The organism is Fictibacillus gelatini DSM 15865, from assembly GCF_000430745.1.
GTDB classification, from domain to species: Bacteria; Bacillota; Bacilli; order Bacillales; family Fictibacillaceae; genus Fictibacillus_A; species Fictibacillus_A gelatini.
The window spans coordinates 173,015-230,685 of the sequence record NZ_AUMP01000001.1 but is presented as its reverse complement, the minus strand read 5'-3'; the positions used below and the strand labels follow the sequence as shown (position 1 = coordinate 230,685).

The window sequence follows — 57,671 nt, the reverse complement described above, 5'->3', positions numbered from 1 at the left end:
ATACTACTGGTATCCAAAAATTTTCAACCGTAAATTAAATGAAAAATTAGGATTCTTGAATTTCTGGTTATTCTTTATTGGTTTCCATTTAACATTCTTCCCGCAACATTTCTTAGGATTATTGGGTATGCCACGTCGTGTATTTACATACTTGACAGGACAACATTGGGACACGATGAACTTTATAAGTACAATTGGCGCACTCATGATGGGACTTGGTGTTATTGTTCTTGCGGTTAATATGTTAATTTCGATTTCGTCTAAGTACAAAGTAACATCTGGAGATCCTTGGGACGGAAGAACATTAGAGTGGGCAATTCCAACTCCTACTCCGGAATATAACTTTGCACAAACGCCGCTCGTTCGCGGTCTTGATCCCCTCTGGGTGGAAAAATCTGCAGGTAATAAAGAAATGACTCCTGCTGAACCAGTTGGAGATATTCATATGCCAAACGGTTCAATCTTGCCGTTAATTATGAGCATCGGTTTCTTTATTGCTGGTTTTGGATTTATTTATCATCATTGGCTCGTTGCAGGAGTAGGTATTGGTATTGGCTTAATTTGTATGCTTCTACGTTCCGTTATCGATGACCACGGATTCCATATTCATAAAGAAGAAGTGGAAGCCGATTTAAGGGGGGTTAAAGCGTAATGAATCTGAGCGAACGTTTTACAGATACAAACATTCCGGAACATCCCGAGAAGGCAACCCTCGAAGGTAAAAATAAGTTTGTTGGCTTTTGGCTCTTCCTTGGAGGAGAAACGGTACTTTTTGCCACATTATTTGGAACGTATTTAGGGCTTCGGCATATGCACGGAACCGGGCCGACTGCAAAGGAATTATTTCAGCTGCCAACGGTATTCCTTGCAACGATGATCCTTTTAACAAGTTCTTTAACAAGTGTCTATGCCATTTTGGCAATGAAACAAAATAAAATCCGTGCCATGCAAGGCTGGTTTTTCATTACGTTGCTGCTCGGCCTCGCTTTCCTTGGATTGGAAATTTATGAGTTCAATGAATATGTGCATGAAGGGCATACTTTTACTAAAAGTGCTTTCAGTTCTTCATTTTACACGCTAGTCGGTTTTCATGGAGGACACGTATTATTTGGCTGTTTATGGCTCATTTCGCTTTTAGTGCGAAACTGGTCAAGAGGCCTTAACCTTTATAATGCGCCTAAGTACTACTTGTTTGCTTTATACTGGCACTTTGTAGACGTAGTATGGGTATTCATTTTCACCGTTGTTTATCTTATGGGGAAGGTGGGTTAAGAGTGGCTGAACACCATCATACAGAGGTTAGCAAGACTGAATTATTACAGCGCAAACTTGAGATCAAACAAGAAAGAAAGCAACATACGATTTCATTTGTTATGATGATTCTTTTGACGATTATCGCATTCTACGCAATTTGGAGCGATAAAGTCCCAAATACGTTTGCTGTTTTGTTCATTCTCGTCCTTGCGATTGTGCAAGTATTTTTCCAACTATATATTTGGATGCACTTAAGTCATAAAGGGCATGAGTTTCCAATTTTAGGCATTGCCACTGGAATACTTTGTGCTGCTGTAACCGTCGCTGGAATTGCGGCAATGATTTGGACGACTTAAATTTTAAAATGGCTGCGACAATTGCAGCCATTTTTTCCTATTGAACAAATCTACTTTCCATTCAGGAAGGAGTTAAAATAGAATGCATCATCATGGACTTTACCACCATTTAAGCGATTATGGATTTGTTGCTCTTTATGGACCGGATATTCTTTTATTAGCCATTGTTTTAGCTGTTGTATACTTTAAATATTTCGTGCCCAAAGGTGTAAAAACATCTCAGAAAGTATTATTTATCTTGGCTTTAATTTTCATGTATATCGCTGAAGGAAGCCCATTAAGCGTTCTAGGTCACCACTTTTCCTTTACGGCTCACATGGCGCAAATGGCGATTATGTACCTTGTTTTTCCGCCACTTATTATCCTTAGTTTACCGGTGTCGTTTTATAAAACAATATTAGAAAAAGAGAATGGATTCACCCGGTTTTTTCGGGCAGCGACGAAACCGCTTATCGCACTGGTTAGCTTTGTGATGCTATTTTCGTTCTATCATATTCCGGGCATTTTTGATTTTGTAATGGCGAATATGCCATTAATGACGCTCTATCATATGGTTTTGCTTCTTGCTTCGTTTATAACATGGTGGCCAGCATTATGTCCGGTAGAGGAATATGATGATATGTCAGGGATTAAACGGATTGCTTACATCTTTGGAAGCGGGCTCTTGTTAACGCCAGCGTGTGCGTTAATTATGTTTGCCAATCGGGTCCTGTTTACGACATATATGGATGCACCAAGAGTATTTTTTGGTATGTCGCCATTAGAGGATCAAATTGCCGGCGGGGTCGTCATGAAAATTATGCAAGAATTTGTTTATGCGGTTATTCTTGGCGTTATATTCTTTAGATGGGTAAGGCGTCAGAAAGAAAGGGATGAAGAAGAAACGGCAAGAATTGAAGCGAGCATCCTTGCATTTCAAAACAAACATTAAATCGAGCGATATTTTTCGCTCTTGCTTTTTCGGAAAAGAAAATCCCCCTTTTCACTCCGGAAAAGGGGGATGCTTTATTCAAGGTCCTCTTTAACTGCGTTTAAAATTTTTCTGCAACGGTCAACAATTGCTTTCGGAAATTCTTCATCATACTCCACACCGTGAGGATAATAGTGCTTGCCTAAATAAGGTGTCAAGATCTCAACTTTCGCATGCGGCTGTTCCGTAACGCCTTCAATCACCCGGCACGGAACACGTAAGTAATAAACATCGCCATTTGTCATGTCTTCGAATTTATAATCGTATGTAATTCGCTCATAATCCCATTGGCCAGCTCGGATGATTGCATGCTTATGCATAATATGTTCGAGAAAGGAAAATTGAAAAACTTTCCCGGTCAAACCAGTGTCTTCGAATTTCATGTTGAAACCTCCTACAATTTCGTATGTATCCTTATTTATTAATGATAGTAGAAATGAGTAAAATAAGCAATCTTTGTCACCATTTATTCTGTAATTTCTGTTTAATGATCTATTGAATAATATGCGTAATATTAGCGGAAACTAATTTAGAAATCATGAAAAGGAGGACATAAACTTGCAAAAATTAAGCGACATTATGACTAAAAATGTAAATGTGTGCTCACCACAAGATAACGTATACGAAGCTGCGCTAAAAATGAAAGAAGACAATGTAGGTGTAATCCCGATTTGCGATAATGAGCAGCTGTTAGGCGTTATTACTGACCGTGACATTGTCATTCGCGCTGTAGCAGATAAAAAGCCAGGCTCTACAAAAGTGACTGACATTATGAGCAATGAGAAGTTGGTTAAAGCGGGTCCTGATATGACCGTTGAAGAAGCGGCATCTTTAATGTCAAAACACCAAATTCGGCGCTTGCCTGTTGTGGAAAACAACAAATTAGTAGGGATCGTTTCATTAGGGGATATCGCTGTTCGAAAAGAATCAGATTCTAAAGCAGGTTATGCATTAAGCGAGATTTCGGAACAACATGGACAAATTCAGCAATAAAGCGCCTATTGAAGGTGCTTTATTGTTTTATGTTGAAATATATATTAGTACTAAGGGGTTGGATCTTTTTGCTTACAAGTTCCTTTACGTTTACAATGGATATTAAGTTGGTTGAAGGGAGCTGTTCATTTGAAAAAAATTATCGTTGCCATTATTGTTCTTATTTTAGCTTTATTTTGGTTATTGGACATCAATATATTTCCTTCGACTGAAAAAAGCATTATTAAGCACGAACAAGTGAAGCCTGAAATCAATAATCCGCCCTTAAAAGTTCCGGCTTCGAGCGTGGCAAAATTAATTGGCCAATCGAAAGATGAGTTAATTAAAAAGCTCGGAGATCCCGTGCGAATTGATCCTTCTTCTTATGGATACGATTGGTACATATATTCTCAAAATCCAAATACATATATGCAAGTAGGCGTAAAAGATGAAAAGGTCATTACGATCTATGCGATTGGCAAAAAACTACCGATAAAGCCATTTGCGATTGGGGAACCATCAACTAAAATTTTGCATCATATTTCTGTAACAAGCGATGTAACAGTTAAGGACAATGATAATTTTTACCGGTTTGAGCTTTCCGAAGAAGAAATGAATGTACGGCCACTTGTAAAAGTGGGGAATATTTGGATTCAATTATATATAGATAAATTTACCCAGCGGCTTTCCAGCATTCGTTTCATGACGAAAGATGTTTTGTTAATGCAGCGGCCTTATTCCATTGTGTATCGTGGGGAACTCATGAATCCACCGGAGTATTCCGATGAGGAAGAACGATTAATTGAACAGGCAGAGGAAAAGCAAATATTAGATGTCACAAATGTTATTCGTTTAAGACATCATTTAAAACCGGTCGTCTGGCATGAAAAAGCGGCGGAAGTCGCTTTTTCCCATAGTAAAGAGATGGTGGAAAAAAATTATTTCTCCCACGTTTCTCCTACTGAAGGTGATCTTGCGAATCGATTCAACAAAGCCCATATTAAGTATACAGAGGCTGCAGAAAATATAGCGGCAAATTATACCGATGGACCTGCGGCGGTTGAAGGATGGCTAAATAGTGAAGGACATCGAAAGGCGCTTTTAAATAAAAATTATACTCATTTAGGTGTTGGCGTATATAAGAAAGACTATACCCAGAATTTCCTTACTCCATAAAAAGGAGAACGTTATTCGTTCTCCTTTTTATGTATGACGAAAAACGTTCCTGTCGCAAGAGCAACAAGCTGGCCTTCATCACCAAACACTTTTCCTTCCGTTACAATCATTTGTTTGCCGCGATGAAGAACTTTTGCTTTACATGTCAGCTTAGAGCCCGTTCCAGGTGAAGTAAAGTTGATTTTCATTTCTGATGTAACCGCTGCTTGATGGAGTTCAAGATGTCGATTGGCTGCCGTTCCCATTGCCGTATCGAGTAAGGTTGCAGTTAAGCCTCCGTGTACAATGCCGAGGCTATTGGCAAGTAGTGGAGTAATGGGAACGCTTATTTCTATCGAATCATCATCCATTATTTGAGTAGTCATGTCCATTAATCTGGAAATATAAGTGGAGGACGTGGATTCGCGTTTTTGAATCAAACTGTCCAACATAATCGACAAAATTTCTCTTTCCTCATTAGAAGCATTTGCTAAAAAGTATTCAATGTCTTTTTGTAGAGCCATCATGGATTCCTTCCTTAATTTTGGTTTGAATTTATTTTATCCATAGCCGTAAATCATTTGCAAATAAAAAATAGGCGCACCTTTTACTAGGCGCTAATGTATCATGTATTAGGTGCATGTAGCTTTAATGGCAGCTAGGGGTGATGAAATGAAAAAAGATATTGAGGAGTTTAGACAATTTGTTCTACAACATCCTAAGCTGATACATGAAGTCCGGGCAAAAAAACGGACATGGAAGGAAGTGTATCAGGACTGGATTGTCCTGGGGGATAAACATGAAAGCTGGAACCAATACAGAGCTTCTAGAAAAAAGAAAACCGTTCAAAATGAGAAGGAGGCAGTTAACAAAAAAATAGACGTGCAACAGGAAAACGATAGTAAAGATAAAAAAGGAAAAACACTTGGCGATTTTTTTTCAATAATCCGTGAGGTAAATATTAGCGACCTGCAGCAACACATCGGGCAAATAAGCGGGGCGATAGAAGAAATCCAACGTTTATTGTCTTATTTCCAATCCAATCAACCGGCATCTAATGAGCGGCAAACTGAAACACATAGCGGAAGTCACCCATTTCATAAAGATTAGAGGATGAGGCGGTAATGAGGAGAGAAATTATTGAATATTTAAGTACCCGTCCGGATTTAAAATATTTTATGAGGGAACAGCCAAATTGGTATCGAGAGTTGACCCGTAACCCTGCGTCCATTGAGAAACTTGAAGAAGATGCGAAAGTATTTTTTGGCAGAACTTTTGGCCAACGGATTGACCGTTTTCATCAACAGGTGAAAGGCCTGTCCCTTTTATTAGATTTTATTGGAATGATGGGGGAAAACGGCTAAAACCTATAGGATTCTATAGGTTTCTACTTTGGATAAAAAAAGGACATGCTGCAAAAAATAAACCATAAGTTAAATAATTTCGAAAGAGCAGTTTACTAAATTTTAATTATGTTAACTAAATGCATCTGCTCTTTAAGGTGGTTTATTTTGATGAAAAACATCATTCTTGCACTATTCACTGTGTTAAGTATAACAGAGTGCAATCAACAACATGATATGGTTAAAGGACAAGAAGTGGCAATTGTACACAAACAGATCAAATGGACGGTAAATTATTCAGTGAAAGGAAATAAAGTATATGTCGATTGCTTTATACCCGGGTTTTCCTTTATTGGAAGTAATCCGAACGATCCCGATTATGAAGATGGACATATTGCTGTAAAAGTAGATGGAAAGTTCAAACAAAACGTATACCAATCCGCTTTTGTACTGGAAGAATTGCCGAAAGGTGTTCACGTATTGACATTGGAATTAAAAAGAAAAAATGGATCTTCATACGGGGTCTCTAAAGAGTTGCAAATTCTTATCAAAACACCTTGATCGATATGGTCAAGGTGTATTGCCTTTTATCATTGTACATAATTCGCTATAATAGAAAGTATACAATTAAGGCAGGGGGTGATTGGATGATAGGAACAATTACGAATACTGAACTTTTAGATGAATCCTATCTTCTTGGCAAAATGATAGCCGAATCCGAGTTAGCTGCCCGATATCGAATGTGTAAATTTGAATTAGAGCAAGATAAGCGTGCTCAAAAACTTATTCGCCAATTTACCGACATGAAGGAACGGTATGAGGAAGTTCAACGATTTGGGAAATACCATCCTGATTATAAACAGGTGTCAACTGATATACGGGTTTTAAAAAGAGAGCTTGATTTCCACGAGACGATTGCCAATTTTAAAAAAGCGGAAAAAGAGCTTGAAACGTTATTAATCGAATGCAGCATGCTGATAGCAGGCAGTGTTTCTAAACATATTAAAGTCCCAACGGGCAACCCGTTTTTTGATTCAAGAAGTTGCAGCGGTGGGTGTGGTTCTGGCGGTAGTTGTGGATGTCAATAAAAGGGCCTTTGTGAAAAGGTCTCTTTCCTATTGTACCAATGAAAGGTTCATGCTAGACTTAACTTAACATTTTAAAAGGAGCACGACCTATGATTGGAAATCGTTTAGGGCTATCGGTTTATTTATATTCGCTTAAGTTCTCGAAGCAACTCAGACGTTATGGAAATGTTCATTACATATCAAAACGTTTAAAATATGCCGTTATTTATTGTGATGGTTCAAAAATCAATGAAATTGTTGAGAAATTGGAATCATTGCATTTTGTAAAAGAGGTAAAGCGCTCGTTTAAACATGAATTGAAAACAGTGTATGAAAGTAAAATTCCTGATAAAGCTAAAGAATATGATTATAAAATGGGGATATAGCTAAGCGCTATATCCCTTATTACGTAAGTGGAGGAATTAAATAATTTAACCGTAAAATCCCAATAAGATAATGGTAGAAAAGCTCTTTTTCCTGGAACTCGCTAGACGGCTTAACTTCAAAAGCGATAATTTCTTTTTGAAGCTCTTTTGCAAGAATTTCGAACAATTCATACCTTTTTGATGGCAAAGGAATGCCCTCGCGACACATGTATAAAGGTTGGAATTCGCCTTCTTCAGTAGGTGCGAGGACAACGACAAGCGACGTTTTTACTTTGCCGCCGATAGTTGTTTGCAGGCTGAGCAAATGTTTTAATCGATGTTGATTGTTTCTAGCAATTTCAATTAATTCATATAAGTCCGAATATCCTTCCCCAAGTTCGATAAATCGTTGAATCATATAATTGCTCCTTTCTACTCAAAATGTAACATAAAAAGAGCAGAAAAAAAATCCCCGCAAAACTCTTTGCGGGGTGCCTTTACTTATAAGTGAATTACCGTTTCACTTAAATCTTCAAAGGCGATGGGAGAGGAGAAACCGGAGGAAGAACTTATGGGGAAAAGTAAGTCTTCTCCGCGGTTGGCAACAACATCGGTAATCGATGTTGTTAAATCTAGTATGACCAGAGCGGGACAATATATACTAAAGAATAGAAAATTATTCTTTAATTGTGTTAGGATTAATGGGGAAAATTACATAAAGGTGAGGACGAAATGAGAGTTATATCTGGAGAATGCAAAGGCAGGGCGCTCAGGGCGGTACCCGGCCAGTCGACCCGTCCGACTACGGATAAAATAAAAGAATCGATGTTTAACATCATTGGACCTTATTTTAATGGGGGGATTGGCTTAGACTTATACGGCGGAAGTGGGGGACTTGGAATCGAGGCTTTGAGCCGCGGGATGGATCTGTTTATTTTTGTCGATAAAGATATAAAAGCAATCGAAACGATAAGAAAAAACATCGATCAATGCAATTATTCATCAAAAGCTGAAGTCTATCGAAATGATTCCCAGAGGGCGTTGAAAGCACTTAAAAAGCGTGCTATTCAGTTTGACATTGTGTTTTTGGATCCCCCCTATGCGAAACAAAGAATAGAAAAAGATATAGAGACGCTTGATCAGTTTGAATTGCTGACGAAAGACGCTCAAATTATAGCCGAACATGACGGTTCGATCGTTCTTCCTGAAAAAATTGGCCGTCTCTATAAAGTTAAATCCGAACTTTTTGGCAAGACAACGGCAATCTCATTTTATAAATTCGATGCGGGCAGGTGATACGATTTGAAAAAAATAGCGGTATGTTCAGGCAGTTTTGACCCGGTTACGCTTGGCCATCTTGATATTATTGCACGCGGGGCGAAAATTTTTGATGAAATTATTATTGTCATTGCGACAAACTCAAGTAAAAAGCCTCTTTTTTCGGTTGAAGAAAGGATTCAATTGCTCGTAGAATCAACAAAAGAATTGCCGAATGTTCGAGTGGACTCATTTAGCGGACTTTTAATCGATTATGTTCAAAAGGTGGGGGCAAATGTCATACTCCGTGGACTTCGAGCCGTTTCTGATTTTGAGTATGAAATGCAGATTGCTTCGATTAATAAGAAGTTAAATGAAGACATTGAAACATTTTTTATGATGACAAATAATCAATATTCCTTTCTAAGTTCAAGTATTGTAAAAGAAGCTGCAAAATATGGCGCTAACGTGTCAGATCTTGTTCCTGAACCGGTAGAAATCGCGTTAAAAGAAAAATTTTCAAGCCTTCGTTAAAAATTAACGAAGGCTTGATTGGTTTGATTTTCGCACCGACCAGATGAAGATGGAGGCAATAAGGGCAATTAACGTGAAATAGGATCCATAATGAAGAATGAATTCTCGCAGTTGTCCTGTAGAGTGATGAAGATAACCCATGACTTCAAGAGTCGTTTCCTTTTTTGGCTTGTACAGTGGATGAAAAATGAACGCGGTTAAAATTGCGGCAAAAAGTCCATGCATAATTCTAGCAAAGAAAAATGGCTTAAACCGTATTTTGGTTGGAGCCAGAATGCTGGCTACTTGAGCATGCCCGGAAAAGCCGCCGAAACCTAAAATGAAACTAGTGATAATACATTGTTGAAAGATGGGCGCATGGGCTTCGCTTGCAAGATAACTTCCTGTTGTCATCTCAAAGATTCCCGAAATAAACGGTAAACTTAAGGTTGTTGAAATGGAAAGACTACTGAGCATGTTTTTAATAAAATAAGCCAATAGTTCTGTAATATGTAACAAGTTTAAAATTCTTGTAAGAACAGAAAACAAAACGATAAAGCCGCCGATCATAAGAAGGGTTTTTGTTGATGATTGGATGGCATCGCCAAGAAGTTGGCCAATCGGTCGCCCGTCTTTAATTCGTGTTTCATGCATTTGACGAAAGGCGCTTTTTGGTGATATAGAGAGCGGTTTCTTTTTTTGTACAGTCAATTCATGACGGGCGCCATGAAATCTCATAATAATTCCAACGAAAAAATTACCGACATAATGGCTAATTGCAAAAATAATGCCTAACGACGCTTGATTAAAAAAGCCTGCGGCAACGGTGGCAAAGAGGAATAAAGGGTTAGAGCCGTTGGTAAAAGAGGCAAGCCTTTCTCCTTCAATTGCAGTAATTTGTTTTTCTTGCCATAATCGTGCAGAAAGTTTAGCCCCGGCCGGGAATCCGGAGGTTAACCCCATTGCCCAGACGAAACCGCCGGCACCAGGCACACGGAAAAGCGGTCTCATGAATGGCTCAAATAAAACACTAATAAATTGGACAAAGCCAAATCCGATCAACAACTCTGACATGACGAAAAACGGCAAAAGCGAGGGGAAAACATCCTTCCACCAAATTTTCAAACCGACCCGTGCCGCTTCTAAAGACTCGGATGGAAAAATCATTAGCGATAAAGCAAGAAACCCGGCAGAGAGCGTCAATAAGAGTGTCTTTAAAAAAGATAAATTCACGAATTATTTCCCCCAATACTACTAACCATGTCCTATCTTTATATTTATACGTATAGAGGTGCCATTTAGACCATATGTTAAAAAATAGATATCGGGATTAGAACGGAGGAATTTTTAATGGAGCGGCCGATCATTGGTTTAGCGCTTGGTTCTGGAGGGGCGCGGGGATTCGCTCATATTGGCGTGATTAAAGCGGTACGAGAGGCGGGAATACCGATTGATCTAATCGCCGGAAGCAGCATGGGGGCACTGATAGGCGCGATGGTCGGTCTCGGGCATACGAATGAGAGCCTCATTAAATTGGCATCTTTATTTAAAAGAAAGTATTATATGGATTATACGATACCGAAAATGGGCTTTATTTCCGGCAAGAAGATTAAGGAGCTTATACGATTATTAACACATAATAAAAACATTGAAGACTCCCTCATTCCGCTGGCGATCGTGGCCACCGATTTATTAAAAGGAGAAAAGGTCGTTTTTACGAAAGGGTCAATGGCAGATGCGGTAAGGGCCAGCATTTCCATCCCGGGGATATTCGTACCGGAGAAAATTAATAATCGTCTGCTTGTTGATGGAGGTGTCATCGAAAAAGTACCGGTTGAAGTTGTAAAAGAAATGGGAGCGGATATCGTCATTGCCGTTGACATCTCCCAATTCAGGGCCGAGCCTGTCATTACATCTATATTTGATGTGATCAGTCAAAGCATTGACATTATGCAGCGCGAAATCGGGCGAAGACATGAAATCGCGTCTGACATTATGATTCGTCCGCCTGTTGAACAGTATAGTTCAACGACGTATAAAAATGTCAATGAAATCATTGAGCTGGGTGAAAAAGCGGGCAAGGAAAAAATCAAAGCCATCGTTAAGAAAATAGAAGAATGGAAGGAGAACAAGAATGGGCACGACACATAATACGAAGAAAACGGGTTGGTTCTCGAAAGCGTTGCCGATTTTATTGATCGTTATCGCTATCATTATCGCTTTTTACCCATTACCCTATTACATAACGGCACCAGGAAGTGCGGAAGAATTGGCTCCAATCATTCATGTGAAAGGAGGAGATCATGAGGCCGGAAGCTTTATGCTGACAACGGTTCGAATCGGAAAAGCAAACATTCCTCAATATGTGTTGGCGAAAATGAGTGACTATAAAGAAATATTGCCGGCAAAAGACATTCGCCTTCCTGAAGAAACCGATGAAGAATACAACCAAAGGCAGCTGCAAATGATGTCAGATTCCCAACATGCTGCAACGATTGTAGCGTATCGGAAAGCGCATAAGAAAGTCGATATCATTGAAAAAGGAGTATATGTTAATGGCGTAATTGAAGGTATGCCGGCTAGCGGCAAAATCCAACCTGGCGATAAAATCGTTAAGGTGGATGGAAAGCAAATTAAAAGAACGGAAGACCTTTTGGCGATTCTTGGGAAAAAGAAAGCAGGAGACAACGTTACGATACGTTTAGAACGTGCCGGGAAATCTTTGACGAAGACGGTAGAAGTCGCTAATTTTCCAAAAAAAAATCAACAAAAAGGGGCTCATAAAGCCGGTATTGGTATCGAATATCCCGTCACCAACATTGATGTCAAAACCAATCCTCCCCTTCAAATCAAAACAAGTGAAATTGGCGGTCCTTCAGCGGGATTGATGTTTACGCTTGAAATTTACAATCAGCTGACAGAAGGTGATTTAACAAAAGGGCACCGGATTGCCGGGACCGGTACGATGAACATTAAAGAACAGGTCGGTCCAATTGGCGGAATCCAGCAAAAAGTAGTTGCCGCAAATGAAGCAAAAGCTGAAATCTTTTTTGCGCCGGTGGCCGGGAACAATTATAACGATGCCGTAAAAGCGGCAAAGGATATTAAAACGAAAATGAAAATCGTCCCGGTTCGGACATTAACGGACGCATTAAATTACTTAAAAAAATTAAAACAAGCATAACGAAACTCGCCATTAGGGCGAGTTTCGTTATGCTTGTATTGGGGGGCCATACTCATTAGTAACGATTGGAGAAGGGTGCACTAGAGCATAAATCGAAGAAGCCTTTTTCTCTAATTCAAGCATTGGATGGTCAAATTTTGAGATTGAAGTGACAAGAGGAAGTACTAGCTTCTTTTTGACCCGGTGCAAATAAGCTTGTCCTGTTTTGCTCATTCCGAGAATCCGGATATACGGAGGCTTTCCTGCTAATAAGGGCTTTATTTCTTGTTTTTTCACATTGTTGAGAAGGTGTAAGCAAAGCCGCTGCAGCCTTGTCCATGTGTATCGCTTCGTCTTAAAAGAATGCATGAACGATTGGAAATTCTCCGCGTCTTTCATGACGTTCTTCAATCGATACTCGAGTCCTTCTTCCATTTCGTATATTTGTTTTAGCTCCTCAGGTGAACTCGACAACACCCGATACTGTAGAAAAGGGAAAAAAGCTTCCCAATTCAGCAAACGATCAGCGCTTTTTAAAATTGTATAAGTACCTGACGGCACAAAGTCACGAAGTTCATCAATAGCCGCAGCTTGTGAAAATATCATGTTGCGGATGCCGGTTGCGCTAGCAATTTGCCCTTTCGTAACATCGAGATCATGATAGCCTGCACCCATTCGCTTAATCGTTTCCGCTTTCATGTGATAACTTTCTTCTACAATTGTCTTAACGTATTCAAATCCTAAAATATTATTAGGTTTTGTTAAGTCTAACAAGCTCTCTCCGCTTGAGATCGTTTCAAATGCCAATGACGCCGCTTTTGGATAGGAGTAGCCTTTTGCCGCAAAAGATTTAATTGCTTGTTCATATGTATCTTTATGGTCAGAAAGGAATTCAATTGTTTGATAAAAAAGATCGATGTTGCCGGCTTCGCTTCCGAAACAAACAGCATCCGCCCTTAGTGCATGCAATAAACTGATGCTGCCTTTTGCAAAAAGCGGAGCATGTGCGGTTGCAAATGGGTAAGGGAGCTCAACAACCAAATCGGCTCCGCCCATAAGTGCGCATTTCGCACGTTCCCATTTTGAAAGAAGGGCAGGTTCGCCGCGCTGCAAAAAATTCCCGCTCATGACGGCGATCATGCAATCGGCATTGGTTTGATTTTTGGCTTGTTGCAGATGATAATAATGTCCATTATGGAAAGGATTATATTCAACAACAATCCCGCATGCTTTCATTTTTGGACAGCTCCTTTTTCAAACAAATCGGATAAGAAAACACTACAGCGCTTTTCTTATATTGTAACCGATCATAGTGTGTAAAGATATCATATTGACAATTTAGTTTTTGATCGATATAATTACTACTGTTGCCTTGAGGTGAAAAAAATGAAATGGTCACTACAGGAATTGAGAAGTTTTTATCGGAAACCGCTAACTTTTGATGAACATGTTGACTTTTCGGAATTAATGAAGCGAGATAAAGAAATTCGCCGGATTTCTCCTGTTCATGTGAAAGGACATGCAGATATTACGCAGCAAAAAGCAACATTCTACATAACCGTTGAAGGTGAAATGATTTTGCCATGTTCAACGACTCTGGTTGATGTAGAATTCCCATTTTCGATAAAAACAACAGAAATTTTTTTATTAGATCCGGGCTTCCCGATCTCTTCTGAAGAAGAAAACCTTCATAAAGTAGAAGGGAACGTTATAGACCTGAATCCGTACATTGAGGAGCATATTTTGCTCGCAAAGCCGATTAAGGTTACGTCCAAATGTGAGGGTGCAAGTCAGGCCCCGCATTCTGGAGAAGGGTGGCAAGTCGTCACTGAAGAAGACCGTAAAAACAAAATTGACCCGAGGCTTGCTGACCTTGCAAAATTTTTTGAGCGTGACAACAAGTAAGATGGTAGGACAACAGAACTCTGTTTCCGAGTAGAACCTTTTTAAGGAGGTGGATCAACATGGCAGTACCTTTTCGCAGAACTTCCCAAACTCGCCAGGCAAAGCGTCGTACTCACTACAAGCTTGCTATGCCAGGAATGGTAAAATGTCCACAATGTGGAGAATACAAACTTTCTCACCGTGTTTGCCGTGAATGCGGTTTTTACAAAGGAAAAGAAGTAGTAAGCAAATAATAAAAACAGGAGGCATAAGGCCTCCTGTTTTTATTATTTAAAAGGAATTTCCCCTCCCGATCAAGAAAAATACAATATGAACGACTACTTGAGGGGGCTGTCTGCATGGATAAAGTTCTTTATGAAAACAAAGAGCAACTAGGCGTTATTACTATTAATCGCCCTGAAGTACATAATGCGATTGATTTTGAAGTGATGGATCTACTTAAGCAATACTTATCGGAAGCAAAAGCCGATCCGGGCGTAAAATTATTAGTCATAAAGGGTTCAGGTGGAAAAGCCTTTTGCTCTGGAGGAGATTTAATCGCTTTCCACCAGCTACATACGGAACATGAAGCATACGCGATGCTTTCGAAGATGAGCGATGTTTTAAATGAAATATTCTTTTTTCCAAAGCCAACGATTGCTCTTCTAAACGGCACGGCCGTAGGAGGAGGTTGTGAGATAGCGGCGGCATGTGATATGCGCCTTGCAAAAGCAGAGGCTAAAATGGGATTTATTCAAGGAAAATTGGGCATAACGACAGGATGGGGAGGCGGTACTTACATATTGGAACGGTTGCCCAAAGCAGTTGCACTTGATTTATTATGGAGCGCCCAATTGATGACGGCAAAGCAGGGGAGAGACATTGGCTTCGTTCAATATCTCATTAAAGAAGATGATATGATGGCCTCAGCAAAAAAATATTTCAATCGGTACACTGTTCATTCTACGGAATGTTTACAAGCATATAAACAGCGTTATCTCGATAGTATCGATACAGCCGGGATCAAGCTAAGAGTAGAACAAGAAGTAAGGCATTGCGCTAAATTATGGGAGACGGATGAACATAAAAAAGCGGTTGCTGATTTTTTGAATAAAAAATAAGTTTTGTATAGTTATGGGCAACAAGGACATAATCTTTCTAGTAGAACAAAAGTCTATCTTATCTATTAATTGCATATCAATGTAAAAACGACATAAAGATGGAGGGATTAGGTTGACTGCTGTTCGTCAGGATGCATGGAGTCAGGATGAAGACTTGTTGCTCGCAGAAGTCGTGTTGCGCCATATTCGCGAAGGAAGTACACAGCTTGCGGCCTTTGAAGAAGTAGGAGAAAAACTGTCCAGAACCGCTGCCGCCTGTGGATTTCGCTGGAATTCACTCATTCGTAAACAATATGAGTCAGCCATTACAATTGCCAAAAAGCAGCGAAAAGAAAGAAATAAAGAAAAAGCTCTTAAAAATGAATCCCAGGAAGATTCTTCAAAACAAACCCAGGTAAAAAGGGACGAATATGTAGTAGCGGGAAAGGAAAAATCGCTTTCGATGGATGACGTCATCTTGTTTTTAAAAAATTTCAAGTCAAAACAAGCGCAGAGCCATGGGGTGGAATCGGAAAATAAGCAGCTTCGCAAACAATTGGAAGAATTAAAAAAGCAAAATGAAGATATGCAGCAACATTTGCAAAAATTAAATGAGGAATACCAGATTGTATGTGAAGATTATAAAGCTCTCATCCAAATTATGGATAGGGCGCGAAAAATGGTTGTACTGGAAGATGAAGATGGAAAAAATCTAACCTTTAAAATGGACGTAAACGGAAATTTGCAAAAGATGAAAAAATAAAAAAGATGGCATAATGCCATCTTTTAGTACGTTCGTTCCACTTTTTGTTCCGTTACGCCGCTCGGGTACCAGACATATGGGTTTTCGCCGCGGTCGCGTTCCGGATTATACGTTACCGCTTCAAATCCTAATTTTTCCCAAAATCCACATGATTGCTGTCTGCCATTTGTTTTGATCGGCAAATTCAATGATTTAGCGAAATTCACAAGTGCCCTTCCATATCCTTTGCCTTGATAATGCGGCAAGACTTCTAGTTTCCACAATTCAAAGTAATCTTGTGGCGGATCAAAGTACTTATCGAATTCCGCTTCAATTTTATATAAACTCATTCTGGCGACAAGTTTATCCCCGTAATAGATCCCGTAAAAAGGAGATTCGCTGTCGTTTTCGATAATATTGTCCTGCAAATCTTCAAGCATGGATAGTTCCTGGATGCCGTATTCTTTAAATTGTTTAAATTCTTCCAATGTTTTATAATTCACTTTCAAACGTTTTACTTGATACGTTTCTGTCATGGAGGCTCCCCCTTAATTACATTTGTTCTGATCTATTTATAGTATATACTAATTACACTTAAAATTCTTTAAAAATGAAATATTCCTTTTGATAAAAAAAATATAGAAAGGAATATTAAAGCTTTTGTCGAAATATTGAAATGACAAAAGAAACGAGGAGGGGATGCTTTTTGCGAAAAATATTAATTGCGAACCGCGGTGAAATTGCCGGACGCATTATACGAACTTGTAATGAGATGGGAATCGAGTCTATTGCGGTATATTCCGATGCAGATTCCGAACTTCCTTATGTAAAGCAGGCGACTAAAGCGTTTCGAATTGGAGAGCCGCCTGTTATGAAATCCTATTTAAATGTGAACAAACTATTAGAAATTGCGTTAAAAGAAAAAGTGGACGGGATTCACCCCGGCTATGGCTTTCTCTCGGAGAACAGCACTTTTGCAAAAAAAGTAGAAGAATCGGGCATCCGCTTTATTGGACCTTCATGGCAAGTTATAGACGCAATGGGCGATAAGATTCAGGCAAGAAAAACAATGAAAAATGCGGGAGTTCCTATTGTCCCCGGAACCGTTGAACCGATTTCAGACTTGGAAGAAGCCTGTAGGGTTGCAAACGAAATTGGTTATCCAATAATGCTAAAAGCAAGTTCCGGCGGCGGTGGAATTGGGATGGTACGCTGTGATGACGAACCGTCATTAAAAAAAGCGTTCGTTTCCACACAACAACGCGCGAAAGCCTATTTTGGCAGTGATTTAATGTTTATAGAAAAATATATTGCTGGTGCAAGGCATATTGAAATGCAAATTTTTGGCGATGGACAGGGGAACATTGTCCATTTGTTTGAAAGAGATTGTTCCATTCAACGCCGGAATCAGAAAGTGATAGAAGAATCTCCATCCCCTTTCTTGAATGAAACGATCCGAAATGAAATGAGTGAAGCGGCCATCAAGGCGGCCCGGGCTGTCTCTTATTCTAATGCCGGAACGGTCGAATTTATAGTGGCTGAAGATGGTCAATTTTACTTTTTAGAAATGAATACAAGACTTCAAGTTGAACATCCTGTCACAGAGATGGTTACTGGACTGGACCTTGTTCGCTGGCAAATTGAAGTCGCCAGTGGAAAGCCGTTAACTCTTTTGCAAAATGAAATCGCACAAAAGGGCCATAGCATGGAATTTAGATTGTATGCCGAAGATCCGGCTACCTTTTTGCCTTCACCGGGCAAATTAGTGACTCTTCATTTTCCTGAGATGGTTGGTGTCAGAGTTGACGGAGGGTATGAGGCGGGCAACCAGGTATCGCCTTTTTATGATCCGATGATCGCGAAAATCATTGTAAGCGATTCCAACAGGAAAGGCTGCCTATTAAAAGCAAAGGCATTTTTTAATGACTTCCAATTAACGGGAATAAAATGTAATAGCCCTTTATTTGAGCAAATATTAAATGACGATGATTTCCAAAAAGGAAACTATACGACGGCCTTTTTAACTGAAAAACAATTAATGAAAAAATCATAAAAACCATAAATCAAGAGGTGGACGAAATGAAAGAAATTAACGCAAACATGGCGGGTACCGTTTTAAATGTGCTTGTTAATAAAGGTGAGGGGGTTAGCCCGGGTCAATTAGTCGTTGTCCTTGAATCAATGAAAATGGAGATTCCGATTGAAAGCACAGTAGAAGGCACTGTTACTGACATTAAAGTAGGGATTGGTGACTTTGTTAATGAAGGAGATACGCTCGTTATTTTAACATAATAGCAGCCTGTTGGGCTCTAGCTGAACGAGCGCTCACTCTTTAATTTTACCGGGAATTACAATTTATCTATTGGGAGGGAACCGATTGCATGACGGCCAAATTAGAAAATCGATTGAATGACATGATTGACCAAATTAAAGCAGGCGGGGCGCCGAAATATCATGAAAAAAATGCGGCCCAGAATAAAATGTTTGTCAGGGAACGGTTGGAACGATTGTTTGATGAAGGCGAATTTTCAGTTGAGGATGCATTATTTGCCAATAACGAAGCAGGCAATCTCCCGGCTGACGGTGTCGTTACGGCAATGGGGAAAGTAGGAGGACAAACCGTCTGCGTAATGGCAAATGATTCAACGGTAAAGGCAGGTTCATGGGGAGCAAGGACCGTTGAAAAAATCATCAGAATTCAGGAAATAGCCCAGAGGCTGAAAGTACCGATGCTTTATCTTGTCGATTCTGCCGGTGCAAGAATTACCGACCAAATTGACATGTTTCCGAACCGAAGAGGGGCAGGAAGGATTTTTTATAACCAGGTGAAAATGTCCGGGATGGTCCCGCAAATCTGCCTGTTATTTGGTCCATCGGCTGCGGGCGGCGCCTACATTCCAGCATTTTGCGACGTTGTCATCATGGTTGATCAAAATGCATCTATGTATCTCGGCTCTCCGAGGATGGCGGAAAAGGTCATTGGAGAGAAAGTTTCACTTGAGGAGATGGGCGGTGCCCGCATGCACTGCTCCGTAAGCGGTTGTGGAGATATTTTAGCGCAAAGCGAAAAAGAAGCGATAGAGCTTGCGAGAAACTACTTGTCTTATTTCCCTGCCAATTACAAGCAAAAGCCTATAATGAAGGAACCAAAGCCGCCAGTCGACGGAAGGGCTCTGGAGGAGATCGTTCCGGAAAACCAAAACGTTCCATTCGATATGTACGAATTGATTTCAAGAATCGTCGATGATGGCAGTTTTTTTGAAATTAAAAAACTATTTGCAGGCGAAATCATTACAGGGCTTGCCCGAATTGAAGGGCGTACAGTCGGAATTGTTGCGAACCAGCCGAAAGTAAAGGGCGGCGTCCTATTTGTCGATTCGGCAGATAAGGCGGCCCGATTTATTACGCTTTGTGACGCTTTTTCGATTCCGCTCATCTTTCTTGCTGACGTGCCGGGCTTTATGATTGGCACAAAAGTGGAAAGGGCGGGAATTATCCGCCACGGGGCGAAGCTTATTGCTGCGATGAGTGACGTTACCGTGCCAAAACTATCGGTCATTGTCCGCAAAGCATATGGTGCAGGTCTATACGCGATGGCGGGACCGGCATTTGAACCGGATTGTTGCATCGCTTTGCCGACTGCGCAAATTGCCGTTATGGGGCCTGAAGCCGCGGTTAACGCCGTCTATTCCAATAAAATTAATGAAATTGAAGACCCGAAAGAACGAATGCTTTTTGTCCAGCAGAAACAACAAGAATATAAAGAGCATATTGATATTTACAAACTTGCATCAGAAATGATTATAGATGACATTGTGGCGCCTTCCCGTTTAAGAGAGACGCTGCATCACCGGCTTCGATTTCTTGAATCAAAGGAAATGACATTTAGTGAACGAAAGCATCCGGTTTATCCGGTATGATTTGGCCTTCCGCTTATGGCGGAAGGTTTTTTGCATTTAAACGTGTTAAACTGAAAGAAGATAATAGTAGATGGGAAGGGGAAAACGTTATGAAAATTTCTGTCATTGGCGGCGGGGCCATTGGCCTATTGTTCGCTCATTTTCTTAAGCAAGAAGCTCATGTGACGATCTGGACAAAGTCTGCTAATCAGGCAAAAAAGTTATTGGAAAATGGGCTCCATTATGAATCGATTGACGCGGACAAAAGGGTAGTTGAGGTGAATGCGAAATCGATTCAAGACTTTAATTATGATGCGGATTACATCATTATTGCAGTGAAGCAAACTCAACTTTCCGGGCTAAAGCCACTTCTTTTTGATTCGAGGGCAAAACGAGCGAAACTATTATTTGTCCAAAACGGGATGGGCCATCTCGAATTGCTTCAACATCTTGAAAATGAACAGATTTCTGTTGCCGTTGTTGAGCATGGAGCCATTAGAACATCGGAATATGAGATTGTTCACACCGGAATCGGAAGAGTAAAGCTTGCGTCTTTTCGCGGCCCTATCGATGCGGGATTATGGGAACAGATTTCAAATGAGCGGTTTCCGGTTATCATATATAAAGATTACCGGCCGATACTAGAAGAAAAGCTGGTTGCCAATAGTGTAATCAATCCATTAACGGCCATTTTTCAAATTAGAAACGGGGAATTAATCGATAATCCCCATTATCAATCATTAATGGTCGGTTTGTTTCATGAAACATGCCGAATCCTTAAGATTGAACGGAAAGATGAATTGCTTGAAAATGTAATGGCCATATGCAAAAATACGTCCAGCAACAAATCTTCTATGCGGATGGATATTGAAAATGGGAAAGAAACTGAAATTGACGCCATTAACGGCTATGTTCTAAAACTGGCTCAAAAACAAGGAATTGAAGTCCCTTACACTTCATTCGTTTATGAAGCGATTAAAGGAATGGAGCATCAAAGAAAAGCTTGAAGCATTTTCTTTTTGGAAATAAGGTTCATTTGCTATACTCATATCAGCATATGTTACAAGAGGGTTTACATCCGTATAGAAAGGAAGTTAACACATGAGGATCGAAAATTTCTCCCTTCCTGAGGCGAATATCCTTGCCAAAGATTACAAACATTCATTCGAAAATGTTCAAGATATGTTTAATTATGACTATCACAATCAGGAGGTTTATCAAAAAAGGCTTGAAGAGCTTTATACCCGGAAGTTTCAAAGAGATGCCCTTGCCAACTATTTGTTCACGTATAATCGGAAATTTAATTGTTCGCATCGTACGGTGGAATATATCGAAAAAATAAAAAATAAGGAAAGTGTTGTTGTCGTCGGAGGCCAGCAGGCAGGGATATTAACGGGTCCATTGTATACGATTCATAAATGTATAAGCATTTTAAAATTTGCTAAAGAAAAAGAAAGCAATCTCGGCATACCTGTCATTCCAATATTTTGGATTGCTGGAGAAGATCATGATTATGACGAGATTAATCATGTATACATAAAGAAAAACGACTCTGCTGAAAAATTAATACTTCAAGCGGACGATCCAGTAAAAACTTCGGCTTCTCTTATGAAATGGGATAAAGAACAAGCTGTAAAGTGGAGCGATGGCGTTTTTCAGCAATTTGGCGAAACGGAATTCACAAAGGACATCGTGAAAAAAGTACATCATATTTTTGATGCAAGTGATACAATAGTTGACTCATTTGCCCACCTGCTTACGTACCTTTTTGGAGACTATGGACTTGTCCTCCTCGATTCGGGCGATCCCAACTTTAAACAACTACAGTCCGAATACTTAGTGAATTTAATTGAAAAGAATGAAGAAGTGGACCGGCGTTTTGTGGAAGGATTAAAAACGTTGCAAAATAAAAACTATCCACGCCCGATCGAATATCAAGAAAATAACGCACATTTGTTTTTATACATTAATAGGGAGCGTGTTTTATTATTCCGTGACGGGACTGGCGGCTTCCGTTCAAAAGAAGGGGATGTCCGCTACACGAAAGATCAGTTGATGGAAATGGCGAAGGAGAAACCGCATTTATTTAGCAATAATGTAGTCACCCGTCCGCTTATGCAAGAATGGGTACTTCCGACGCTCAGCTTTATTGCGGGCTCCGGGGAGATTGCCTATTGGTCGGCATTAAAACCAATCTTTAATGAATTTTCTTTAAAAATGCCGCCGCTTATCCCGAGACTCTCGTTAACGATTGTTTCCAAACAGACGCAGAAACAGCTCGACGATACAGGGCTTGAGGCGAAGCATGTCATCAAGTCAGGGACAGAGGTTGAAAAAAAGGCGTGGTATGAAGCGCATAAGCCATATGAGATAGAACCTTTAATAACCGACAGCAAACAACAAATGGCAAAAATTCATAAAGAACTTTCAGGACTTGCTGAAAAAATTGATAAAAGTTTAGTGCAGCTTTCGACCATTAATTTAAATCGCATCTTGCATGAAGTTGATTATTTGCATCATAAAATGGAAAAGAAAATGAAAAAAAGGTTTAAAGAACCGCTTGAAAAATTTGACGCGGTGGCGCTTGAATTGTTACCGTTTCATAAGCTTCAAGAGCGGACATGGAACATTTTTTACTATATGAATGACTATGGGTTTGACCTTATTCACGATCTGATGAACGAATCACTTCCATTCGATGATCAACATAAAATTGTCTATATTTGAAGGAATTTCAGATAAAAAAATCCTGCTAGGACAGCAGGATTTTTTTTTTCGCACACGAATTATACTTGTAGTGGTGAAAAGTGGAGCGTTGTGGTAGAGTAGGGGTAGAAAGTGGGGGAGCGTTCCAATGTTCATGGGTGAATACCAACATAATATTGATGACAAAGGGCGTATGATTATCCCCGCTAAATTTCGTGAAGAACTCGGAAATACATTTATTCTAACAAGAGGCATGGATCAATGTATTTTTGGCTACCCGCTGGAGGAATGGAAAGTCCTCGAAGAGAAGCTGAAAAAACTCCCATTCACCAAAAAAGATGCAAGAGCCTTTACCCGCTTCTTCTTTTCAGGTGCAACCGAATGCCAGTTGGACAAACAGGGGAGAGTAAACATTGCACCACCTTTAAGGGAATATGCAAAACTTGAAAAAGATTGTGTTGTACTCGGTGTATCGAATAGAATTGAAATTTGGAGCAAATCGATCTGGGAAGAGTACTTCCAGGAATCGGAAGAATCGTTCGGGGAGATTGCCGAGAGTTTAATGGATTTTGATCTGTAGCACAATCAAGCACATGTTGAAAGAGAAAGGGAAGTTTTACATGTTTGACCACATCACCGTATTAAAAGAAGAAGCAGTTGATGCATTAAATATTAAACCGGATGGAATATATGTTGACTGTACACTTGGAGGAGCGGGCCATAGCAAACTCATTCTTTCCAAATTGACGACAGGACATTTGTTCGCATTTGACCAGGATGAAAAAGCAATTCAAAATGCAGAAGCGATTTTAAACGAGTATAAGGGCAAATTTACGATTATAAGAAGTAATTTTCGCTATTTAAAAGAAAAATTAAATGATCTCGGAATTACAGGAGTGGATGGTGTTTTATTTGATTTAGGCGTATCCTCCCCTCAATTGGATGAAGCGGAACGAGGCTTTAGTTACCAGCACGATGCGCCCCTTGATATGAGAATGGATCGAAATTCCCCGTTGTCCGCCTTTGAAGTCGTTAATGAATGGCCGTACGAACAACTTGTAAAAATCATTTCCAGGTATGGTGAAGAAAAATTTGCAAAACAAATCGCCAGGAAAATTGAAAGTGCGCGAATGAAGTCACCCATCAAGACGACAGGTGAACTTGCCGATTTAATTAAAGAAGCGATTCCCGCCCCGGCAAGAAGAACTGGCGGACATCCTGCCAAGCGAACATTTCAAGCAATCAGGATTGCAGTGAACGATGAACTGGCAGCATTTGAAGAAGCCATCCATGATGCGATCCAATTATTAAACGTTGAAGGAAGGCTGAGCGTCATCACCTTCCATTCATTAGAAGACAGGGCATGTAAGACAATCATTAAAAAATTCAGCACACCGCCTGATTTGCCACCCGGACTTCCAATTATTCCGGAAGAGGCAAGGCCGATTTTGAAAAACATTACGAAAAAGCCCATTCTGCCAGGAGAAGATGAAATTAAAGAGAACCGCCGCTCTCGTTCGGCGAAATTAAGGGTTGCAGAAAAACAAAGATAAAGGGGAGAAAGAGTTGGATAATTTAGCACATAACATTCAAAGACAGCAGCAAATGAAACCGAATACGTCTGTACAGCCAAAAATCCGTACAGAAATCGTCAAAAAAAGGGTTACAAAAGGGGAAAAATTACTCTGGTCGCTGGCTGGCATTATGCTTCTTGTTGGCGCTCTATTTATCGTTTCAAACTACGCCGCGCTTTATAAAGCAAATTCTAAAATTGAAAATCTCAAAGGAAAAATTACAACGGAATCAAAGATTGTAAGTGATTTAAATGATAAAGTCATTTCATTAAGTTCGAAAGAGCGCATTTATAAGATTGCGAAAGAAAAAGGCATGGAATTAAATGAAAAACGGGTAAAAAATGTAGGAAACGAATAAACGGAGTGAAACAATGGGTAGAAAGAAACATATCAATTTAGGAGCGGGGGTCATTATGCTCGTGTTTACCCTGCTCTTTTTTGTATTGATTGGGCGGTACTTTTATGTTGCTTATGCGAAAAATGTGGATCATGTAGACCTGAAGGCGCTTGGCAAGCGGCTATGGACAAGTGAAAATACGCTTAATGCAAAAAGGGGAACGATTTTTGACCGGAACGGCGATGTACTCGCTAAAGATGTTGCGGCATACGATATGTATGCGATTTTGAAAAAAGACCAGCCGTCATATATAAAAGACCCTCATGAGGCGGCAGTGAAGCTTGCCCCGATCTTAAAAGAAGATGAAGCGACAATTGAAGCGACATTAAGCAAAAAAGGATTGTTCCAGGTAGAACCACCGGGGTGGAAAAATTTAAGCCAGGATCAAAAGGAGAAGATTGAAAAGCTTGATATTCCTGGCATTGAATTCACACCGAGTACAAAGCGTTATTATCCGAATCAAAATTTCGCCTCCCATGTCATCGGCTACACAGCACACAAAAATGGAAAAGAAGAAGGCGTAATGGGGGTTGAAAGGTCGCTCAATGAGTATTTAGCGGAAAGAGACGGCAAAATTCTATTTCAAAGCGATCGGGACGGATTAAAGCTACCCGATTCAAAAGAGAAGATTATCGAGCCGAAAAACGGGGATAACGTTTATTTAACACTCGACGACCATATTCAATTGTATTTAGAAGAAGCGATGAAGCAAGTTGAAAAAGAGTACGACCCGAAAAAAATGATTGGCATTGTCGCTGATCCGAAAACAGGAAGAATTCTCGCGATGGCGAACCATCCTGATTTCAATCTAAATAAACGGGACATTACAAATTTCACGAACGATGCTATTAGTGGCACGTTTGAACCTGGATCAACGATGAAAATATTTACACTCTCAGCAGCCATTGAAGAAGGCGTTTATGACGGTAGCGCGAAATACAAGTCCGGTTCCTATAAAGTTCCGGGCAGCCCTACACCGATCCATGACTGGAACCAGGGATGGGGCAGTATTACGTTTGATGAAGGTGTTGAGAAATCATCTAACGTCGCCTTTTCGATTTTAGCAAGAGAGAAACTTGGATTTGACCGTTTTTACCAATATTTAAAAAAATTTGGATTCGACAAGAAAACGGGCATCGACCTGGCTGGCGAAAATAAAGGGACCCTTCTCTTTCAGCGAGAAATAGAAAAAGTGACAACGGCGTTCGGCCAGGGGTCGACGGTCACACCGATCCAACTTGTTCAGGCGGCGACAGCGGTAGCAAATGGCGGAAAAATGATGAAGCCATTTGCCATTGAAAAGATAGTTGATCCAAAAACGAAAAAAGTCGTTTTAGATCATGAACCAGAAATTGTTAGCCGGCCAATTTCCGAAAGTACGGCAAAACATGTCCGCCAATTGCTCGGAAAAGTCGTAACAGATGGCACCGGGAAATTGTACAATGTGAAAGGCTATGACATTGCGGGGAAAACGGGAACGGCCCAAATCGCTGATGAAAAAACCGGCAAGTATAAAGTCGGAAAATCCAGCTATCTTTTCTCATTTTTAGGCATGGCGCCGCAAAAAAATCCGAAACTCGTCTTTTACATTGCCGTTCAAGAGCCACATTTAAAAGATACAGAAACAGGCTCTGAACCGGTTGCGAAAATTTTTAACAGTGTCGCAAAAAACAGTTTGCAATATTTAAACATCGCACCGACGGTAAAAGCAGATAAAACGGGACAAAAAGAAGTTCTGGCCGAAGATAAAGGAATTGCGATGGATGATTATTCAGGGCAAAATGTGGATGATGTAACGGCCAGCCTAAAAGAGGAGGGGCTGCGCCCGGTTAAACTCGGTACGGGTGATTCGATCATCGCGCAAGAGCCGGCAAAAGGGACGAAAGTGCTAAAAGGGGAACGGGTCATTTTACGGACGGATGGAACGGTGAAAATGCCTGATTTAACGGGCTGGTCGCTTATGGATGCGATGCGGTTTGTTAAAGTGATGAATCTAAATCAAACGGTTTCCGGGTCAGGCTTTGTCGTCAACCAGGATATTCGGAAAAATGTAGTCGTGAAAGATGATGATCATTTAAAAATCGAATTAAAGCCGCAGTATCCTTAATAAAATGAGATCAATTGAATAAAAAGACAAGCGTTCTAAGCGCCTGTGTACAAGCATATATTGAAACGAGCCGACAAGAGGAGGTAATTTAGTTGCGAGTTTCTAATGTGACGGTACGCAGGCGCTTAATTTTTGTCTTATTATGCGGGCTATTGTTTTTTTTCATCATTGCCGTGAGGCTTGGCTATGTTCAGTTTGTCGTCGGCAATTGGCTGACAGGAAAAGCACTTGACTCATGGAGCAGGGACGTTCCGTTTGAACCGAAACGTGGCGAAATTCTTGACCGGAACAATGTTGCACTCGCCACAAACATTAGTGCACCGACCGTTTACGTCGTTCCAAAGCAAGTGAAAAATTCTGTAGAAACAGCTGAAAAACTTGCCTCGACATTACATATATCGAAAAGCTATGTTTATAAAAAAATTACAGAAAGGGCAAGCATCGTTCGTTTAGATAAAGGCGGAAGGAAGATTAGCAATAAATTAGCCAATAAAGTGAGAATGTTAGACCTTCCCGGCGTTTTTGTCGCGGAAGATAGTAAGCGCCATTACCCATTTGGCAGTTATTTATCCCATGTTCTCGGCTTTGCCGGTATCGACAATCAAGGTCTTACAGGGCTAGAACTTTATTATGATAAAGAATTAAAAGGGAAGAAAGGATATGTTTCGTTCTTCTCTGATGTGCGAGGAAGAAGAATGCCTTCTTTATCTGATAAATACAAACGTCCACAAGATGGATATAATTTAAAGCTGACAGCGGATATACGGGTTCAGACGATCATCGAAAGAGAATTGGATAATGCAGAAGCAAAGTATAACCCTGATTCCATCATTGCGATGGCCATGGACCCGAACACAGGAGAAATATTAGGCATGTCGAGCCGGCCGAATTTTAATCCAGAAGACTATAAACGGGTTCCGCAAGAAGTGTACAATCGGAATTTGCCTGTCTGGAAAACGTACGAACCAGGATCAACGTTTAAAATTATTACACTCGCCGCAGCCCTTGAAGAAGGAAAAGTAGATTTAGATAAAGACCATTTTAATGATCCGGGCTATATTGAAGTCGCTGGCCGGAAATTAAAATGTTGGAAAAGAGGCGGGCATGGCAGCCAATCGTTTTTAGAAGGGGTAGAAAATTCTTGCAACCCGGGATTTGTTATGTTAGGACAACGGTTAGGAAAGGAGAAACTCTTTTCTTATATTAAAAAATTCGGATTTGGTCAAAAAACGGGGATCGATCTTCAAGGCGAAGCGACAGGCATTTTATTTAATTTAAACAATGTCGGACCGCTTGAACTGGCGACGACAGCTTTTGGTCAGGGTGTTGCGGTTACGCCGATCCAGCAAGTGGCTGCCGTGTCTGCGGCCGTAAATGGCGGCTATTTATACGAACCATATATTGCAAAAGAGCTCGTCGATCCGAATACAGGGAAAGTGATTTCGAGGCAAACACCGAAATTAAGACGTAAAGTAATATCGGAAGAAACGTCCGCAAAAGTCCGTTATGCCCTTGAAAATGTCGTTGCACGCGGAACGGGGAAAAATGCTTTCGTCGAAGGCTACAGAGTCGGAGGAAAAACAGGAACGGCGCAAAAAGCGGAAGGCGGGAAATATTTGCAAAATAACTATATCGTTTCTTTTATTGGAATGGCTCCTGCAGATGATCCGCAAATTGTCGTTTATGTGGCGGTTGATAATCCGAAAGGAACGGTTCAATTCGGGGGTACGGTAGCCGCGCCAATCGTCGGCAAGATTATGGATGACAGCCTGCGGGCAATGGGTGTTGAAAAACGAACGAAGCAGATTGAAAAAGAACGAACCTATCTCGACCAGCCGCTTATTAAGCTTCCGAACCTTGTCGGAAAAACCCGTGAAGAACTCGGCGACATGATGTATGATTTAAAAATAGATGCGTCAGGCTCCGGCGATATTGTCGTCGAACAATCTCCAAAACCCGGTGTCAAACTGAAGCCCGGTTCAACGATTCGTCTTTTTATGGGTGACAAATAGGCGACCGACGATTAAAATAGATGTGTATGCAAAGCCCAAGCGGATTTCGCTTTGGCTTCTTTTTCTGAAAAAGAAGTTCGCTGCAGCGTAGAATGATGGCTAAGCCTTAGCCTGGCTCTTGCTTCCCTAAAACTTATATTGAAAATGAAAGGTCATGATAACATGGAGCTTCAAAAACTCGTAAATGAATTGCTATTTACCACAATAGACAATAAACAAAATCCTGACATTACAGCAATTAATATGGATTCTCGCATAAAAGCTCCGGGCAGTTTATTTGTTTGTATTGACGGGCTTACTCTTGACGGACATGACTTTGTCCATGAAGCCGTACAAAACGGAGCGGTTGCTGTTCTGGCAGAAAAGGATGTAAAAACAACGGTCCCGGTCGTTCGTGTTAGCGATACGAAGAGGGCGATGGCCATTTTAGCAGACCGATTTTATGGCCAGCCGACAAAACAGTTACACTTAATCGGGATAACAGGCACAAACGGAAAAACAACAACATCCCATATCATCGAAAAAATATTCCGCGATTGCGGCAACCGTACCGGATTAATCGGAACGATTGATATGAAGATTAACGGTGAAAGCTATAAAGTTTCCAATACAACCCCGGATTGTATTTTCCTTCAAAAAGCGTTTAAACAAATGGTAGATGAAAAGGTCAATACGGCAGTCATGGAAGTGTCTTCACATGCGCTGGACCAGGGGCGTGTCCGCGGATGTGATTTTAACATCGCCGTTTTTACAAATTTAACGCAAGACCATTTGGATTACCATGAAACGATGGATGAATATCTTCATGCAAAAGGCCTGCTGTTTTCTCAATTAGGAAATACATACAGCAAAGAAAATAAAAAAATCGCTGTATTGAACAATGATGATCCCGCCTCGAAACGGTTGAAAAGGATGACGTCAGCTCAAGTCATTACGTACGGAATTGATCAACCGGCTGACATTATGGCTAAAAATATTAACATTACGGCTAAAGGAACATCGTTTACCTTAGTTACTCCAAATGAGAAAAAAGAGGTTTCGATCAAGCTTATCGGGAAATTTTCCGTTTATAATGTTCTCGCGTCGATTTCGGCAGCGCTTGGATCTGGAATTTCACTTGATGCCATCATCCACTCAATTGAACAAGTTGAGGGGGTACCGGGACGATTTGAAACGGTCAATGCGGGTCAAGATTTTACGGTGATCGTTGATTATTCACACACTCCGGACAGTTTGGAAAATGCGCTTATGGCGATCAAAGAATTTGCAACCGGAAAGGTGTATGTTGTTGTTGGTTGCGGCGGTGACCGCGATAAAACGAAGCGACCGATTATGGCGCAAATCGCAGTAGAGCATGCGGATACAGCAATATTTACATCCGATAATCCGCGGACTGAAGATCCCGAGGCAATTCTTCAAGATATGGAGAGAGGCGTCGAGGGAGAAGAGTACGTAAAAATTGTCAATCGAAAAGACGCCATTGAGTATGCAATTAACCAGGCGAAGAAAGACGACATAGTTTTAATTGCCGGAAAAGGTCATGAAACGTATCAAATTATCGGGAAAAACGTATTTGATTTTGATGACCGCCAAGTAGCAAAAGAAGCGATTGGAGCGAAGAACTAAAATGAAAATGTTGTTAAAGGACTATGTAAACATCGCCTTAACTACAAGAGGCAATGTTGAAAATACAATCATCCAGGAAGTGACGAAAGATACGCGTGTGCCATCTGTGAAATCTTTATATGTTCCGATTATTGGCGAGCGGTTTAACGGACACCATTTTTTAATGGATGCAATAAAAAATGGGGCGATTGCAGCTATTTGGAAACAAGGTGAGCCACTTCCGGATGACCTTGATCCGTCCTTTCCTATCCTTTTTGTAGAAGATACGATAAGTGCTCTGCAAAAAATGGCAAAGCTGTATTTAAAGAAAATACGCCCGATTGTCATCGGCGTAACTGGCAGCAACGGGAAAACGACGACGAAAGATATGGTCGAAAGTGTTGCCGCAACAACTTTTAAAACCCATAAAACGAAAGGCAATTACAACAATCATATCGGACTTCCGCTTACGATTTTGTCAATGCCCGAACAAACAGAAGTACTTATTCTAGAAATGGGAATGAGCGGGTTTGGCGAAATTTCGTTGTTAAGCAAAATTGCAGAGCCCGATGTTGCGATCATCACCAACATTGGCGAGTCCCATATTGAGGCGCTCGGCAGCCGGGAAGGGATTGCAAAAGCAAAACTTGAAATAAAAGACGGTCTAAAAGAAAGCGGAGTTTTGATCATTGATGGAGACGAACCCCTATTAGAACATGTTTGTTCAAAAAATGTATTGAAATGCGGCTATAATGAGAATTCCACGTTGCATATCGACAATATTGAAGGGGACGAAAATGGCTACAGCTTCCAATTGGAAGGCGGAACGACAACCTACTACTTGCCGCTATTAGGAAAGCATAATGTGAAAAACGCCGTATATGCGATAGCAGTCGGGCATTACTTGAACATCGAAGAAAATGCGATCAAAGAAGGATTAATGAACTTGACCATGACAAAAATGCGCCTGGAAAAATATAAAGGCCAAAAAGGGGCTCTTCTTATTAATGATGCGTACAATGCCAGCCCGACTAGCATGATTGCTGCAATTGAAGCCATAAAAGGATTAAATAATTATCCGAAAAAAGTTGTTGTGCTTGGCGACATGTATGAGCTCGGCAACGAGGAAGAATCGATGCACCGGGCAGTTGCCCCGCATATAACAACTCCTATTACCGAAGCTGTTACGATCGGGGAAAAAGGAAGATGGATTGGCGAGGAACTTAAAACCCTTAAGCCAGATGGCGTGAGTGTGTCGATATTTCCTACAAAAGAAGAAGCAAAAGAATATATCGGGCAAAAACTTTCAAAGGATACAGTCATTCTTTTTAAAGCATCTCGAGGAATGCAGATGGAAACGTTAGTAAAAGAATTTATAGATGAAGAGGAGGCAAGAAAATGATCGAACAAGTATTGTTATTTACCCTTCTTGCTTCTTTTCTTATTGCCGTTATAAGTTCGCCGTTTTTTATCCCTTTTTTACGCAGGTTGAAATTCGGCCAAAGCATACGGGAAGAAGGGCCAAAATCTCACCAGAAAAAATCGGGAACGCCGACGATGGGCGGAATTATTATTGTACTTGCCGCTGTAATTGCGACATATGTGATGAATTTGAAATTTTTTAATGTATCTTCGAAAACGTATTTATTGTTATTTGTTACAATCGGATATGGACTGCTTGGCTTTCTCGATGATTTTATTAAAGTGGTCAAGAAAAGAAATCTCGGGTTAACGTCTAAGCAGAAATTGCTCGGGCAATTAATCATCGCCGCTGTATTTTATATTGGCCTTTTAAATACGGATTTTTCAACAAAGCTTACGATTCCCGGACTCCACATTGATTTTGAGCTTGGATGGTTTTATCCGGTCCTTGTTGTCTTTATGTTGATCGGCGGATCGAATGCAGTTAATTTAACGGACGGATTGGACGGACTACTCGCGGGCACTTCGGCGATTGCCTTTGGTGCATTTGCGGTATTGGCTTCCAATATGAGCCCATCCCAATCCGAAACGGCCGTATTTGCCGTCGCAATTGTCGGCGCTGTTCTCGGATTTTTAGTATTTAACGCCCATCCTGCCAAAGTATTTATGGGCGATACCGGTTCTCTTGCTTTAGGCGGCGCGATAAGCGCGATTGCCATTATAACGAAACTAGAACTATTGTTAGTCATTATCGGCGGTGTTTTCGTGATCGAAACATTATCCGTCATGCTTCAAGTATGGTCATTTAAAACGAGAGGAAAACGAATCTTTAAGATGAGTCCGCTGCATCATCATTATGAACTGTGCGGCTGGTCTGAATGGAGAATTGTAGTCACGTTCTGGGCGGTTGGCCTTCTTTTTGCTGCGCTCGGAATTTATATTGAGGTGTGGGTTTGATGGTGGATAAAAGGGAAGAATTTAAAGGGAAACATGTATTAATACTCGGACTTGCGAAAAGCGGTTTTGCAGCGGCAAAACTGCTTCATTCGTATGGCGCCATACTTACGGTTAACGACCGTACGCCTTTTGAAGAAAATGAACAGGCGAAAGAGCTTGCGGACAAGGGCATTCATGTCATTTGCGGCGGGCATCCACTTAGTTTGCTTGATGGGCGAATTGATTATGTCGTTAAAAATCCGGGTATTCCGTATAGCAATCCGATTGTGAAAGGAGCGCTGGAAAAAAATATCCCTGTCATTACAGAAGTGGAAATTGCCGGAATCATTTCGAAAGCTGATATTATTGGAATAACCGGATCCAACGGGAAAACGACGACAACAACGCTCATTGGCGAAATGCTTAAAAACAGTGCGAAACGTCCGCTCGTTGCCGGAAATATTGGAACCGTATTGTGTGAAGTGGCAGATCGCGCGACAGAAGAAGATGTGATCGTTGCCGAATTGTCGAGCTTTCAACTAATGGGGACGAGAACGTTTCATCCAAAAGTGGCTCTATTGCTTAACTTGTTTGAAGCCCATCTCGACTATCATGGCTCAATGGAAGATTACGGGGCAGCTAAAGCACGTATTTTTGCAGCGCAAACCCCGGAGGACTATACCGTTTACAACGAGAGTGATGAACGAATTCGTGAGCTGGTGAAACATTCAAAAGCGAAAAAAATTCCGTTTTCAACGAAATCGATTTGTGAAGATGGCGCTTATATTAAAGATGGGATCGTTTATTTCCAAAATGAGGCCATTATTCCGTTAGAGAAAATCGTGCTTCCGGGCAAACATAATTTAGAAAATATTTTGGCGGCAATCAGTGCCGCCAGGTTGAGCGGTGCGAAACAAGAACAAATCGTTCACGTGCTGGCGACGTTTTCAGGCGTGAAGCATCGCACACAATATGTTGGAACCGTTGAAGGGCGGAAATTTTACAACGATTCAAAAGCAACTAATATTTTGGCGACAAAGGCTGCTCTTTCCGCCTTCAATGAACCAATCGTTTTACTCGCAGGGGGATTGGATCGTGGCAATGAATTTGATGATCTAAAGCCTTACCTGAACCAGGTGAAAGCGATCATAACGTTCGGGCAGACGGCGCCAAAAATTGAACGGGTAGCCAGGGAAGCCGGAATAGAAGTGATTAAACGTGTTGATAATGTGGAAGAAGCTGTTCCTGTTGCTTACGGTACTTCCTCACCGGGTGATGTCGTTTTACTATCGCCTGCATGCGCCAGCTGGGATCAATATAAAACATTTGAACAAAGAGGAGACATCTTTATCGACGCTGTGCATAAACTTAAGTAAGGTTTGTACAAGTCGGTTAAAAAGAGAGGGCATCCCTCCTTTTTAAACTGTGGCTTTATTGAATAGGAACGAGCCAATTTAAAAAGAGTTGAGGTGTTTTCCTTGCCGTCCAAAAGATCAACACCCGATTTAGTATTGATCGTTACGACACTTTTACTTTTGTCTCTCGGCATTGTGATGGTTTATAGTGCAAGTGCGGACATGGCAGTCTATAAGTTTAAAGACGCTTTCTTTTTTGCAAAACGCCAGCTTCTTTTTGCAGGTGTCGGGGTCGCTGCGATGTTTTTTATTATGAACATTCATTACCACACATGGCAAAAATGGTCAAAAATATTGCTGCTCGTCTGTTTCCTGCTGCTCATCGTCGTATTAATTCCGGGGATTGGAATGGTGCGCGGGGGCGCCAGGAGCTGGATCGGCATTGGCGCTTTCTCGATCCAGCCTTCGGAGTTTATGAAACTGGCAATGATCGCCTTTCTGGCAAAATACCTGGCGGCGAATCAAAAGAAAATTACTTCATTTAAAAAAGGGCTGCTCCCTACCTTATCGCTCGTCATGCTTGCCTTTGGGATGATCATGCTTCAGCCTGATTTAGGGACTGGAACGGTCATGGTCGGGACATGCATCGTCATGATTTTTGTTGCGGGTGCGAGAATTGCTCATTTTGCTGGATTGGGCTTATTGGGAATAGCCGGCTTTGTCGGGCTTATCGCTTCGGCTCCTTATCGAATGAAAAGGATCACGTCCTTTCTTGACCCATGGAGCGATCCAAAGGGCAGTGGATTTCAAATTATCCAATCCCTTTATGCTCTCGGTCCTGGAGGGCTGCTCGGCCTTGGTCTTGGACAAAGCCGGCAAAAGTTCGGCTATTTGCCTGAACCACAAACCGATTTCATTTTTGCGATCATTTCTGAAGAACTCGGGTTTATCGGCGGGGCGCTCGTTTTGCTTTTATTTAGCCTATTATTATGGCGTGGCATTCGAATTGCGCTCGGTGCCCCTGATTTGTTTGGAAGTTTTCTTGCTACAGGCATCGTCGCGATGGTTGCGATCCAGGTCATGATTAACATCAGTGTCGTAACTGGCTTAATCCCGGTTACAGGAATTACGCTGCCCTTTCTAAGCTATGGCGGCTCATCGTTAACGTTAATGCTCGCTTCGATTGGCGTGCTCTTAAATATAAGCCGCTATGCTAAATATTAAATGTATTAAAATTCTTGTATTTAACGTTAAATTCTCTTATTCTAATTGAGGATGGCTTGCAATAACCCTGTCCGGCATACTGACAGGGTCATTGTTTTTTTGAATCCGTTTTTCGGAGGTATGAAAATGAAAATTGTATTAAGTGGTGGAGGAACGGGAGGACATATTTACCCCGCGCTTGCCCTTGCGAAAGAAATTAAAAAAATTCATCCGGAGTCAGAGCTGTTATATATTGGGACGGAAAAAGGGCTGGAATCAAAGCTAGTTCCAAGAGAAAACATTCCGTTTGAAAGCATTCAAATTACCGGTTTTAAACGCAGTCTTTCTGTCGAAAATATAAAAACCGTGCTTCGCTTTTTAAAAGGCGTTTCAAAAAGCAAGAAACTGCTGAAAGAGTTTAAGCCTGATATTGTTATTGGAACAGGCGGTTATGTTTGCGGCCCTGTTGTTTATGCGGCAAGCAACCTGAACATCCCTGCAATCGTTCATGAACAAAACAGCATTCCTGGTTTAACGAACAAGTTTTTAAGCAAGTATGTTCAAAAAGTAGCGATCTGCTTTGAAGAAGCAGCCGGATATTTTCCGAAAGAAAAGGTTGTATACACGGGAAATCCAAGGGCTCAAGAAGTGAAAGATAAAGACGGCAAAAGAGGAAAAGAATCTCTTCATCTTGATCCGGCAAAGAAAACGGTCTTAATTGTTGGTGGAAGCCGGGGAGCGCGCCCGATCAATGAAGCTTTTCTCGAAGCACTCGATCTTGTCGGGGAGCGAAACTATCAATTTGTTTATGTGACAGGGGAAGTTCATTACGATCATGTTCTGGAACAGGTTAAAAAACACGGGAATCCAAAAAATGTTACGATTGTCCCGTTTATTCATAATATGCCGGAAGTGCTTGCGGGCATGGACCTTGTAGTTGCCAGAGCAGGTGCGACAACGATCGCGGAAATTACCGCACTTGGCATCCCGAGCATTTTAATACCCAGTCCATACGTAACGAATAACCATCAGGAAAAAAATGCCCGGGCACTCGAAAGCAAGGGCGCTGCCGTTGTTATTTTAGAAAAAGATATGAACGGTTCGCTTCTTGTTCAACATATTGACCGCATTCTTACAGATGAAAAAGAGTGGTCAAAAATGCATAAAGCTTCAAAGCAACTCGGGATGCCGGATGCGGCGAATCGGCTTTATGAAGTGATGAAAGACCTCTCAAAATCGACGGCTACTTTTAAATAAAGAACACATATGATGAGTTAAGAAGCATAAATAGGGGGGAGAATGTTGGAAAAACTTGCAGCACAATTAAGGGAAGAAAATTTAGGTAAGGTTCTCGAAAATGAGCCCCTTAAAAATCATACAACATTAAAGATCGGTGGCCCGGCAGATATACTTTTTGAACCGGGAAGCATAGATTCATTGCAGCGAGCGCTGGAACTGATTAAGCAAGAAAAGGTGCCGTTTCGTGCCATTGGACGGGGTTCTAACCTATTAGTTTCCGATAATGGAATTGAAGGTGTCGTTATTAAACTAGGGAAAGGCCTTGACCATCTCTATAAAAATGAAGAAGAGATAACAGTCGGGGGAGGATACTCACTTGTGACGCTTGCAACTGTTCTCTCAAGGGAAGGTTATAGCGGTTTGGAATTCGCTGCTGGCATTCCAGGCTCTGTCGGCGGGGCGGTCTATATGAATGCAGGCGCCCATGGCTCGGATATGTCCCAAATCGTGTCGAAAGCACGTATCTTATTTCCGGATGGAAGCTTAAGATGGTTAACTAACGAGGAGCTGGCATTCTCTTATCGTACGTCCATTCTTCAAAAAGAAGGAGGAATTTGTGTCGAAGCCGTGCTCCGTTTAAATAAAGGTGAAAAAGAAGAGATCATGGCCGAGCTCAGAAAAAACAAAGATTACCGCAAAAATACGCAGCCATGGAATCATCCTTGTTGCGGAAGCGTGTTTCGTAATCCGCTCCCAAACTATGCTGGCGGCTTAATCGAAACGTCTGGTTTAAAAGGAACAAAAATCGGCGGGGCACAAATTTCCGAAATGCATGCCAACTTTATCGTAAACACCGGTGGAGCAAAAGCAAAGGACGTCCTTGATTTAATCGATTTTATAAAGAAAAAAATAAAAGAATTACATGGGATCGATATGGAGACAGAAGTAGAGATTATTGGCAGAACGAACTCATGAATTATGCCATATCAAAGATTGTTCAAAACGTCCGGGAAACATTACGGTAGGATTTCGCCGTTCTGTTTGTCCTCCTTGTTGAACAATATTATTAATTCACGGAATATGTTATAATGAAGCGGAAACGGCGTGCTTATTCGTCCGTTTCCGCTTTCATTTCAAAAAATGGAGGAGAAAAGATGGACAAGCCGAAAGTTGTGCCAATTGAGGATCGAATTCCGAAATTGAAAATGCAACGAAAACAAAAAGCAAACAGGCGTATGATTTTTTACTTGTCCCTTTTTTTTCTATTAATCTTGACTATTGTTTACTTTCAGTCTGATTTAAGCCGCGTACATAAAATTACAGTTAGCGGAAACGTTTCTGTTAGCGATGAGGAGATCAGGCGAGCGAGTAAAATAACGGAAGATACAAATTTTTTAAATGTATCGGAAAAAGAAGTACGGACCAATGTAAAAAAAATCGACGAAATTGCTTCCGTTCATTTACATAAAAAGTTTTTTAATCATCTTGTAATCGATGTAACGGAATATGAAAAAGTAGCTTATTTAAAAAGAGAGGGCCGCTATTATCCGATTCTTCAAAATGGTGCATTTCTCTCGCCGCTCGCGAAAGATAAGCTGCCGGTAAACGCCCCGATTATTGATGAATGGGAGGGGGAGGATGCCAGCCTGTTAAAAAAAATGGCGGCCGAGCTTAAAAAGCTTCCAGAAAGCATGATTCATCGAATTTCCGAAATTCATCTTACCCCAACTGATGATAAGAAAGACCAGATCACATTGTACATGACGGATGGATATATTGTTCGCACGACCGTGTCTGGTTTTGCCAAAAAAATGAAAGCTTACCCTTCAGTTGTTGAGAAACTTGGGCCAGGAAAAAAAGGAATCATCAATATGGATGTAAGCACATATTTTGATGAATTTCCAAAGAAAGGGGCTCAAGGAGATGAAAGCAAGCGGTAAATATCTTTTTTATTCTTTCATTTTGCTGATTACGGGGTTTTTCCTTTCTTTTTCCTATCAGCTGGCAAAAACAGAAAAAACATCGAACCGAATAAGTGAAGAATGGAAAAAAGAAGATAGCCTCAGGTCGCAGATTTTAGATGTGCAAAAAACGAACAAACAATTATCGAATGAACTAAAAGTGATTCAACAAAAAGTGCAAGATAAGGAAGAAAATGTGGCGAACGAAGAAAAAAATTCAGCCGGTCTTGTAAAGGAATTAAAGCAGCTTCGAATGATCGTAGGCGAGGTTAAAGTGAAAGGAGAAGGGATTGAAGTAACCCTCTCTGATTCTTCTTATATACCCGATGGAGAAAATCCGAACAACTATATCGTTCATGAGGAACATATCCGGGAAGTGATTAATGAACTTCTCGTTTCCGGAGCGGAAGCGGTTGCTGTTAATGGACAACGGATCAATCATAATAGCTACATTTCTTGTATCGGTCCTGTTGTTAGCGTTGACGGCAATCAATATCCTGCTCCATTTGTTATTTCCGCCATCGGAAATAAAGACACGCTGGAAAAATCATTGAACTTGTATATCGCAAATGTACTCGCTTCAGAGGGGATCGATGTTTCCATCTCTAAAAAAGATGAAATAAGAATGGAGCCTTTATTAGCTGAAAAGGAGAACGAAATTGAAGGATAGAAGGATCGCGCTAAGCCTTGTGGCATGTACTCTAGGATTTATGCTTGCTATTCAATTTCAAACAACGAATCATCCTAAAAAACAAGATAAACGTGATATATGGCAACTAAGGTCGGCTCTTGAAGAAGAAAAAAAGAAGCAGATGGAGCTCAATAAAGAAGTAGAAAAAAATGAAGAGTTACTCAACGACTATCAAAGCAGGACGAAAGAGTATAAATTATTAGCGATGAAAGAGGCCCTAAAAGACTTAAAAACAGAAGCTGGATTAACGAAAAAAAGCGGACAAGGAATTTTAATTCGTATCGAACCGTTTAATGAGGAACTTTCGGGAAAAATAGATCCAGCAATGTTTCCGGCATTGCTAGAGAGACTTGTTAATGAACTGAACCGGTATGAAGCAAAAGATATTTCAATTAATGGTGAAAGGATCATTTCACGCTCTTCCATTCGCCTTGTTAATGGAAAAACGTACGTGAATAATGAACCAATTTCAACGTTTCCGATTATCATTCGCGTCATTGCAAAAGATCCAAAGAAGCTTAAATCTCAAATTATTGCTTCACAGTCTGCCGAGGATTTTGTGAGAGAAAATTTAAACATTACCTCGAAGCCGGTTAAACATTTAACATTACCCCCATATAGCAAGCCAATCCGTGTGAACTATATGAAGCAAGTAAAGGAGGGATAAGCATGTGGCTTCCGGTCTTCGGTTTAATTATCGGTCTCGTGCTTGGATATTTAACGGACATTCGAATTCCTCCTGATTATACAAACTATCTGTCTATCGCCGTTCTAGCCGCTTTAGATACATTATTTGGAGGGATGCGTGCCCACCTGCAAGGTACATTTGAAGACAAAGTATTTATCACCGGCTTCTTCTTTAACATTCTTTTAGCGGGTGGACTTAGCTTTTTAGGAGTCCAGCTTGGAATTGACCTTTATCTTGCCGCTATATTTGCATTTGGTGTAAGGTTGTTTAATAATATAGCTGTGATACGAAGACTTGTAATGGATAAATGGACAAATGCACGGAAAAATCAATAATTTTTCGAGAAAACTAAAGAAAAAAAGAGGGAATCACCATCTCTTGTGGAATTAATTTCTTAATTAGATAACGAACTCTTTTTTTTATAATTAAACATTCGGATTATAAACCGATTAATAGATTAAAAGGAGGTGCCAGAGAATGAACAGCAATGAGATTTATGTGAGTTTAGACATCGGTACATCCAATATTAAAGTTATCATTGGAGAAATGACCAATGAATCCTTTAATGTAATTGGTGTAGGACATGCTAAATCAGCAGGTATTAAAAAAGGCTCAATTATAGATATTGATGAAACTGTTCGTTCAATTAAAAAGGCGGTTGAACAGGCTGAACGAATGCTTGGAATACCGATTAATGGTGTTATTGTAGGTGTAAAGGGAAATCATGTTAAGCTCGAGCCATGTCATGGCGTTGTAGCTGTATCAAGTGAAGACAGAGAAATTGGTGATGAAGACATTGCTCGCGTGATAGAGGCAGCGCAAGTCGTGTCCATTCCTCCCGAACGAGAAATTATTGATGTTATTCCGCGTCAGTTTATCGTCGACGGAACGGATGAAATTATTGATCCGCGAGGCATGCTCGGGGTTAGACTTGAAATGGAAGGAACCATTATCACCGGTTCGAAAACCATTTTACATAATTTGCTTCGCTGCGTAGAAAAAGCAGGTTTGGAAATTATTGATATTTGTCTTGAACCTCTGGCAACGGGCTCCATCGCTTTGTCAAAGGATGAGACAGAATTAGGAGTTGCGTTAATCGAAATTGGCGGGGGATCGACAACGGTTTCCGTTTTTGATCAAGGATCGATGCAGTTTACTTCCGTTTTGCCAATTGGTGGGGAATATATTACGAAAGATATATCCATCGGCCTGCGTACGACAGCGGAAGATGCGGATAAAATTAAATTAAAGCATGGCCATGCATTTGTAGACCTTGCCTCACCTGATGAAACGTTTAAGGTCCCCCAGATTGGTTCATCGGCGGAACAGGAAATTAGCCAGAGAGATTTAGCACACATTATAGAAGCAAGACTGGCTGAAATGTTCGAAATGATAGATGACGAGCTTGCGAGACACGGGTATAATGAATTACCAGGAGGATTTGTAATTACAGGCGGAGTCGCTTCCATGCCGGGACTTTTGGAATTAGCCCAAGAAATTTTTCAACAAAATGTCAGAGTGTCCCTTCCGGATTACATTGGGGTAAGAGAACCTCAATATACTACTGGTGTCGGATTGATTCAATTTACTTATCGCAATATTAAAGTTCAAGGGAAAGAAGTAGCAGCAGCACTTAGCGAAGAAGGATACGAAGTTCAGCAAAAGAGAAAGCAAGAGCCAAAGGTGTCCAAACAAATTGAAAAAGAAAGCGGCGGAGTGAAATCCAAAGTGAAAAATTGGTTTGGATTATTTTTTGACTAAGAAAGAAGTTCAAGGAAGACAGTCAACCTGGACTTCATCTAAGAGACAGAGGAAATCGTCATTAGGAGGAACGCTCATGTTAGAGTTTGATATGAATATGGATTCATTGGCAACAATTAAAGTAATAGGTGTAGGCGGCGGCGGAAGCAATGCGGTAAACCGCATGATTGAGCATGGAGTACAAGGCGTTGAATTTATATGCGTCAACACAGATGCACAGGCGCTCAACCTTTCTAAAGCAGAAATTAAAATGCAAATCGGATCAAAATTAACAAGAGGGTTAGGGGCAGGTGCTAATCCGGATATCGGCAAAAAAGCTGCTGAGGAGAGCAGAGAGCAAATTGAAGAAGTTCTTCGCGGAGCCGATATGGTGTTTGTCACTGCTGGAATGGGCGGTGGTACAGGTACTGGCGCAGCTCCTGTCATCGCCGAAATCGCAAAGGAACTTGGAGCATTAACAGTCGGCGTCGTTACCCGCCCTTTTACATTTGAAGGGAGAAAACGCGCGGTTCAAGCTGTTGGAGGGATAAGTGTATTAAAAGAAAAAGTAGATACATTGATTGTTATCCCGAATGATAGATTGCTTGAAATCGTCGATAAAAATACGCCGATGCTAGAAGCATTCCGCGAAGCAGATAACGTTTTGCGCCAGGGTGTCCAGGGTATCTCCGATCTCATTGCAACACCTGGATTAATTAACCTTGACTTTGCCGATGTGAAGACAATCATGACGGAAAGAGGATCGGCATTAATGGGTATCGGTATTGCAACAGGGGACAATCGCGCTGCAGAGGCGGCCAAACAAGCAATCTCCTCTCCATTACTTGAAACATCGATTGATGGGGCAAAAGGTGTGATTATGAACATTACGGGAGGTTCTAACTTAAGCCTGTATGAAGTAAACGAAGCAGCAGACATCGTCTCATCCGCTTCTGACCCTGAAGTAAATATGATCTTCGGATCGGTCATCAATGAAAATTTAAAAGACGAAATTCTTGTTACGGTTATTGCGACCGGATTTGATGAAAAAGAAAATTCACAGGGCTTAGAGCCGCCAAGGACAAAATTCCAGCAATCTACAAATCCTAAACCGCAACCAAAGCCTACCATTCAGCGTGAAGAGCCGGTGCGGGAACAAAGAAATACGCAGCAAACAAGCCAATCTGACTCTGAAACACTTGATATACCTGCATTTTTGCGAAATCGCAATCGCAATCGCCGCAGATAAAAAAATCCACGTTCCATAATTGGAACGTGGATTTTTTAATGGCCGAAAATCAATCGTTTTCGACTACAGACTTTGACAAAACCTTTCAAAATTATAAAGGTTCTTGTCTCATAAATTGACAGACTTCATACTTATAATCTTTTATACTGATTTTAAATTTAACGAAAGGAGAAAACAAATGACGCTCTACCTTGATGTCATTTGGTTTCTAAATTTTTGCATTGATTTGCTTCTCATTATGTTAACTGGCCTATTTTTAAAGCGAAAACTGAATCGATGGAGAATTATAGCCGGTGCATTCATTGGGTCTTCTTACGTCTTATTATTATTTATTCCTTCAACAATCTCATTATATCATCCGTTCATTAAGCTTCTGTTTTCATTTGTCATTATGGTGGTTTCATTTGGTTTTTATAAGTTTACTTATTTATTTAAAAATGTGCTGATGTTTTATTTTGTAACCTTTGTCACCGGAGGAGGGATGTTTGCAGCTCATTATTTTTTAGAGAAAGATCTGGCGATACAAAGCGGAATGTTCGTCACAAATGGGACAGGATTAGGGGATCCATTAAGCTGGCTATTTGTCATTCTCGGTTTTCCTATCATTTGGTATTTTTCAAAACGAAGGGTAGATGATATCCAGGTTGAAAAGATTCATTATTCGGAATTAGTAAACGTTCAAATTTCAATTGATGATTGCGTCATTCACTCTGTCGGCCTAATCGACAGTGGCAACAAGCTTGTTGATCCGATTACAAAAGTGCCGGTTATGATTTTGGATATGACAAAACATGGTTCTTTATTCCCTGAGCCAATTGTAAGGCTTGCAAAAGATATTTCGGCCTTTACCAATGAAGGAGAAAATCATCCGTGGGAATCGCGGCTGCGCGTCATTCCATATCGATCAGTCGGTAGGGACCAGCATTTTTTAACGGCGATTAAGCCAGACTCTGTTGTCATAACAGGTGAAACTAAAAAAATTGTAACGAAAAAAGTGCTTGTCGGCTTAAACTTCACGCCATTATCAAGCGAAGGGAAATTTACATGCATCGTCCATCCGGAGTTAATGATGATGAATTATAAGGACAGCGCTTCATAAGTTTGATTGGAAAGGGGAGTCTCTATGGCTAAATTGCGCATAAAACTTACATTGTTCTGGTATAAATTACTGATAAAGCTCCGAATTAAAAGTGATGAAATTTATTATATTGGAGGAAATGAGGCCCTTCCACCCCCTTTAACAAAAGAAGAAGAGGCGCTTCTCTTAGAAAAACTTCCAACAGGGGATAAGGCCGCAAAATCGCTATTGATTGAACGTAACTTGCGACTTGTCGTTTATATTGCCCGCAAGTTTGAAAATACGGGAATCAATATTGAAGATTTAATTAGCATTGGCACAATTGGCTTGATTAAAGCAGTGAATACGTTTAATCCGGAAAAGAAAATTAAGCTTGCGACATACGCTTCGCGATGTATTGAAAATGAAATTTTAATGTATTTAAGGAGAAATAATAAAACACGTTCAGAGGTTTCCTTTGATGAGCCGCTAAATGTGGATTGGGATGGGAATGAACTCCTCTTGTCCGATGTCCTCGGCACCGAAGATGACATCATTACTAAACGCCTCGAAGCAAATGTAGACAGAAAACTTTTATTAAAAGCATTATTCACATTAAATGACAGAGAAAAACAAATTATGGAACTTCGATTCGGTTTATCCGGCGGAGAAGAAAAGACACAAAAAGATGTCGCGGATATGTTAGGCATTTCTCAATCGTATATTTCTCGTTTAGAAAAACGAATCATAAAGCGATTGCAAAAAGAGTTCAACAAAATGGTGTAAAAAAATTACAATAAACACATTTTGGGTCGTGCATAAAAATCCTGCCTAAGGAGATACTTAATTTTGACAAAAAACTCCTGGTAGGAGGGAAATACGTTGACCCGAAATAAAGTAGAGATCTGCGGAGTAGACACATCTAAGCTTCCGGTTTTAAAAAACCCTGAAATGCGCGAACTATTCAAGAAAATGCAAAACGGGGATCCTACTGCACGCGATACATTAATTAATGGAAATTTAAGGCTCGTCTTGAGCGTCATTCAACGGTTTAATAATCGCGGGGAGTTTGTGGATGATTTGTTCCAGGTTGGTTGTATCGGTCTTATGAAATCCATTGATAATTTTGACCTTGGACAAAACGTTAAGTTTTCAACTTATGCTGTTCCAATGATTATTGGTGAAATCAGGCGTTATCTAAGGGACAATAACCCGATTCGCGTCTCAAGATCACTGAGGGATATTGCCTATAAGGCGCTGCAAGTGCGTGATCAATTAATGAACAAGCTGTCACGAGAACCGACCGCCCAACAAATTGCTGAAGTATTAGATGTTCCAAAAGAAGAAGTTGTTTTTGCCCTCGATGCGATTCAAGACCCGGTGTCTTTATTCGAACCGATCTACAATGACGGGGGAGATCCAATTTATGTAATGGATCAAATAAGCGATGAGAAAGCAAAAGATTTTCAATGGATTGAAGAAATTGCATTAAAAGAAGCGATGCGAAGATTAAATGAGCGAGAGAAGTTGATTTTGACAATGCGTTTCTTTCAAGGCAAAACACAAATGGAAGTCGCAGATGAAATCGGAATTTCTCAAGCGCAAGTTTCACGGCTTGAAAAAGCAGCCATTTCACAAATGAATAAAAATATCCAAAGCAGTTAACCTAAAACCCGCTAATGCGGGTTTTTTTTATGAGGAATCGGCAAAAGCTGATTCCCAGAAATTGCGAAGCAATTTTAGCCTGTTCGGCTCATATAGTAGTTATAGAAGGGCGGGGATAAAATGATTAAAATATCGGACTTTCAAGTGAAGGATGTTGTTAATGTAGCAAATGGGAAAAAACTTGGCCATATTGCCGACTTAGAAATTAATCTAAATACCGGTAAAATTGAGGCACTGATTATTCCTGGCGCTGGAAAAATGCTCGGATTTTTTTCACGGGAGAGCGATATCGTTATTCCGTGGAAAAACATTGTTAAAATAGGAACGGACGTGATCTTAGTAAGGCATATGGATACAAAAGATATGAATGAATATATAAAAGAACCGTTTGATCAAGTGAAAAAATAATTGAATTTTCTACGTTTCCTTCAGCAAAATATGTTAAAATATCCGTAATAATAATCTTATTTCGGGTATTTTAACGAATGGAGTGTCACTATGTCAGAGCCATTCCGAAAAAATCGTCTCGTTTATGAATTGGATCTTTGGAAAACAATTGATCCGAGTATCATTGCGGGTATTACAACAAGACAATCAGGATTTAGCAAAAAGCCTTTCTCATCCTTAAATATGGGATTTCATGTAGAGGACAATAAGCAACATGTCCTTCTTAACCGGGAAAAAGTAAGTCGAATGTTAAACTTCCCTCTTGATCAGTGGATTGGAACGGAGCAGGTGCATGAGTCGAAGATTGCAAAAGTAACAAAAGAGCATGCTGGACTCGGGGCACGCGATCTGGATAGCGCCATTCGTGGAACGGACGGAATTTATACTTCCGAGCATGGAGTATTGCTCACCTCATTATATGCAGATTGTGTCCCTCTATATTTTTTTGCTCCTCGGCTTAAGCTTATTGGTCTGGCACATGCCGGTTGGAGGGGGACGGTCGATTTAATTGGCCCTAAAATGATCAGGACATGGGTTACGGAAGAGCATATTGAAGCAAAAGAAATTCATGTTGCTATTGGACCATCGATCGGGCAATGCTGTTACGAAGTTGATTCTCTGGTCATTCGAAAGGTGGATGAGGCACTTGGCGGAGTTTTGCCAAAGCCATACAAACAAACAGATGAAAATACATACAAGTTAAGCTTGCAAGAAACAAACAGGCTTTTATTAATCCATGAAGGCGTTTTAGCTGAGAACATTGCGGTTACGTCTTATTGTACAAGCTGCAATAATGATGTGTTTTTTTCGCATCGGGCAGAATCCGGGCGGACGGGCCGGATAATGAGTTATGTCGGTTTGTTTTGAAAGGAGAAGTCATACAGATTGAATATTCAAGAAAATTTAGTGGAAATCAATTCAAATATCGAGCGAGCATGCCGAAAAAAAAACAGAACGACAGACGACGTTAAAATCATTGCGGTAACGAAGTATGTGAGTGTCGAAACTGCACAGAAGGCGGTATCTGCAGGAATTCGCCATATTGGGGAAAACCGCCCTGAAGGACTGATGGAAAAATATAAGGCGATAGAAGGCGATGTAAAATGGCATTTCATTGGGACTTTGCAATCAAGAAAAGTGAAGGAAGTTCTCCCTTATGTCGATTATATTCATTCACTTGACCGTCTTTCGCTCGCAAAAGAAATTAATAAGCGTGCCGATCGCATCATCCAATGTTTTGTTCAAGTCAATGTTTCAGGAGAAGAATCAAAACATGGACTTCCTACCCGCGAGGTGGAGGCATTTATCGATCGTATGAAGGACTATCCAAACATACGGATTGTCGGCTTGATGACGATGGCGCCATTTACGGAAAATGAAGATGTACTAAGATCTGTTTTTAACCAATTGAAACAGCTTCAAAAAATGATTCAACAAAAGAATTACGAATATGCTCCTTGTACGGAATTGTCAATGGGAATGTCTAACGATTATACGATCGCTGTTGAAGAAGGGGCAACCTTTGTTCGAATTGGGACAAGTTTAGTCGGAAAAGAATTTTAGGAGGTGTAAAGAATGGGCTTAAAAGGGAAATTCAAGCGCTTTTTTGATCTTGACGAAGAAGAATACGAGTATGAAGAAAGCTATGATGAGGGCAATATGGTAGAAGAAGAGGAAGAAGTGCGGCCAGCTGTCCCTTTAAAAAAAGGAAAACAAAATGTCGTCAGCCTGCAAAGCGTTCACCAGCAATCAAAAGTTGTTCTTGTTGAACCACGGCTATATTCCGAGGCGCAAGATATCGCTGACCAATTAAAAAATCGTCGTTCGGTCGTTATCAATTTACAACGAATGCCACATGACCAGGCGAAACGGATTGTCGATTTTTTAAGCGGTACAGTGTATGCCATTGGAGGCGACATTCAAAAGCTTGGGCCTAATACGTTTTTATGTACGCCTGAAAATGTGGATGTTTCTGGTTCCATTTCAGAAATAATTGATGACGAAAAATAACAAGGGTGATGTATTTTGTTAGTAGCAGAGATCGGGAGTTGGATGATACGGTTAATGGAAATCTATTCCTATATAATGATTGCTTACATACTGTTATCGTGGTTTCCGAACGCCCAGAATAGCTCGATCGGTCAATTTTTAGCGAGGATTGTTGAACCTTTTTTATCTCCTTTCCGGAGAATCATACCTCCGATTGGCGGGATGATCGATATTTCGCCAATTGCAGCCTTTTTGGTGTTAAATCTGGCATCGACCGGAGTAAGAGCATTAGTGGAAATGTATTACACTCATTTTGGATAAGGGGTAGCTTATGAGCATATATCAACATTTCCGTCCGGATGAATATGCGTTCGTCGATCAAGTTCTAGAATGGAAAGAGTACGCCATGAATCGGTATGCAATGAAATTAACCGATTTTCTTGATCCAAGACAGCAGCAAATCGTTACACAGATAATCGGCAAAGATGCGGATGTGCGCCTCTCATTTTGGGGAGGCTCTTCTTATTGTGAGCGAAAACGGGCGTTAATTTATCCCTCGTACTATGAACCAGAACAAAGCGATTACGAGGTGGCCGCTATCGAAGTTCATTATCCCGCCAGGTTCGTTACAATCAACCATCGCGACGTCCTTGGAGCTATTTTGAACATCGGAGTAAAACGAGAAAAATTCGGTGATATTTTACTTGAAGATGAAAAGATTCAATTGATTGTCGCCCGTGAAATTTCTGATTATGTCAAAATGAATTTGCAAAAAATCGGAAAGGCAACTGTCAAGCTTTTCGATATTGCTGAGAGTGAATTAATACAAAAAGTAGAAACCTTTGAAGAAAAAGAGGGGACGGTCTCATCTTTAAGGCTCGATGGAGTCCTTGCGGAAGTTTACAATTTATCGCGCTCCAGGGTTGTTCCCTTCATTCAACAGGGAAAAGCAAAAGTCAATTGGAAAATTATTGATGAGCCTTCCTTTCAAGTAGAAGAAGGCGATTATTTATCTTTGCGCGGATTCGGCCGATCGAAATTGATTGCGGTTGAAGGGAAAACAAAGAAAGAAAAATGGCGAATTAAATATGGGATATTAAAATAATTTAAGACTTATAGAAGGAATGCTGATAATATTGTCGAAATAACGTATTAACACCAAGCTTTAGTGGAGGTGGCATACTATGCCTTTAACACCGTTGGATATTCATAATAAAGAGTTTACAAGAGGATTTCGTGGATATAATGAAGATGAAGTGAATGATTTTTTAGATCAAGTGATTAAAGATTTTGAAAGTGTCATTCGTGAAAAGAAAGACCTTGAAGAAAAAGTAGAGAAACTTGAAGAACAACTTGCTTACTTCAAAAATATTGAAGAAACGTTAAATAAATCGATCCTTGTTGCCCAGGAAACAGGGGAGGAAGTAAAACGCAACGCCAACAAAGAAGCAAGGCTTATTATTAAAGAAGCGGAAAAGAACGCCGACCGAATCATTAATGATGCACTTGCGAAATCAAGAAAGATTCAAATGGAGATTGAAGAATTGAAAAAGCAATCGTCCGTTTATCGCGCGCGATTCAGAATGTTGATTGAAGCGCAGCTGGAAATGGTAAAAAACGAGGATTGGGATGCACTTGAGCAAATGGAAGAATCTGATGAATTGAAATTGGAGATAAAATAAATTCTTGACGATTTCCGTTTATATAGAATATACTTTGTTAAAACATCTTATTAAAATTATATAGTGATGACTATGATGGGGAGAGTATGCATTCAATTGTTTTTTTAGCGAGCCGGAGATGGTGTGAGCCCGGCAGGACGGAGTGCAGAAGATCACCCCGGAGTTTCTATGCCGAACAGTAGAAAAGGCTTTCGAATAAGCCAAACCCTTAGTAAGTGTAGACGTTCATTCACGATACGAATTCAAGCGGGTTTTCTTACATAGAAAGCTCATTAGGGTGGTACCGCGGGTAACCTTCTCGTCCCTTTAGTGGCGAGAAGGTTTTTTGTTTTTTTAAATAATTTAATCGTTTTAGGAGGAATTTTATGAATTACAAAGATACGTTATTGATGCCAAAAACAGAGTTTCCAATGCGCGGCAACTTGCCGCAGAGGGAACCAGAAATCCAAAGCAAATGGGAAGAAATGGACATTTATAAAAAGGTTCAGGAGCATACGAAGGGACGTCCGATGTTCGTCCTTCATGATGGACCTCCTTATGCGAATGGCGATATTCATATTGGACATGCGGAAAATAAAATTTTAAAAGATATCATTGTTCGTTTTAAATCGATGACGGGATTCAATGCCCCATATGTACCCGGTTGGGATACTCATGGTCTTCCAATTGAAACGGCTCTTACAAAAAGCGGGAAAGTGAAACGAAAAGAGTTGTCGATCGCGGAATTTCGTCGCTTATGCGCCGAATATGCGCTCAGCCAGGTCGATCGTCAGCGCGAGCAGTTTAAACGTCTCGGCGTTCGCGGAGATTGGGAGAATCCTTATATTACATTAACGAAAGACTATGAAGCCCGCCAAATTGAAGTGTTTGGGGAAATGGCAAGACGCGGATTGATTTATAAAGGGCAAAAGCCTGTATACTGGTCGCCATCTTCAGAATCGGCGCTTGCTGAAGCGGAAATTGAGTATTATGACAAGAAGTCCCCATCCATTTATGTTGCTTTCCCGGTGAAAGACGGAAACGGCGTGTTAAGTACTGACGTTAACATCGTCATCTGGACAACGACCCCTTGGACGATTCCAGCAAACCTTGGTATTTCAGTTCATCCTGACCTTGATTATGTGATTGTTGAAGTAAATGAACAGAAATATTTAGTTGCCGAAGCTTTGCTTGAGACGCTTCGAGCAGAGCTTGAGTGGGAAGAGGCGAAAGTGATCCAGACTGTAAAAGGTAAGGAACTGGAATATGTCGTAGCAAAACATCCGTTTTATGATCGCGATTCCCTTGTTATGCTCGGGGAACACGTCACGACAGATGCCGGTACAGGGTGTGTCCATACAGCGCCAGGACACGGGGAAGACGACTTCCTTGTCGGAAGGCGGTACAATCTCGATGTGCTTTGCCCTGTCGATGACCGCGGGTATATGACAAACGAAGCACCGGGATTTGAAGGGCTATTTTATGATGAAGCAAATAAGCCGATCACTGAAAAGCTGAAAGAACAGGGTGCACTGCTTAAACTGAGCTTTATCACCCACTCCTACCCGCATGATTGGCGGACGAAAAAGCCAGTAATTTTCCGGGCGACTGCCCAATGGTTCGCTTCGATTAAAGGCATTCGCGAGCAAATTCTCGCCGCCATTAAAGAAGTAAATTGGCATCCAGGATGGGGTGAAACAAGGCTTTATAATATGATTAAAGACCGCGAAGATTGGTGTATTTCCCGTCAGCGTGCATGGGGAGTCCCGATCCCGGTATTTTACGGCGAAGATGGCGAGCCGATTTTGACGGAAGAAACGATCGGCCATGTTGCGAAACTTTTCCGCGAACATGGTTCAAACATCTGGTTTGAGCGCGAGGCGAAAGACCTTCTGCCGGAAGGCTTTACATCGCCGCACAGCCCAAATGGCAAATTCACAAAAGAAACGGATATTATGGATGTCTGGTTTGATTCAGGATCTTCTCACTGGAGCGTATTGGAAGAGCGTGATGACCTCAAGCGTCCGGCCGATGTTTATTTGGAAGGTTCTGACCAATATCGCGGCTGGTTTAACTCATCCCTATCCACTTCAGTTGCGATTACCGGAAAAGCGCCGTATAAAACGATCATCAGCCATGGCTTTGCATTAGACGGTGAAGGGCGGAAAATGAGCAAATCGATTGGTAATGTGATTGATCCGATTAAAGTAATGAAACAATTAGGAGCCGATATTATCCGCCTCTGGGTATCCTCCGTCGATTATCAGGCAGATGTCCGTGTTTCGGATGATATTTTAAAGCAAGTCGCTGAAGTATACCGGAAGATTCGTAATACCATTCGCTTCTTGCTTGGAAATTTAAATGATTTCAATCCTGAAAAAGATGCAGTGCCTTTTGAACAATTAAGCGATCTTGACAAATATATGGTTGTAAAATTGAATAAACTGGTAGAAAAAGTGCTTAACGGATACAACGATTATCAATTCTTAACGGTTTATAATGCGATCCACAATTTCTGTACGATTGATTTAAGCGCCTTTTACCTTGATATTGCAAAAGATACGTTATACATTAATGCCGAAAATGATCCTAAACGCCGGAGCATCCAGACTGTTCTTTATGAAACGTTAATTTCGCTTACTAAATTAGTTGCCCCGATCCTCGCACATACTGCTGACGAAGTATGGAGCTACATCCCGGGGGTAAAAGAGGAAAGCGTACAGTTAACCGATATGCCGAAGGTAAAAGAGCTTCCAAACACAGAAAAGCTTGAAAAAGAGTGGGATTTATTTATGGAAGCACGTGATGAAGTACTTAAAGCGCTTGAAGAAGCTAGAAATGAAAAAGTGATTGGTAAATCATTGACGGCTTCAATTACGTTATATCCGACTCCGGAACTTAAAACATGGCTAGAAAATGTGGAAGATTTAAAGAAATTGTTTATCGTCTCACAAGTGGAAATTGGCCCTGAGAAAAATAAAGCACCTGAGGCTGCGAAATCATTTAACCATCTTGCCATCGAGGTAAAACCGGCAAGCGGTGAGACTTGTGAGCGCTGCTGGGTGGTTTCGAATACGGTCGGAGAGGATCCGAATCATCCTACACTTTGTGTTTCATGTGCTGATATCGTAACCAAACATTATCAGTAAAAACTAGCCCCTGCATGTATTTGCAGGGGGTTCATAATTTCCGCATATGTGGTCAAACTAAAACAGACTATTGATGGCGGAAGGAAGATCGTACATGGGTAAATATGACAAGATCAAGCAACAATTGTTGGAAGAAAAAAAGAGGATTGAAGAAAGGCTTAAAGATAACGATGAATTTGGGCATGGATTAAGCTTAAATCAATCAACGAGCGAGCTATCACAATATGATAACCACCCGGCTGATTCAGGCACGGAATTGTATGAAAGAGAAAAAGACTTGAGCCTGCGTGAGCATTTGCGCGAACAATTAGAGGATATAAAAGACGCTATTCAACGGATCGATAATGGGACATACGGAATTTGCGAAGTGACCGGCAAACCTATTCCTATGGAGCGATTAGAAGCGATTCCTACGGCAAGAACGGTGGTAGAAGCTTCACCGAATGATGAAGCCGAATGGTATGATCGCCCCATTGAGGAAAAGGTAATTCATGATATGGAAGAAGAATATTATACGGGCAGTGATGAAGCGGAATACAACGAACAAAATGCGTATGATATTGTTGCTTCTTATAACGATAACAGCATGACGTTTGATGATTCTTCTAATATTGATAGCCAGGACGGAATGGGCTATGTCGAACAGGTCGAGGCGATCGCTTCAACGGATATATACGGTTACAGAGGTGACGACAGCGTGTCATTTCAAAGAAATATCCAATATGATCAATATATGAATGCTGAAGATAGAGAAGATGAATATGAGGAGTAATTCTCATATTCATCTTCTTTACAATTCATTGTGTATCTTTTCGTCCTATGCTAAAATTTTTTAAGTACATAGAAAGGGCACTTTAACGTGTTTTCAAATTTATCAGAGTCGGGGGAAGAAGTATATTGTATTATTATTTGTTAGCGGCGCTTGTGCTCGGGCTTGATCAGCTCTCAAAGTGGTGGATTGTCAAACATTTAGAATACGGTGAAACAATACCCGTTATACGTCATCTTTTTTATATTACATCACAACGAAATCGGGGAGCTGCATTCAGCATTTTACAAAATCAAATGTGGTTTTTTATCATTATTACGATTATCGTTATCATCGCCGTCATGTACTACATGGGAAAAGTGCCAAAAAATCAGCTGCTGTTAAAAATTGCGCTTGGACTCGTTTTAGGCGGAGCCATTGGAAACTTTGTCGACCGAATTTTCCGCGGGGAAGTTGTCGATTTTATAGGTGTAATTATTGTTCATTACTATTTTCCTGTTTTCAATATAGCGGATTCAGCGCTGACGATTGGCGTTATTTTCATTTTTATTCACACGTATTTAGAAAGTAAACGGAAAAAGGAGAGCCTTCATGGATGAAATAGAGATCAGAATAGAAAAAGACCAGACAGGCGAGCGAATAGATAAGCTCATATCATCATTGAACGAGGAATGGTCACGTTCCCAAGTTCAGGCCTGGATTAAAGAAGGCGTTGTTACGGTTAACCAAAAAGAAGTAAAGACGAATTATAAATGTAGCGAGGGGGATGTCATATCAATCACGATCCCGGAGGCGAAACCGCTTGATGTTATTCCGGAAGAGATGGACCTTGATATTGTATATGAAGACCTTGACGTCCTTGTTGTCAATAAACCGCGCGGAATGGTCGTCCATCCCGCTCCCGGCAATTATACAGGAACGCTTGTGAACGGGTTGATGGCCCATTGCAAAGATTTATCAGGAATCAACGGGGTGCTTCGGCCGGGAATCGTTCACCGAATTGATAAAGACACAACAGGGTTATTAATGGTCGCAAAAAATGATATGGCGCACGAATCGCTAGTTAATCAATTAAAAGCGAAAACAACGACAAGAAAATATAAAGCGATTGTCCATGGCGTCATTCCACATGATTATGGAACGATTGATGCGCCGATTGGCAGGGATAAAAGCGATCGGCAAAAAATGACGGTAACCGAAGAAAACAGCAAAGAAGCGGTGACCCATTTTAATGTTTTAGAGCGTTTTTCCGATTATACATTCATTGAGTGCAAACTGGAGACGGGAAGAACACATCAAATACGCGTTCATTTAAAGTATATCGGTTTTCCGCTTGCGGGCGATCCGAAATACGGCCCGAAAAAGACATTGCCAATCGATGGACAGGCGCTTCACGCCGGTCTTCTCGGCTTTGACCATCCTCGGACCGGTGAATATATGGAATTTGAAGTGCCTATTCCCGATGATATGCAGCGGCTCATTGACCAGTTGCGGCAAAAATAAGTTGACAATCAGACGTACTTTTGTAATAATCAATAGTGAAATGAATAGTCCTTTAACTCAAGTCCCGTGAGACTGAGAAGGAAACGGTTTTTAGGTGGAGTAAGTCAACCCATGTCCTCTCGTCGTACGGCGAGGGGACTTTTCTTTTAAGGCTATTCGAGTATAAACCTTCAGGCAGGTGATTACGGTGAAGAAAACAGTTATTTTAGACGATCAGGCGATACGCCGGGCACTGACCCGGATTGCTCATGAAATTATTGAACGTAATAAAGGTATTGATCACGTTGTTCTAGCCGGGATTAAAACGAGAGGAGAATTTCTGGCCCGCCGACTTGCTGAGCGGATTGAAACCATTGAAGGCAAACCCGTATCCGTTGGGGTTATTGATATTTCGCTCTATCGGGATGATTTGAAAGTGAAAACACAAAATCAAGAACCGGAATTAAAAGGAACGGATTTCCCCATTGACTTAACGGACAAAAAAGTCATCTTAGTCGATGATGTCCTTTATACAGGACGTACAGTAAGAGCCGCGATGGATGCGATCATGGATCTAGGAAGACCGTCCCTTGTGCAACTTGCCGTTTTAGTAGACAGAGGACACCGGGAACTGCCAATCCGGGCCGATTATGTCGGAAAAAACGTTCCAACATCGCAAACGGAAGTCATTGCCTGTTCGCTTTCGGAAGTAGACGGAAAAGATGAAGTTTCGATAAATGAATAATAAATGAGTGTTCAAAAAGGAGGACAAACAGAGCCAAGAAGTTCAAGGAAGCGTAGTCTCCGAGCACCGGAGCGTATCTTAATACGTGAGGAGCGAAGGAGCAAGCTGACGCAGAAATTCGCAGGCAATGTTTCCCGGACTTTTTGAACTACCGCTAAACCCTTTTAAATATAGTCCAGAGAGGCTATCAAAGGGCGAATATGAGCATGCGGGTGACGCACATACTACCCGTATACATCTTAACGCCTCTTTTGCCTCCTGCAAAAGAGGCTTTTTCTTTAATATTAGCGAGGTGGAAAATGATGAAAAATGAAAATATGATCCTTGATGTACATGAAGTGCCGAAGTGGAACCGTTGGATCATCTTAAGCATCCAACATTTGTTTGCTATGTTCGGGTCTACTGTACTTGTCCCTTATTTAACCCATATGAATCCGGGGGTTGCCCTTGTTTCAAGCGGTTTATCTACTCTCGCTTATCAGATCATTACAAGAGGGAAAATTCCGGCTTATCTTGGTTCGTCCTTTGCTTTTATCACGCCGATTCTTTTGGCGAAGACTCTTGGCGGCCAGGAGATGGCGATGGTCGGCTGTTTCCTTGCCGGGCTAGTCTATGGAATTGTGGCCCTTATTATAAAATCGTTCGGGTTAAACTGGTTAATGAAAATCATGCCCCCGGTCGTTGTGGGTCCGGTCATTATGGTTATCGGTTTAGGACTTGCGGCTAATGCGGTCTCAATGGCGATGAACGACCCTGCAACAAAAGCCTATAGTCTGGCACACTTTTCGGTCGCATTAGTGACGCTTGGTGTAACGATTATATGCATGATTTATTTAAGAGGGATTTTCAGCTTAATTCCAATTTTAATCGGAATCATTGCTGGTTTCTCATATGCGTATTTCATCGGACTTGTCGATTTTTCGGCCGTACAAAATGCATCATGGATTGCCGTACCTGATTTCTTCATTCCATTTGTCAATTACACGCCGCATTTTACCTGGACGATTGCGCTAATGATGATGCCGATTGCGATTGTGCCAATCGCGGAACATATTGGACATCAGATGGTACTTTCGAAAATTGTCAACCGGAACTTCCTTGTAGAGCCGGGCTTGCATCGTTCATTGCTTGGTGACGGGATCGGGATTATTATAGGATCGATCATCGGAGGCCCTCCGGTAACGACATATGGAGAAAACATCGGGGTGCTTGCCATTACAAGAATTTACTCTGTCTTTGTCATAAGCGGTGCCGCTGTATTTGCAATCATGTTTGGCTTTATCGGAAAATTAACGGCATTAATTAGCTCGATCCCACAAAACGTTATGGGAGGCGTATCCATTCTTCTTTTCGGGATTATCGCCTCTGCCGGTGTACGGATGCTGATTGATAATAAAGTAGATTTTGGAAACAAGCGAAATCTTGTCATTGCTTCTGTCATTCTCGTAACGGGAATCGGGGGAGCGGCGTTTAAGATTGGCGCATTTGAACTGAGAGGAATGGCGCTCGCCGCCATTATCGGAGTTTTACTAAATCTTGTTCTGCCGGGACGGGAAAAAGATGAAGCCGGGCAAAACATGTTTGGACCAAAAGATGGAAATGATGAAACAGCTGCATAAACAGCCTTTTAACTAAGTACGAGAGACTTAGAAGGGTGAATAAAAAAGGGAAGCAACCATAGCGTCTCTTTCTTTAAACCACCCTAAAATCCTTTAGGGTGGTTTTTTTAAAACATAAAAGGAGAGGTTTTAAATGAACAATTTGTTGACAATGAAAGATTTA

64 protein-coding genes, 1 pseudogene and 1 other annotated feature (2 of these 66 running past the window's edge) are annotated in these 57,671 nt (G+C 40.9%); of the genes and pseudogenes, 59 read left to right on the top strand and 6 right to left on the bottom strand.

The genetic code is table 11. From position 1 onward, the window contains the following. The 4 genes from ctaD to H538_RS22825 all read left to right on the top strand — a co-directional run. On the top strand, positions 1-652 hold the 3' end of the coding sequence (ctaD, locus tag H538_RS0101205) for a cytochrome c oxidase subunit I (protein ID WP_026676001.1). Its footprint begins 1,196 nt before the window's first position; only the last 652 of its 1,848 coding nucleotides appear in the window; the start codon falls outside the window, past its left edge; it ends in the stop codon at positions 650-652. Then, on the top strand, positions 652-1,272 hold the full coding sequence (locus H538_RS0101200; protein WP_026676000.1) for a cytochrome c oxidase subunit 3: 621 nt from the start codon (positions 652-654) through the stop codon (positions 1,270-1,272). Before ctaD ends, H538_RS0101200 begins: the two co-directional genes overlap by 1 nt. A gap of 2 nt (positions 1,273-1,274) precedes the next feature. After that, positions 1,275-1,610: a cytochrome C oxidase subunit IV family protein gene (locus H538_RS0101195; protein WP_026675999.1), complete on the top strand. Its 336-nt coding sequence runs from the start codon at positions 1,275-1,277 to the stop codon at positions 1,608-1,610. A gap of 82 nt (positions 1,611-1,692) precedes the next feature. Further along, positions 1,693-2,541 carry a cytochrome c oxidase assembly protein gene (locus H538_RS22825; RefSeq protein WP_051291181.1) on the top strand — a complete coding sequence of 283 codons (849 nt, stop codon included), beginning with the start codon at positions 1,693-1,695 and terminating at the stop codon, positions 2,539-2,541. A 74-nt stretch (positions 2,542-2,615) separates the two neighbouring features. On the opposite strand, the gene H538_RS0101185 is transcribed toward H538_RS22825, so the two are convergent. After that, positions 2,616-2,963: a YugN family protein gene (locus H538_RS0101185; protein WP_026675998.1), complete on the bottom strand. Its 348-nt coding sequence runs from the start codon at positions 2,961-2,963 to the stop codon at positions 2,616-2,618. Positions 2,964-3,138: 175 nt separating this feature from the next. On the opposite strand from H538_RS0101185, the gene H538_RS0101180 reads away from it, so the two are divergent. Then, positions 3,139-3,573, top strand: coding sequence for a CBS domain-containing protein (locus tag H538_RS0101180; RefSeq protein ID WP_026675997.1), 435 nt, complete (start codon positions 3,139-3,141; stop codon positions 3,571-3,573). Positions 3,574-3,702: 129 nt separating this feature from the next. Next, positions 3,703-4,728 (top strand): CAP domain-containing protein, encoded by a 1,026-nt coding sequence (locus tag H538_RS0101175; protein WP_026675996.1) that lies wholly within the window; start codon positions 3,703-3,705, stop codon positions 4,726-4,728. An 11-nt stretch (positions 4,729-4,739) separates the two neighbouring features. Here the strand turns inward: H538_RS0101175 and H538_RS0101170 are convergent, their stop codons facing one another. After that, positions 4,740-5,231, bottom strand: a complete 492-nt coding sequence (locus H538_RS0101170; protein ID WP_035349860.1) for a PaaI family thioesterase — start codon at positions 5,229-5,231, stop codon at positions 4,740-4,742. A gap of 148 nt (positions 5,232-5,379) precedes the next feature. Here H538_RS0101170 and ylbD point away from each other — a divergent pair, with 148 nt between their 5' ends. From ylbD to H538_RS0101145, 5 genes are all read left to right on the top strand, one after another. Beyond that, a complete protein-coding gene (gene ylbD, locus H538_RS0101165) occupies positions 5,380-5,817 on the top strand; it encodes a spore coat protein YlbD (RefSeq protein ID WP_026675994.1) in 438 nt (145 codons plus the stop codon). A gap of 14 nt (positions 5,818-5,831) precedes the next feature. Further along, positions 5,832-6,071, top strand: coding sequence for a YlbE-like family protein (locus H538_RS0101160; protein ID WP_026675993.1), 240 nt, complete (start codon positions 5,832-5,834; stop codon positions 6,069-6,071). 150 nt (positions 6,072-6,221) lie between these two features. Further along, on the top strand, positions 6,222-6,611 hold the full coding sequence (locus H538_RS24940; RefSeq protein WP_051291178.1) for a hypothetical protein: 390 nt from the start codon (positions 6,222-6,224) through the stop codon (positions 6,609-6,611). An 86-nt stretch (positions 6,612-6,697) separates the two neighbouring features. Continuing rightward, entirely contained in the window at positions 6,698-7,138 is a 441-nt protein-coding gene (locus H538_RS0101150) for a YlbF/YmcA family competence regulator (protein WP_026675992.1), read from the top strand. Between the two features lie 89 nt (positions 7,139-7,227). Then, a complete protein-coding gene (locus tag H538_RS0101145) occupies positions 7,228-7,503 on the top strand; it encodes a YlbG family protein (RefSeq protein WP_026675991.1) in 276 nt (91 codons plus the stop codon). Positions 7,504-7,522: 19 nt separating this feature from the next. On the opposite strand, the gene H538_RS0101140 is transcribed toward H538_RS0101145, so the two are convergent. After that, positions 7,523-7,900: a DUF7147 family protein gene (locus H538_RS0101140; protein ID WP_026675990.1), complete on the bottom strand. Its 378-nt coding sequence runs from the start codon at positions 7,898-7,900 to the stop codon at positions 7,523-7,525. A gap of 305 nt (positions 7,901-8,205) precedes the next feature. Here H538_RS0101140 and rsmD point away from each other — a divergent pair. Both rsmD and coaD read left to right on the top strand, forming a co-directional pair. Then, positions 8,206-8,778, top strand: a pseudogene (gene rsmD, locus H538_RS0101130) (16S rRNA (guanine(966)-N(2))-methyltransferase RsmD); the annotation flags it as partial. Between the two features lie 6 nt (positions 8,779-8,784). Then, entirely contained in the window at positions 8,785-9,273 is a 489-nt protein-coding gene (gene coaD, locus H538_RS0101125) for a pantetheine-phosphate adenylyltransferase (RefSeq protein ID WP_026675988.1), read from the top strand. A gap of 3 nt (positions 9,274-9,276) precedes the next feature. On the opposite strand, the gene ylbJ is transcribed toward coaD, so the two are convergent. Further along, positions 9,277-10,485 (bottom strand): sporulation integral membrane protein YlbJ, encoded by a 1,209-nt coding sequence (gene ylbJ / locus H538_RS0101120; RefSeq protein ID WP_026675987.1) that lies wholly within the window; start codon positions 10,483-10,485, stop codon positions 9,277-9,279. Between the two features lie 117 nt (positions 10,486-10,602). On the opposite strand from ylbJ, the gene H538_RS0101115 reads away from it, so the two are divergent. Together H538_RS0101115 and H538_RS0101110 are read left to right on the top strand one after the other, a co-directional pair. After that, on the top strand, positions 10,603-11,403 hold the full coding sequence (locus H538_RS0101115; protein WP_026675986.1) for a patatin-like phospholipase family protein: 801 nt from the start codon (positions 10,603-10,605) through the stop codon (positions 11,401-11,403). Next, entirely contained in the window at positions 11,387-12,436 is a 1,050-nt protein-coding gene (locus tag H538_RS0101110; protein WP_081412533.1) for a SepM family pheromone-processing serine protease, read from the top strand. The genes H538_RS0101115 and H538_RS0101110 overlap by 17 nt, the downstream gene beginning before the upstream one ends. Positions 12,437-12,463: 27 nt before the next feature. Here H538_RS0101110 and H538_RS0101105 read toward each other — a convergent pair whose 3' ends face one another. Next, complete coding sequence (locus H538_RS0101105; RefSeq protein WP_026675984.1) at positions 12,464-13,651, bottom strand: nucleotidyltransferase; 1,188 nt, start codon at positions 13,649-13,651, stop codon at positions 12,464-12,466. Positions 13,652-13,801: 150 nt separating this feature from the next. Here H538_RS0101105 and H538_RS0101100 point away from each other — a divergent pair, with 150 nt between their 5' ends. From H538_RS0101100 to H538_RS0101085, 4 genes are all read left to right on the top strand, one after another. Continuing rightward, positions 13,802-14,320 (top strand): YceD family protein, encoded by a 519-nt coding sequence (locus H538_RS0101100; protein ID WP_026675983.1) that lies wholly within the window; start codon positions 13,802-13,804, stop codon positions 14,318-14,320. Positions 14,321-14,379: 59 nt separating this feature from the next. After that, positions 14,380-14,553, top strand: a complete 174-nt coding sequence (rpmF, locus tag H538_RS0101095; protein WP_026675982.1) for a 50S ribosomal protein L32 — start codon at positions 14,380-14,382, stop codon at positions 14,551-14,553. Positions 14,554-14,658: 105 nt separating this feature from the next. After that, on the top strand, positions 14,659-15,420 hold the full coding sequence (locus tag H538_RS0101090) for an enoyl-CoA hydratase/isomerase family protein (RefSeq protein ID WP_026675981.1): 762 nt from the start codon (positions 14,659-14,661) through the stop codon (positions 15,418-15,420). Between the two features lie 112 nt (positions 15,421-15,532). Continuing rightward, positions 15,533-16,162, top strand: coding sequence for an RsfA family transcriptional regulator (locus H538_RS0101085; RefSeq protein ID WP_026675980.1), 630 nt, complete (start codon positions 15,533-15,535; stop codon positions 16,160-16,162). Between the two features lie 23 nt (positions 16,163-16,185). Here H538_RS0101085 and H538_RS0101080 read toward each other — a convergent pair whose 3' ends face one another. Further along, positions 16,186-16,677, bottom strand: a complete 492-nt coding sequence (locus H538_RS0101080) for an N-acetyltransferase (protein ID WP_026675979.1) — start codon at positions 16,675-16,677, stop codon at positions 16,186-16,188. A 170-nt stretch (positions 16,678-16,847) separates the two neighbouring features. Here H538_RS0101080 and H538_RS0101075 point away from each other — a divergent pair, with 170 nt between their 5' ends. The 40 genes from H538_RS0101075 to H538_RS0100875 form a co-directional block, all read left to right on the top strand. Further along, the gene (locus H538_RS0101075) at positions 16,848-18,194 is read left to right on the top strand and encodes an acetyl-CoA carboxylase biotin carboxylase subunit (protein ID WP_026675978.1); all 1,347 of its coding nucleotides are present in this window, start codon (positions 16,848-16,850) and stop codon (positions 18,192-18,194) included. Between the two features lie 26 nt (positions 18,195-18,220). Beyond that, positions 18,221-18,433, top strand: a complete 213-nt coding sequence (locus tag H538_RS0101070; protein WP_026675977.1) for a biotin/lipoyl-containing protein — start codon at positions 18,221-18,223, stop codon at positions 18,431-18,433. An 89-nt stretch (positions 18,434-18,522) separates the two neighbouring features. Continuing rightward, a complete protein-coding gene (locus tag H538_RS0101065; RefSeq protein WP_026675976.1) occupies positions 18,523-20,061 on the top strand; it encodes an acyl-CoA carboxylase subunit beta in 1,539 nt (512 codons plus the stop codon). 89 nt (positions 20,062-20,150) lie between these two features. Then, on the top strand, positions 20,151-21,047 hold the full coding sequence (locus H538_RS0101060) for a 2-dehydropantoate 2-reductase (RefSeq protein ID WP_026675975.1): 897 nt from the start codon (positions 20,151-20,153) through the stop codon (positions 21,045-21,047). Positions 21,048-21,141: 94 nt separating this feature from the next. Further along, the gene (bshC, locus tag H538_RS0101055) at positions 21,142-22,767 is read left to right on the top strand and encodes a bacillithiol biosynthesis cysteine-adding enzyme BshC (RefSeq protein ID WP_026675974.1); all 1,626 of its coding nucleotides are present in this window, start codon (positions 21,142-21,144) and stop codon (positions 22,765-22,767) included. Between the two features lie 127 nt (positions 22,768-22,894). Further along, a complete protein-coding gene (gene mraZ / locus H538_RS0101050; protein WP_026675973.1) occupies positions 22,895-23,326 on the top strand; it encodes a division/cell wall cluster transcriptional repressor MraZ in 432 nt (143 codons plus the stop codon). A gap of 40 nt (positions 23,327-23,366) precedes the next feature. Then, entirely contained in the window at positions 23,367-24,299 is a 933-nt protein-coding gene (rsmH, locus tag H538_RS0101045) for a 16S rRNA (cytosine(1402)-N(4))-methyltransferase RsmH (RefSeq protein WP_026675972.1), read from the top strand. 13 nt (positions 24,300-24,312) lie between these two features. Beyond that, the gene (gene ftsL / locus H538_RS0101040) at positions 24,313-24,678 is read left to right on the top strand and encodes a cell division protein FtsL (protein ID WP_026675971.1); all 366 of its coding nucleotides are present in this window, start codon (positions 24,313-24,315) and stop codon (positions 24,676-24,678) included. Between the two features lie 13 nt (positions 24,679-24,691). Next, positions 24,692-26,824, top strand: coding sequence for a penicillin-binding protein (locus H538_RS0101035; RefSeq protein WP_026675970.1), 2,133 nt, complete (start codon positions 24,692-24,694; stop codon positions 26,822-26,824). 92 nt (positions 26,825-26,916) lie between these two features. Continuing rightward, positions 26,917-28,836: a stage V sporulation protein D gene (locus H538_RS0101030; protein ID WP_026675969.1), complete on the top strand. Its 1,920-nt coding sequence runs from the start codon at positions 26,917-26,919 to the stop codon at positions 28,834-28,836. 162 nt (positions 28,837-28,998) lie between these two features. Beyond that, positions 28,999-30,462, top strand: a complete 1,464-nt coding sequence (locus H538_RS0101025) for a UDP-N-acetylmuramoyl-L-alanyl-D-glutamate--2,6-diaminopimelate ligase (RefSeq protein WP_026675968.1) — start codon at positions 28,999-29,001, stop codon at positions 30,460-30,462. Between the two features lies 1 nt (position 30,463). Continuing rightward, positions 30,464-31,843: a UDP-N-acetylmuramoyl-tripeptide--D-alanyl-D-alanine ligase gene (locus H538_RS0101020; protein ID WP_026675967.1), complete on the top strand. Its 1,380-nt coding sequence runs from the start codon at positions 30,464-30,466 to the stop codon at positions 31,841-31,843. Beyond that, positions 31,840-32,820 carry a phospho-N-acetylmuramoyl-pentapeptide-transferase gene (gene mraY / locus H538_RS0101015; protein ID WP_026675966.1) on the top strand — a complete coding sequence of 327 codons (981 nt, stop codon included), beginning with the start codon at positions 31,840-31,842 and terminating at the stop codon, positions 32,818-32,820. The genes H538_RS0101020 and mraY overlap by 4 nt, the downstream gene beginning before the upstream one ends. Further along, positions 32,820-34,175 carry a UDP-N-acetylmuramoyl-L-alanine--D-glutamate ligase gene (gene murD / locus H538_RS0101010; RefSeq protein ID WP_035349726.1) on the top strand — a complete coding sequence of 452 codons (1,356 nt, stop codon included), beginning with the start codon at positions 32,820-32,822 and terminating at the stop codon, positions 34,173-34,175. The genes mraY and murD overlap by 1 nt, the downstream gene beginning before the upstream one ends. Positions 34,176-34,277: 102 nt before the next feature. Then, positions 34,278-35,378: a stage V sporulation protein E gene (gene spoVE, locus H538_RS0101005; protein ID WP_026675964.1), complete on the top strand. Its 1,101-nt coding sequence runs from the start codon at positions 34,278-34,280 to the stop codon at positions 35,376-35,378. Between the two features lie 126 nt (positions 35,379-35,504). Further along, on the top strand, positions 35,505-36,614 hold the full coding sequence (gene murG / locus H538_RS0101000; RefSeq protein ID WP_026675963.1) for an undecaprenyldiphospho-muramoylpentapeptide beta-N-acetylglucosaminyltransferase: 1,110 nt from the start codon (positions 35,505-35,507) through the stop codon (positions 36,612-36,614). A 42-nt stretch (positions 36,615-36,656) separates the two neighbouring features. Then, entirely contained in the window at positions 36,657-37,571 is a 915-nt protein-coding gene (gene murB / locus H538_RS0100995; RefSeq protein WP_154657875.1) for a UDP-N-acetylmuramate dehydrogenase, read from the top strand. 179 nt (positions 37,572-37,750) lie between these two features. Then, positions 37,751-38,536, top strand: coding sequence for a cell division protein FtsQ/DivIB (locus tag H538_RS0100990; protein WP_026675961.1), 786 nt, complete (start codon positions 37,751-37,753; stop codon positions 38,534-38,536). Then, positions 38,520-39,227: a DUF881 domain-containing protein gene (locus H538_RS0100985; RefSeq protein ID WP_026675960.1), complete on the top strand. Its 708-nt coding sequence runs from the start codon at positions 38,520-38,522 to the stop codon at positions 39,225-39,227. The genes H538_RS0100990 and H538_RS0100985 overlap by 17 nt, the downstream gene beginning before the upstream one ends. Then, entirely contained in the window at positions 39,217-39,915 is a 699-nt protein-coding gene (locus H538_RS0100980) for a DUF881 domain-containing protein (RefSeq protein ID WP_081412531.1), read from the top strand. Before H538_RS0100985 ends, H538_RS0100980 begins: the two co-directional genes overlap by 11 nt. Before the next feature lie 2 nt (positions 39,916-39,917). After that, positions 39,918-40,271, top strand: coding sequence for a small basic family protein (locus tag H538_RS0100975; protein ID WP_026675958.1), 354 nt, complete (start codon positions 39,918-39,920; stop codon positions 40,269-40,271). Between the two features lie 142 nt (positions 40,272-40,413). Continuing rightward, positions 40,414-41,697 (top strand): cell division protein FtsA, encoded by a 1,284-nt coding sequence (gene ftsA / locus H538_RS0100970; protein ID WP_026675957.1) that lies wholly within the window; start codon positions 40,414-40,416, stop codon positions 41,695-41,697. A 76-nt stretch (positions 41,698-41,773) separates the two neighbouring features. After that, positions 41,774-42,925 carry a cell division protein FtsZ gene (gene ftsZ, locus H538_RS0100965; protein ID WP_026675956.1) on the top strand — a complete coding sequence of 384 codons (1,152 nt, stop codon included), beginning with the start codon at positions 41,774-41,776 and terminating at the stop codon, positions 42,923-42,925. Between the two features lie 178 nt (positions 42,926-43,103). Next, complete coding sequence (spoIIGA, locus tag H538_RS0100960) at positions 43,104-44,024, top strand: sigma-E processing peptidase SpoIIGA (protein WP_026675955.1); 921 nt, start codon at positions 43,104-43,106, stop codon at positions 44,022-44,024. A 24-nt stretch (positions 44,025-44,048) separates the two neighbouring features. Beyond that, the gene (gene sigE, locus H538_RS0100955) at positions 44,049-44,768 is read left to right on the top strand and encodes an RNA polymerase sporulation sigma factor SigE (RefSeq protein WP_026675954.1); all 720 of its coding nucleotides are present in this window, start codon (positions 44,049-44,051) and stop codon (positions 44,766-44,768) included. A 96-nt stretch (positions 44,769-44,864) separates the two neighbouring features. Further along, positions 44,865-45,647 (top strand): RNA polymerase sporulation sigma factor SigG, encoded by a 783-nt coding sequence (sigG, locus tag H538_RS0100950; protein ID WP_026675953.1) that lies wholly within the window; start codon positions 44,865-44,867, stop codon positions 45,645-45,647. A gap of 120 nt (positions 45,648-45,767) precedes the next feature. Continuing rightward, a complete protein-coding gene (locus H538_RS0100945; RefSeq protein WP_026675952.1) occupies positions 45,768-46,055 on the top strand; it encodes a YlmC/YmxH family sporulation protein in 288 nt (95 codons plus the stop codon). Between the two features lie 90 nt (positions 46,056-46,145). Then, positions 46,146-46,961 carry a peptidoglycan editing factor PgeF gene (gene pgeF / locus H538_RS0100940; RefSeq protein ID WP_026675951.1) on the top strand — a complete coding sequence of 272 codons (816 nt, stop codon included), beginning with the start codon at positions 46,146-46,148 and terminating at the stop codon, positions 46,959-46,961. A gap of 18 nt (positions 46,962-46,979) precedes the next feature. After that, entirely contained in the window at positions 46,980-47,657 is a 678-nt protein-coding gene (locus tag H538_RS0100935) for a YggS family pyridoxal phosphate-dependent enzyme (RefSeq protein ID WP_026675950.1), read from the top strand. A 12-nt stretch (positions 47,658-47,669) separates the two neighbouring features. Further along, positions 47,670-48,104: a cell division protein SepF gene (locus tag H538_RS0100930; protein ID WP_026675949.1), complete on the top strand. Its 435-nt coding sequence runs from the start codon at positions 47,670-47,672 to the stop codon at positions 48,102-48,104. A 42-nt stretch (positions 48,105-48,146) separates the two neighbouring features. Next, a complete protein-coding gene (locus H538_RS0100925; RefSeq protein WP_035349854.1) occupies positions 48,147-48,404 on the top strand; it encodes a YggT family protein in 258 nt (85 codons plus the stop codon). 10 nt (positions 48,405-48,414) lie between these two features. Continuing rightward, positions 48,415-49,188 carry a YlmH family RNA-binding protein gene (locus H538_RS0100920; RefSeq protein WP_026675947.1) on the top strand — a complete coding sequence of 258 codons (774 nt, stop codon included), beginning with the start codon at positions 48,415-48,417 and terminating at the stop codon, positions 49,186-49,188. Between the two features lie 79 nt (positions 49,189-49,267). Next, positions 49,268-49,765, top strand: coding sequence for a DivIVA domain-containing protein (locus H538_RS0100915; RefSeq protein ID WP_026675946.1), 498 nt, complete (start codon positions 49,268-49,270; stop codon positions 49,763-49,765). 63 nt (positions 49,766-49,828) lie between these two features. After that, positions 49,829-50,074, top strand: a binding site (T-box leader). Positions 50,075-50,130: 56 nt separating this feature from the next. Then, positions 50,131-52,893, top strand: a complete 2,763-nt coding sequence (ileS, locus tag H538_RS0100910; protein ID WP_026675945.1) for an isoleucine--tRNA ligase — start codon at positions 50,131-50,133, stop codon at positions 52,891-52,893. 94 nt (positions 52,894-52,987) lie between these two features. Next, positions 52,988-53,665: a TraR/DksA C4-type zinc finger protein gene (locus tag H538_RS0100905; RefSeq protein ID WP_026675944.1), complete on the top strand. Its 678-nt coding sequence runs from the start codon at positions 52,988-52,990 to the stop codon at positions 53,663-53,665. A 125-nt stretch (positions 53,666-53,790) separates the two neighbouring features. Continuing rightward, entirely contained in the window at positions 53,791-54,261 is a 471-nt protein-coding gene (gene lspA / locus H538_RS0100900; RefSeq protein ID WP_026675943.1) for a signal peptidase II, read from the top strand. Beyond that, positions 54,254-55,165 carry an RluA family pseudouridine synthase gene (locus H538_RS0100895; protein ID WP_026675942.1) on the top strand — a complete coding sequence of 304 codons (912 nt, stop codon included), beginning with the start codon at positions 54,254-54,256 and terminating at the stop codon, positions 55,163-55,165. The genes lspA and H538_RS0100895 overlap by 8 nt, the downstream gene beginning before the upstream one ends. A 187-nt stretch (positions 55,166-55,352) precedes the next feature. Beyond that, positions 55,353-55,889 carry a bifunctional pyr operon transcriptional regulator/uracil phosphoribosyltransferase PyrR gene (gene pyrR, locus H538_RS0100890; protein ID WP_026675941.1) on the top strand — a complete coding sequence of 179 codons (537 nt, stop codon included), beginning with the start codon at positions 55,353-55,355 and terminating at the stop codon, positions 55,887-55,889. A gap of 302 nt (positions 55,890-56,191) precedes the next feature. Next, positions 56,192-57,508 (top strand): solute carrier family 23 protein, encoded by a 1,317-nt coding sequence (locus tag H538_RS0100880; protein ID WP_026675939.1) that lies wholly within the window; start codon positions 56,192-56,194, stop codon positions 57,506-57,508. A 133-nt stretch (positions 57,509-57,641) separates the two neighbouring features. After that, positions 57,642-57,671, top strand: partial view of an aspartate carbamoyltransferase catalytic subunit gene (locus H538_RS0100875; protein WP_026675938.1) — the 5' portion only. It continues 885 nt past the right edge of the window; only the first 30 of its 915 coding nucleotides appear in the window; the start codon lies at positions 57,642-57,644; its stop codon lies off the right edge, out of view.

What these genes read in the sequence shown, in the direction of transcription:
- H538_RS0101200 (WP_026676000.1), top strand. Translation starts at nt 652, where the DNA reads ATGAATCTGAGCGAACGTTTTACAGATACAAACATTCCGGAACATCCC.
- H538_RS22825 (WP_051291181.1), top strand. Translation starts at nt 1,693, where the DNA reads ATGCATCATCATGGACTTTACCACCATTTAAGCGATTATGGATTTGTT.
- H538_RS0101185 (WP_026675998.1), bottom strand. Translation starts at nt 2,963, where the DNA reads ATGAAATTCGAAGACACTGGTTTGACCGGGAAAGTTTTTCAATTTTCC.
- H538_RS0101170 (WP_035349860.1), bottom strand. Translation starts at nt 5,231, where the DNA reads ATGGCTCTACAAAAAGACATTGAATACTTTTTAGCAAATGCTTCTAAT.
- ylbD (WP_026675994.1), top strand. Translation starts at nt 5,380, where the DNA reads ATGAAAAAAGATATTGAGGAGTTTAGACAATTTGTTCTACAACATCCT.
- H538_RS0101160 (WP_026675993.1), top strand. Translation starts at nt 5,832, where the DNA reads ATGAGGAGAGAAATTATTGAATATTTAAGTACCCGTCCGGATTTAAAA.
- H538_RS24940 (WP_051291178.1), top strand. Translation starts at nt 6,222, where the DNA reads ATGAAAAACATCATTCTTGCACTATTCACTGTGTTAAGTATAACAGAG.
- H538_RS0101150 (WP_026675992.1), top strand. Translation starts at nt 6,698, where the DNA reads ATGATAGGAACAATTACGAATACTGAACTTTTAGATGAATCCTATCTT.
- H538_RS0101145 (WP_026675991.1), top strand. Translation starts at nt 7,228, where the DNA reads ATGATTGGAAATCGTTTAGGGCTATCGGTTTATTTATATTCGCTTAAG.
- H538_RS0101140 (WP_026675990.1), bottom strand. Translation starts at nt 7,900, where the DNA reads ATGATTCAACGATTTATCGAACTTGGGGAAGGATATTCGGACTTATAT.
- H538_RS0101115 (WP_026675986.1), top strand. Translation starts at nt 10,603, where the DNA reads ATGGAGCGGCCGATCATTGGTTTAGCGCTTGGTTCTGGAGGGGCGCGG.
- H538_RS0101110 (WP_081412533.1), top strand. Translation starts at nt 11,387, where the DNA reads ATGGGCACGACACATAATACGAAGAAAACGGGTTGGTTCTCGAAAGCG.
- H538_RS0101105 (WP_026675984.1), bottom strand. Translation starts at nt 13,651, where the DNA reads ATGAAAGCATGCGGGATTGTTGTTGAATATAATCCTTTCCATAATGGA.
- H538_RS0101100 (WP_026675983.1), top strand. Translation starts at nt 13,802, where the DNA reads ATGAAATGGTCACTACAGGAATTGAGAAGTTTTTATCGGAAACCGCTA.
- rpmF (WP_026675982.1), top strand. Translation starts at nt 14,380, where the DNA reads ATGGCAGTACCTTTTCGCAGAACTTCCCAAACTCGCCAGGCAAAGCGT.
- H538_RS0101090 (WP_026675981.1), top strand. Translation starts at nt 14,659, where the DNA reads ATGGATAAAGTTCTTTATGAAAACAAAGAGCAACTAGGCGTTATTACT.
- H538_RS0101080 (WP_026675979.1), bottom strand. Translation starts at nt 16,677, where the DNA reads ATGACAGAAACGTATCAAGTAAAACGTTTGAAAGTGAATTATAAAACA.
- H538_RS0101070 (WP_026675977.1), top strand. Translation starts at nt 18,221, where the DNA reads ATGAAAGAAATTAACGCAAACATGGCGGGTACCGTTTTAAATGTGCTT.
- H538_RS0101065 (WP_026675976.1), top strand. Translation starts at nt 18,523, where the DNA reads ATGACGGCCAAATTAGAAAATCGATTGAATGACATGATTGACCAAATT.
- H538_RS0101060 (WP_026675975.1), top strand. Translation starts at nt 20,151, where the DNA reads ATGAAAATTTCTGTCATTGGCGGCGGGGCCATTGGCCTATTGTTCGCT.
- bshC (WP_026675974.1), top strand. Translation starts at nt 21,142, where the DNA reads ATGAGGATCGAAAATTTCTCCCTTCCTGAGGCGAATATCCTTGCCAAA.
- mraZ (WP_026675973.1), top strand. Translation starts at nt 22,895, where the DNA reads ATGTTCATGGGTGAATACCAACATAATATTGATGACAAAGGGCGTATG.
- rsmH (WP_026675972.1), top strand. Translation starts at nt 23,367, where the DNA reads ATGTTTGACCACATCACCGTATTAAAAGAAGAAGCAGTTGATGCATTA.
- H538_RS0101035 (WP_026675970.1), top strand. Translation starts at nt 24,692, where the DNA reads ATGGGTAGAAAGAAACATATCAATTTAGGAGCGGGGGTCATTATGCTC.
- H538_RS0101025 (WP_026675968.1), top strand. Translation starts at nt 28,999, where the DNA reads ATGGAGCTTCAAAAACTCGTAAATGAATTGCTATTTACCACAATAGAC.
- H538_RS0101020 (WP_026675967.1), top strand. Translation starts at nt 30,464, where the DNA reads ATGAAAATGTTGTTAAAGGACTATGTAAACATCGCCTTAACTACAAGA.
- mraY (WP_026675966.1), top strand. Translation starts at nt 31,840, where the DNA reads ATGATCGAACAAGTATTGTTATTTACCCTTCTTGCTTCTTTTCTTATT.
- murD (WP_035349726.1), top strand. Translation starts at nt 32,820, where the DNA reads ATGGTGGATAAAAGGGAAGAATTTAAAGGGAAACATGTATTAATACTC.
- murG (WP_026675963.1), top strand. Translation starts at nt 35,505, where the DNA reads ATGAAAATTGTATTAAGTGGTGGAGGAACGGGAGGACATATTTACCCC.
- murB (WP_154657875.1), top strand. Translation starts at nt 36,657, where the DNA reads ATGTTGGAAAAACTTGCAGCACAATTAAGGGAAGAAAATTTAGGTAAG.
- H538_RS0100990 (WP_026675961.1), top strand. Translation starts at nt 37,751, where the DNA reads ATGGACAAGCCGAAAGTTGTGCCAATTGAGGATCGAATTCCGAAATTG.
- H538_RS0100985 (WP_026675960.1), top strand. Translation starts at nt 38,520, where the DNA reads ATGAAAGCAAGCGGTAAATATCTTTTTTATTCTTTCATTTTGCTGATT.
- H538_RS0100975 (WP_026675958.1), top strand. Translation starts at nt 39,918, where the DNA reads ATGTGGCTTCCGGTCTTCGGTTTAATTATCGGTCTCGTGCTTGGATAT.
- ftsA (WP_026675957.1), top strand. Translation starts at nt 40,414, where the DNA reads ATGAACAGCAATGAGATTTATGTGAGTTTAGACATCGGTACATCCAAT.
- ftsZ (WP_026675956.1), top strand. Translation starts at nt 41,774, where the DNA reads ATGTTAGAGTTTGATATGAATATGGATTCATTGGCAACAATTAAAGTA.
- spoIIGA (WP_026675955.1), top strand. Translation starts at nt 43,104, where the DNA reads ATGACGCTCTACCTTGATGTCATTTGGTTTCTAAATTTTTGCATTGAT.
- sigE (WP_026675954.1), top strand. Translation starts at nt 44,049, where the DNA reads ATGGCTAAATTGCGCATAAAACTTACATTGTTCTGGTATAAATTACTG.
- H538_RS0100945 (WP_026675952.1), top strand. Translation starts at nt 45,768, where the DNA reads ATGATTAAAATATCGGACTTTCAAGTGAAGGATGTTGTTAATGTAGCA.
- pgeF (WP_026675951.1), top strand. Translation starts at nt 46,146, where the DNA reads ATGTCAGAGCCATTCCGAAAAAATCGTCTCGTTTATGAATTGGATCTT.
- H538_RS0100930 (WP_026675949.1), top strand. Translation starts at nt 47,670, where the DNA reads ATGGGCTTAAAAGGGAAATTCAAGCGCTTTTTTGATCTTGACGAAGAA.
- H538_RS0100925 (WP_035349854.1), top strand. Translation starts at nt 48,147, where the DNA reads ATGATACGGTTAATGGAAATCTATTCCTATATAATGATTGCTTACATA.
- H538_RS0100920 (WP_026675947.1), top strand. Translation starts at nt 48,415, where the DNA reads ATGAGCATATATCAACATTTCCGTCCGGATGAATATGCGTTCGTCGAT.
- H538_RS0100915 (WP_026675946.1), top strand. Translation starts at nt 49,268, where the DNA reads ATGCCTTTAACACCGTTGGATATTCATAATAAAGAGTTTACAAGAGGA.
- ileS (WP_026675945.1), top strand. Translation starts at nt 50,131, where the DNA reads ATGAATTACAAAGATACGTTATTGATGCCAAAAACAGAGTTTCCAATG.
- H538_RS0100905 (WP_026675944.1), top strand. Translation starts at nt 52,988, where the DNA reads ATGGGTAAATATGACAAGATCAAGCAACAATTGTTGGAAGAAAAAAAG.
- H538_RS0100895 (WP_026675942.1), top strand. Translation starts at nt 54,254, where the DNA reads ATGGATGAAATAGAGATCAGAATAGAAAAAGACCAGACAGGCGAGCGA.
- H538_RS0100880 (WP_026675939.1), top strand. Translation starts at nt 56,192, where the DNA reads ATGAAAAATGAAAATATGATCCTTGATGTACATGAAGTGCCGAAGTGG.